This window comes from Salinivibrio siamensis, from assembly GCF_001996005.1.
Lineage (GTDB): Bacteria > Pseudomonadota > Gammaproteobacteria > Enterobacterales > Vibrionaceae > Salinivibrio > Salinivibrio siamensis.
Window position 1 is genome coordinate 57,672 of the sequence record NZ_MUFB01000009.1, and the last position, 57,671, is coordinate 115,342.

Annotated in this window: 51 protein-coding genes, 2 CRISPR repeat arrays and 2 riboswitches (1 of these 55 only partly in view); of the genes, 22 read left to right on the forward strand and 29 right to left on the reverse strand. The window is 49.4% G+C overall.

Annotated elements, in window-relative coordinates; all coding sequences use genetic code 11:
- Positions 1–394 precede the first annotated feature (394 nt).
- Positions 395–1,408, forward strand: coding sequence for a catabolite repressor/activator (cra, locus tag BZG73_RS06485; RefSeq protein ID WP_046073190.1), 1,014 nt, complete (start codon positions 395–397; stop codon positions 1,406–1,408).
- On the opposite strand, the gene BZG73_RS06490 is transcribed toward cra, so the two are convergent.
- The 7 genes from BZG73_RS06490 to rsuA all read right to left on the reverse strand — a co-directional run bounded on the left by BZG73_RS06490 (position 1,405) and on the right by rsuA (position 10,026).
- Positions 1,405–2,493, reverse strand: a complete 1,089-nt coding sequence (locus BZG73_RS06490) for a lipocalin-like domain-containing protein (RefSeq protein ID WP_077667878.1) — start codon at positions 2,491–2,493, stop codon at positions 1,405–1,407. The two genes, cra and BZG73_RS06490, sit on opposite strands and share 4 nt — an antisense overlap.
- Before the next feature lie 39 nt (positions 2,494–2,532).
- On the reverse strand, positions 2,533–4,998 hold the full coding sequence (locus BZG73_RS06495) for an ABC transporter permease (protein WP_077667879.1): 2,466 nt from the start codon (positions 4,996–4,998) through the stop codon (positions 2,533–2,535).
- Positions 4,979–5,650, reverse strand: a complete 672-nt coding sequence (locus tag BZG73_RS06500; protein WP_046073188.1) for an ABC transporter ATP-binding protein — start codon at positions 5,648–5,650, stop codon at positions 4,979–4,981. Before BZG73_RS06500 ends, BZG73_RS06495 begins: the two co-directional genes overlap by 20 nt.
- A 150-nt stretch (positions 5,651–5,800) precedes the next feature.
- Positions 5,801–7,174 carry an MATE family efflux transporter gene (locus BZG73_RS06505; RefSeq protein ID WP_235606023.1) on the reverse strand — a complete coding sequence of 458 codons (1,374 nt, stop codon included), beginning with the start codon at positions 7,172–7,174 and terminating at the stop codon, positions 5,801–5,803.
- A gap of 97 nt (positions 7,175–7,271) precedes the next feature.
- Positions 7,272–7,913, reverse strand: coding sequence for a DUF2913 family protein (locus BZG73_RS06510; RefSeq protein ID WP_046073186.1), 642 nt, complete (start codon positions 7,911–7,913; stop codon positions 7,272–7,274).
- Positions 7,910–9,118 carry a Bcr/CflA family multidrug efflux MFS transporter gene (locus BZG73_RS06515; RefSeq protein WP_077667881.1) on the reverse strand — a complete coding sequence of 403 codons (1,209 nt, stop codon included), beginning with the start codon at positions 9,116–9,118 and terminating at the stop codon, positions 7,910–7,912. Before BZG73_RS06515 ends, BZG73_RS06510 begins: the two co-directional genes overlap by 4 nt.
- Positions 9,119–9,333: 215 nt before the next feature.
- Positions 9,334–10,026: a 16S rRNA pseudouridine(516) synthase RsuA gene (rsuA, locus tag BZG73_RS06520; RefSeq protein ID WP_077667882.1), complete on the reverse strand. Its 693-nt coding sequence runs from the start codon at positions 10,024–10,026 to the stop codon at positions 9,334–9,336.
- A 288-nt stretch (positions 10,027–10,314) separates the two neighbouring features.
- On the opposite strand from rsuA, the gene BZG73_RS06525 reads away from it, so the two are divergent.
- The 3 genes from BZG73_RS06525 (at position 10,315) to rplY (ending at position 13,118) form a co-directional block, all read left to right on the forward strand.
- On the forward strand, positions 10,315–10,776 hold the full coding sequence (locus BZG73_RS06525; protein WP_077667883.1) for a GNAT family N-acetyltransferase: 462 nt from the start codon (positions 10,315–10,317) through the stop codon (positions 10,774–10,776).
- A 61-nt stretch (positions 10,777–10,837) separates the two neighbouring features.
- Complete coding sequence (locus tag BZG73_RS06530) at positions 10,838–12,643, forward strand: DEAD/DEAH box helicase (protein WP_077667884.1); 1,806 nt, start codon at positions 10,838–10,840, stop codon at positions 12,641–12,643.
- Between the two features lie 193 nt (positions 12,644–12,836).
- The gene (gene rplY / locus BZG73_RS06535; protein ID WP_046073181.1) at positions 12,837–13,118 is read left to right on the forward strand and encodes a 50S ribosomal protein L25; all 282 of its coding nucleotides are present in this window, start codon (positions 12,837–12,839) and stop codon (positions 13,116–13,118) included.
- A gap of 84 nt (positions 13,119–13,202) precedes the next feature.
- On the opposite strand, the gene BZG73_RS06540 is transcribed toward rplY, so the two are convergent.
- From BZG73_RS06540 to BZG73_RS06555, 4 genes are all read right to left on the reverse strand, one after another.
- The gene (locus BZG73_RS06540; protein ID WP_077667885.1) at positions 13,203–14,165 is read right to left on the reverse strand and encodes an ion channel; all 963 of its coding nucleotides are present in this window, start codon (positions 14,163–14,165) and stop codon (positions 13,203–13,205) included.
- A gap of 88 nt (positions 14,166–14,253) precedes the next feature.
- Positions 14,254–14,538 (reverse strand): DUF1289 domain-containing protein, encoded by a 285-nt coding sequence (locus BZG73_RS06545; protein WP_046073180.1) that lies wholly within the window; start codon positions 14,536–14,538, stop codon positions 14,254–14,256.
- 60 nt (positions 14,539–14,598) lie between these two features.
- The gene (locus tag BZG73_RS06550; protein ID WP_077667886.1) at positions 14,599–16,965 is read right to left on the reverse strand and encodes a DNA polymerase II; all 2,367 of its coding nucleotides are present in this window, start codon (positions 16,963–16,965) and stop codon (positions 14,599–14,601) included.
- Between the two features lie 103 nt (positions 16,966–17,068).
- Positions 17,069–17,965 carry a hypothetical protein gene (locus BZG73_RS06555; RefSeq protein ID WP_077667887.1) on the reverse strand — a complete coding sequence of 299 codons (897 nt, stop codon included), beginning with the start codon at positions 17,963–17,965 and terminating at the stop codon, positions 17,069–17,071.
- 124 nt (positions 17,966–18,089) lie between these two features.
- Between BZG73_RS06555 and BZG73_RS06560 the strand changes: the two genes are divergently transcribed.
- Positions 18,090–18,764, forward strand: a complete 675-nt coding sequence (locus BZG73_RS06560) for a DUF2786 domain-containing protein (RefSeq protein ID WP_077667888.1) — start codon at positions 18,090–18,092, stop codon at positions 18,762–18,764.
- A gap of 62 nt (positions 18,765–18,826) precedes the next feature.
- The gene (locus tag BZG73_RS06565) at positions 18,827–19,849 is read left to right on the forward strand and encodes an OmpA family protein (protein ID WP_077666227.1); all 1,023 of its coding nucleotides are present in this window, start codon (positions 18,827–18,829) and stop codon (positions 19,847–19,849) included.
- Between the two features lie 79 nt (positions 19,850–19,928).
- Here BZG73_RS06565 and BZG73_RS06570 read toward each other — a convergent pair whose 3' ends face one another.
- Positions 19,929–20,507: a gamma-glutamylcyclotransferase family protein gene (locus BZG73_RS06570; protein ID WP_077667889.1), complete on the reverse strand. Its 579-nt coding sequence runs from the start codon at positions 20,505–20,507 to the stop codon at positions 19,929–19,931.
- 110 nt (positions 20,508–20,617) lie between these two features.
- Between BZG73_RS06570 and BZG73_RS06575 the strand changes: the two genes are divergently transcribed.
- From BZG73_RS06575 to BZG73_RS06590, 4 genes are all read left to right on the forward strand, one after another.
- Positions 20,618–22,105: a carboxypeptidase M32 gene (locus BZG73_RS06575; RefSeq protein WP_077667890.1), complete on the forward strand. Its 1,488-nt coding sequence runs from the start codon at positions 20,618–20,620 to the stop codon at positions 22,103–22,105.
- Between the two features lie 190 nt (positions 22,106–22,295).
- On the forward strand, positions 22,296–23,900 hold the full coding sequence (locus BZG73_RS06580; RefSeq protein WP_077577774.1) for an ABC-F family ATPase: 1,605 nt from the start codon (positions 22,296–22,298) through the stop codon (positions 23,898–23,900).
- A gap of 100 nt (positions 23,901–24,000) precedes the next feature.
- Complete coding sequence (locus BZG73_RS06585; RefSeq protein WP_235606024.1) at positions 24,001–24,486, forward strand: DUF2780 domain-containing protein; 486 nt, start codon at positions 24,001–24,003, stop codon at positions 24,484–24,486.
- Positions 24,487–24,604: 118 nt separating this feature from the next.
- A complete protein-coding gene (locus tag BZG73_RS06590) occupies positions 24,605–25,504 on the forward strand; it encodes a DMT family transporter (RefSeq protein ID WP_077667892.1) in 900 nt (299 codons plus the stop codon).
- Between the two features lie 115 nt (positions 25,505–25,619).
- Here BZG73_RS06590 and BZG73_RS06595 read toward each other — a convergent pair whose 3' ends face one another.
- The 7 genes from BZG73_RS06595 to cas1f all read right to left on the reverse strand — a co-directional run bounded on the left by BZG73_RS06595 (position 25,620) and on the right by cas1f (position 37,027).
- On the reverse strand, positions 25,620–27,359 hold the full coding sequence (locus tag BZG73_RS06595) for a methyl-accepting chemotaxis protein (protein WP_046073171.1): 1,740 nt from the start codon (positions 27,357–27,359) through the stop codon (positions 25,620–25,622).
- 532 nt (positions 27,360–27,891) lie between these two features.
- Positions 27,892–28,339: a CRISPR direct-repeat array (repeat unit 28 nt; unit sequence TTTCTAAGCTGCCTGTGCGGCAGTGAAC).
- A 154-nt stretch (positions 28,340–28,493) separates the two neighbouring features.
- On the reverse strand, positions 28,494–29,132 hold the full coding sequence (cas6f, locus tag BZG73_RS06600; RefSeq protein WP_077667893.1) for a type I-F CRISPR-associated endoribonuclease Cas6/Csy4: 639 nt from the start codon (positions 29,130–29,132) through the stop codon (positions 28,494–28,496).
- Positions 29,133–29,141: 9 nt separating this feature from the next.
- The gene (gene csy3 / locus BZG73_RS06605) at positions 29,142–30,185 is read right to left on the reverse strand and encodes a type I-F CRISPR-associated protein Csy3 (protein ID WP_077667894.1); all 1,044 of its coding nucleotides are present in this window, start codon (positions 30,183–30,185) and stop codon (positions 29,142–29,144) included.
- An 11-nt stretch (positions 30,186–30,196) separates the two neighbouring features.
- Positions 30,197–31,138 (reverse strand): type I-F CRISPR-associated protein Csy2, encoded by a 942-nt coding sequence (csy2, locus tag BZG73_RS06610; RefSeq protein ID WP_077667895.1) that lies wholly within the window; start codon positions 31,136–31,138, stop codon positions 30,197–30,199.
- Positions 31,135–32,685 (reverse strand): type I-F CRISPR-associated protein Csy1, encoded by a 1,551-nt coding sequence (locus tag BZG73_RS06615; RefSeq protein ID WP_235606025.1) that lies wholly within the window; start codon positions 32,683–32,685, stop codon positions 31,135–31,137. The genes csy2 and BZG73_RS06615 overlap by 4 nt, the downstream gene beginning before the upstream one ends.
- Positions 32,685–36,059 carry a type I-F CRISPR-associated helicase Cas3f gene (cas3f, locus tag BZG73_RS06620; RefSeq protein ID WP_077667896.1) on the reverse strand — a complete coding sequence of 1,125 codons (3,375 nt, stop codon included), beginning with the start codon at positions 36,057–36,059 and terminating at the stop codon, positions 32,685–32,687. Before cas3f ends, BZG73_RS06615 begins: the two co-directional genes overlap by 1 nt.
- Positions 36,056–37,027, reverse strand: a complete 972-nt coding sequence (cas1f, locus tag BZG73_RS06625) for a type I-F CRISPR-associated endonuclease Cas1f (RefSeq protein WP_077667897.1) — start codon at positions 37,025–37,027, stop codon at positions 36,056–36,058. The genes cas3f and cas1f overlap by 4 nt, the downstream gene beginning before the upstream one ends.
- Before the next feature lie 350 nt (positions 37,028–37,377).
- On the opposite strand from cas1f, the gene BZG73_RS16135 reads away from it, so the two are divergent.
- Entirely contained in the window at positions 37,378–37,605 is a 228-nt protein-coding gene (locus BZG73_RS16135) for a type II toxin-antitoxin system RelE/ParE family toxin (RefSeq protein ID WP_256363589.1), read from the forward strand.
- Entirely contained in the window at positions 37,598–37,882 is a 285-nt protein-coding gene (locus BZG73_RS06635; protein WP_025675165.1) for a helix-turn-helix domain-containing protein, read from the forward strand. The genes BZG73_RS16135 and BZG73_RS06635 overlap by 8 nt, the downstream gene beginning before the upstream one ends.
- A 210-nt stretch (positions 37,883–38,092) precedes the next feature.
- Here BZG73_RS06635 and BZG73_RS16335 read toward each other — a convergent pair whose 3' ends face one another.
- From BZG73_RS16335 to BZG73_RS06655, 4 genes are all read right to left on the reverse strand, one after another.
- Positions 38,093–38,377: a type II toxin-antitoxin system RelE/ParE family toxin gene (locus BZG73_RS16335; protein WP_077667916.1), complete on the reverse strand. Its 285-nt coding sequence runs from the start codon at positions 38,375–38,377 to the stop codon at positions 38,093–38,095.
- Between the two features lie 28 nt (positions 38,378–38,405).
- On the reverse strand, positions 38,406–38,654 hold the full coding sequence (locus BZG73_RS06645) for a type II toxin-antitoxin system ParD family antitoxin (RefSeq protein ID WP_069362489.1): 249 nt from the start codon (positions 38,652–38,654) through the stop codon (positions 38,406–38,408).
- 925 nt (positions 38,655–39,579) lie between these two features.
- On the reverse strand, positions 39,580–40,839 hold the full coding sequence (locus BZG73_RS06650; RefSeq protein WP_077607100.1) for a type II toxin-antitoxin system HipA family toxin: 1,260 nt from the start codon (positions 40,837–40,839) through the stop codon (positions 39,580–39,582).
- Positions 40,823–41,131 (reverse strand): helix-turn-helix domain-containing protein, encoded by a 309-nt coding sequence (locus BZG73_RS06655; protein ID WP_077667898.1) that lies wholly within the window; start codon positions 41,129–41,131, stop codon positions 40,823–40,825. Before BZG73_RS06655 ends, BZG73_RS06650 begins: the two co-directional genes overlap by 17 nt.
- A 369-nt stretch (positions 41,132–41,500) precedes the next feature.
- Positions 41,501–42,188: a CRISPR direct-repeat array (repeat unit 28 nt; unit sequence TTTCTAAGCTGCCTGTGCGGCAGTGAAC).
- Positions 42,189–42,403: 215 nt separating this feature from the next.
- On the opposite strand from BZG73_RS06655, the gene BZG73_RS06660 reads away from it, so the two are divergent.
- Positions 42,404–42,670, forward strand: coding sequence for a TIGR03643 family protein (locus tag BZG73_RS06660; RefSeq protein WP_077607099.1), 267 nt, complete (start codon positions 42,404–42,406; stop codon positions 42,668–42,670).
- Between the two features lie 335 nt (positions 42,671–43,005).
- On the opposite strand, the gene BZG73_RS06665 is transcribed toward BZG73_RS06660, so the two are convergent.
- Both BZG73_RS06665 and BZG73_RS06670 read right to left on the reverse strand, forming a co-directional pair.
- Positions 43,006–44,169 (reverse strand): amidase family protein, encoded by a 1,164-nt coding sequence (locus BZG73_RS06665; protein WP_158075273.1) that lies wholly within the window; start codon positions 44,167–44,169, stop codon positions 43,006–43,008.
- A gap of 194 nt (positions 44,170–44,363) precedes the next feature.
- Positions 44,364–45,530 (reverse strand): J domain-containing protein, encoded by a 1,167-nt coding sequence (locus BZG73_RS06670; protein WP_077667900.1) that lies wholly within the window; start codon positions 45,528–45,530, stop codon positions 44,364–44,366.
- 259 nt (positions 45,531–45,789) lie between these two features.
- A riboswitch (glycine riboswitch) is annotated at positions 45,790–45,877 on the forward strand.
- Between the two features lie 3 nt (positions 45,878–45,880).
- A riboswitch (glycine riboswitch) is annotated at positions 45,881–45,958 on the forward strand.
- Positions 45,959–46,039: 81 nt separating this feature from the next.
- Here BZG73_RS06670 and BZG73_RS06675 point away from each other — a divergent pair.
- The gene (locus BZG73_RS06675; RefSeq protein WP_077667901.1) at positions 46,040–47,458 is read left to right on the forward strand and encodes an alanine/glycine:cation symporter family protein; all 1,419 of its coding nucleotides are present in this window, start codon (positions 46,040–46,042) and stop codon (positions 47,456–47,458) included.
- A 125-nt stretch (positions 47,459–47,583) separates the two neighbouring features.
- Here BZG73_RS06675 and BZG73_RS06680 read toward each other — a convergent pair whose 3' ends face one another.
- Positions 47,584–48,258: an HAD family hydrolase gene (locus tag BZG73_RS06680; protein ID WP_231637370.1), complete on the reverse strand. Its 675-nt coding sequence runs from the start codon at positions 48,256–48,258 to the stop codon at positions 47,584–47,586.
- Positions 48,259–48,581: 323 nt separating this feature from the next.
- On the opposite strand from BZG73_RS06680, the gene BZG73_RS06685 reads away from it, so the two are divergent.
- The 6 genes from BZG73_RS06685 (at position 48,582) to BZG73_RS06710 (ending at position 54,534) form a co-directional block, all read left to right on the forward strand.
- Positions 48,582–49,166: an FMN-dependent NADH-azoreductase gene (locus BZG73_RS06685; RefSeq protein WP_077667902.1), complete on the forward strand. Its 585-nt coding sequence runs from the start codon at positions 48,582–48,584 to the stop codon at positions 49,164–49,166.
- 256 nt (positions 49,167–49,422) lie between these two features.
- A complete protein-coding gene (gene sbcB, locus BZG73_RS06690) occupies positions 49,423–50,844 on the forward strand; it encodes an exodeoxyribonuclease I (RefSeq protein WP_077667903.1) in 1,422 nt (473 codons plus the stop codon).
- A 270-nt stretch (positions 50,845–51,114) separates the two neighbouring features.
- Positions 51,115–51,618, forward strand: a complete 504-nt coding sequence (locus BZG73_RS06695; RefSeq protein ID WP_077667904.1) for a hypothetical protein — start codon at positions 51,115–51,117, stop codon at positions 51,616–51,618.
- A 90-nt stretch (positions 51,619–51,708) separates the two neighbouring features.
- Complete coding sequence (locus BZG73_RS06700) at positions 51,709–52,443, forward strand: ABC transporter substrate-binding protein (RefSeq protein WP_077667905.1); 735 nt, start codon at positions 51,709–51,711, stop codon at positions 52,441–52,443.
- 203 nt (positions 52,444–52,646) lie between these two features.
- Positions 52,647–53,537, forward strand: coding sequence for a cytidine deaminase (gene cdd / locus BZG73_RS06705; RefSeq protein ID WP_077667906.1), 891 nt, complete (start codon positions 52,647–52,649; stop codon positions 53,535–53,537).
- Between the two features lie 97 nt (positions 53,538–53,634).
- Positions 53,635–54,534, forward strand: a complete 900-nt coding sequence (locus tag BZG73_RS06710; RefSeq protein WP_407690282.1) for a DMT family transporter — start codon at positions 53,635–53,637, stop codon at positions 54,532–54,534.
- 124 nt (positions 54,535–54,658) lie between these two features.
- On the opposite strand, the gene BZG73_RS06715 is transcribed toward BZG73_RS06710, so the two are convergent.
- A complete protein-coding gene (locus tag BZG73_RS06715; protein WP_077667907.1) occupies positions 54,659–55,279 on the reverse strand; it encodes a thiopurine S-methyltransferase in 621 nt (206 codons plus the stop codon).
- A gap of 189 nt (positions 55,280–55,468) precedes the next feature.
- Here BZG73_RS06715 and BZG73_RS06720 point away from each other — a divergent pair, with 189 nt between their 5' ends.
- Entirely contained in the window at positions 55,469–55,885 is a 417-nt protein-coding gene (locus BZG73_RS06720; RefSeq protein WP_077667908.1) for a hypothetical protein, read from the forward strand.
- 35 nt (positions 55,886–55,920) lie between these two features.
- Here the strand turns inward: BZG73_RS06720 and BZG73_RS06725 are convergent, their stop codons facing one another.
- Both BZG73_RS06725 and BZG73_RS06730 read right to left on the reverse strand, forming a co-directional pair.
- A complete protein-coding gene (locus tag BZG73_RS06725) occupies positions 55,921–56,352 on the reverse strand; it encodes a hypothetical protein (protein ID WP_046073160.1) in 432 nt (143 codons plus the stop codon).
- Between the two features lie 292 nt (positions 56,353–56,644).
- A complete protein-coding gene (locus BZG73_RS06730; RefSeq protein ID WP_077667909.1) occupies positions 56,645–57,010 on the reverse strand; it encodes a MarR family transcriptional regulator in 366 nt (121 codons plus the stop codon).
- A gap of 263 nt (positions 57,011–57,273) precedes the next feature.
- On the opposite strand from BZG73_RS06730, the gene BZG73_RS06735 reads away from it, so the two are divergent.
- On the forward strand, positions 57,274–57,671 hold the 5' portion of the coding sequence (locus BZG73_RS06735; protein ID WP_077607091.1) for a DUF2982 domain-containing protein. Its footprint extends 289 nt past the window's final position; the window shows 398 of its 687 coding nt (coding positions 1–398); its start codon is at positions 57,274–57,276; its stop codon lies off the right edge, out of view.

A 57,671-nucleotide genomic window follows, 5' to 3' on the forward strand; every position in this document is an offset into this window, starting at 1 on the left:
GGTTGATGTTGTCGTCGGCCACATCAGTATCACTTAGACATGGCGGACATATTGGTTGGTCGCAAGTCACCGGTCATTGGCAGTGTTCGCGTTTGACTTGCCACATTCGCTTTACCTAAAAACTGAAACGATTCAGCTTTTAGGTAAAGCGATAGACATTGCTCCCGGCTTTTGGTCAATCTCTTCCCCTTATAAGTGCCGGAAGAGATAAGCCGCATCGTCTTTCCAGCATCTTGAGATCAGCCGCCAATAATTGACACAAGCTGAAACCTTTCAGCTTTAAGGCTGAATCGTTTTAGCTTATAATGCAAATAAATTATGGATCTGAAGTGCGTAAACTTTGATCGCATTCACAAAGCCATCAGTAACGATCGGCCTACTTAAGGATCGCTTTATGAAGCTTGATGAAATTGCCCGTCTTGCCGGTGTATCACGCACAACGGCAAGTTATGTGATTAATGGCAAAGCCGACCGTTATCGGATCAGTGAAAAAACGCGAGCACGCGTGATGGCGGTGGTCGAACAACACAATTATCAGCCGAACCGCGCCGCCACAGCCTTGCGTGCAGGCACCACACAAACGCTTGGTTTAGTCGTTCCTGACTTGGCAAACACCAGTTACGCCACGTTGGCAAAACTCTTTGAACGAAAAGCCCACGATCAGGGCTATCAGGTTATTATCACGGGCTCTGATGACGATCCAGAACGAGAAAAAATAGTGGCTGAGACCCTCGTCTCTAGGAAAATTGATGCGTTAATCGTCGCCTCTTGTTTGCCTGCAGATAATACCTTCTACCCCAAATTACAACAGCAAGGCACTCCCATCGTTGCCATTGACCGTGGGCTAGATGCCAACCAATTCGCGAATGTGCTGAGTGATGATGAAAAAGGCGCTTACCAGCTCACCGAGATGTTAATTGCCCCAACGGATGTCTATCAAGCAGGGCTGATTGGGGCCGTCCCATCGCTGGCCATCTCACAAGACAGGGAGAACGGCTTTCGTGGTGCATTAGCGGCACAAGGCGTAGATGGACAAGTGCGTTACGGCCAAGCTTTTAGCCGTGCTGAGGGACAAAGGCTCATGACAGAGTGGATTGAAGCTGGTGACTTACCCGATGCTTTGCTCACCACGTCCTTCACGCTGTGTGAAGGGGTGCTGGACGCCATTAGGCAAACAGGTATCGCCCCTACTGCACTGTATTTTGCCACCTTTGGTGATAGCCGCATCCTCGATTTTCTTCCCTTTGGGGTGCAGTCTCTCCCTCAACAATTTGAAGCAATTAGCGACGCGGCGCTCAGTCTCGCGGTGTCGGCCGCGCAAGGAGACAACCATCCTGGGGTTATCACGGTTGAACGCCAACCGATTTGGCGCCCCCATCAAACACAAGCCTGGGTCGGGCTGGGTTAATAGCCTGTCGCTTCCATAAAGCCTCGGCCTGTGGCACTGCCATGCACTTCCACAGGCCCTTCCCAATAGGGAAAACTCAAGTCCATCCAGCTCTGTGGGTTAAGTGGTTGAGTGATAAGGCTAATGTCCTCACTGGGCACTTTGATCTGCCAACGAATCGGTAAGTTAGCGCCCTCCGCCATCTTGGCATGACTGACCGGCAGCATACGAATATCATCCTGGCTCAGCGTCACGACTCGGCCATCAGGAAACAGTAATGAACCAAACATAAACGGCTCGGTGCCGCGTATTTGGGTAACCATTAACGCACGGCCATCATCTAAGTTAAGCCCAAACCAATCCCATCCCGTTTGTTCGGCGGCCATCGCGCCACTCGACCACTCCTTATCAAACCAGCCTTTTCCTGTCACGGGAATGGTTTCACCCGCAATGGTTAGCACACCCTTGACGGTTAGCTGTGGCCAAGAAAAATAATACGAAGCCGACGGCTGACTGGTATGACGGATACTATATCCCTCTTCACCGTGCTTGACCTGTTGTCCATTTTCGCGCACCTCCAACGTAAAGCCTACTTGCTTACCTTGCGCAGGCCACATTGCACGCACATTGGCAGGAAAAGGTTGTTTACCGCCCTGCCATTGCCAGTCGTCTAACCAAGCATCAAAAGGTGACAGCGTCACTCCCGCTTGATCAATCCCACCACGGGCAAAGCGCTCCGACTCCCATTGTTTATCATCGCTCGTGATAGCGACGTGCGCCATATACAGCTGCTGACTCGCCCATCCTTCTTTACGATCCGGTGCTAATGCGCGGCGAAACAATGTCCATTGCACGCCATACGCTTGTCCATTAGCGTCGGTTAACGTTGCGGTCAAATACCACCATTCAGTGGCAAAGTCTAAGTGTGCCGCCATGTCTTGGGGATAGGTAGGCGTGTGGTCTGGGGTTACAGGGGCAAAGCCACTTTGCGAATCAAAAACGGCAAAATTTCCACTGGTATCAGGAGACGATGCAGGCTGCTGACCCCACCATACCAGCGTGCCGAGCGCGATGATCACTCCGCCTCCTAACAATGAACGTATCATTTTCCGCTTCCATCGCTGAATCACTTCACTGCCTCTTTTTTACTGCGCGTCACGCAACGACGCCGCCGCGGTGCGTTTTAGCATGCGATAAACAGGCCAAGCCCCTGCGACCATAAGCGCCAACATGGATAGCCCGATCGTGGTGGCATAGCTGATCGGGAAGACGCTCATGGTCATGGTCCACCCAAACGATGCTTTCAGGACAACATGGATCAATATGCCCGCCAGCACAAGCCCCAACGGGATAGCAATCAGCGCACTGGTGAGACCAAGCAACACTAACTGTCCTCCCCCGAGCGCAATGAGCTCACGCCCTGACAGGCCAAGGTAACGTAGCAAGCTGTATTGCCGTTGGCGCGATAGCTCGGTCGCCAAAGTCGAAAAGAACAACCCACATATCGCGACAACCAACATCAGTGCACACAAGCTTTCGGTCACAGTAAACGTGCGGTCAAAGATACACATTGCATAACGCATGATATCCGCCTGGTTTTGCACCTGCCCGGTGGTCAGCGAAAAACGGTGATTGATGCGATCAACGAATTGCTCAGTTTGCGTGTCCTGATTCAAGACCACCGCCAGTGATGATCGGCCTTGCTTTAGCCATTGTCCCGCATCATTGCGTGTAGACACCACAAGCTGGCCGTAGGGGTTACCATAATCGTAATAGATCCCAGCGACCTGCCAGCGCTCGCCCATCGGCGCGGGAAGGTTGATGCTCTCCCCCACGCCCACGCCAAATTTAGCCGCTAATGCCTCGCTGAGTAATACGGTACGTTCTTGGTGAACTTGTGCCCAATAATCAGGCTGAGCCGCCTTCATCGCCAACGTTTGTTTCTCAGACGGACGGTTTCCTACCGACAGCACTTCAAGCCGCCCTTGGTTTGCCGTCAGCTCACGCCGGTAGCTGGTCCAAAATTGCGCCACGTCTTTATTGTTGACCAACCATGTTTCCATCTCATCGAGAGCGGCATGGCTCGGCCGAACATAAACGTCCGCAGCCAAGCGCTGCTGCAGCCAAGTTTCAGTGCTGGTACGAAAGCTACCGACCATGGTTTCCATACCAATATGCGCCGAAATCGCGAGCATAAATGCCATCGCCGCCACACCACGGTAACTTAAACTTGCCGCCGCATCGGTGAAAAACCATCGCCATCGCGCGCCCGCATAGGCTGCTGCGCTGGCATGAAACAGCCCGCCACACAAATATGGCAGCGCTAAAGCAGCACTTAACATGGTAAAGGCAATCAAGGTAAAGCCTTGCCATTGGCTGGTCTCCCAATACGATACGCCCCACGCCGCCACGCCAAGCAACACCGCTAAAATCGCCTGCACGGCATACTCTCGATGTGTGCCACGCATCAAGGTCATCCGTTGCGATAAGCGCCCTGGTGAGGTGCTGACTAAGCGCACCAGCGGCCAAGCAGATGCCATCGCCGCCCCCAAAATAGCGAGGAGTAAACTGTAGAGTCCCCATTGCCACTGCCAATGCATGACTAAAGTGATATCTGCGCCGTACAAATCAGACAAGGTCGTAGCAACCGCGGGGAGTAATTGGTTGGCAAGCAACATACCCAACACATTGCCACTGACCACGCCAAGTAGCACCCAAAGTAATAACTCTGTCGCCATAACACCAGAAAGCTGGCGTCCATCAACGCCTAGCTGCCGAAGGGTACCGACCAAGGGCTGACGCTGGGTCATGGAAAGGGAAATCGCCTGATAAAAAATAAACAGCCCCACCACAAAGGCCAACAATCCCATCGCAAGCAAATTTAAGTGAAAAGCGCGGGTCAGTGGGCCTAGTTGGGTTGATTGGGTTTTGGTCAGCGTCAAGGCTGAAGGTAAATTGTCACGAATCGTTTGTCGTTCCGCTTGAGACAAATCCCCGCATAACACCTCGGTAAACCCAGTACGAGGCGAAAGCTTACGCAGTAGCGCCATATCCGCCACCAAGTAGGTGCCCATACTCAGCGCATCATTATCGATAATACGCAAAGGGCCGATCGGCGGGTAATCCAGCAAATCGATCATTTGCCCCTCTTCCCAGCCTTTGTGCTCAGCCATGGCTTCTCCTACATAGACAGGATAAGGCACTGAAATGGCATCCATGGGAGACAATGAGGGGGCGTCATCTGTACGCTGATTCGCGATAAATGGCAGCATCGCGATCGCATCCACTCCCATCAGATGAATATCGCTAAGTGACGGTGTCACAACGTCGAGACGATCAATCGGCACACATTGCGTCAAGCCTTGACGGCGCAAGCCAATGTAAAAAGCATGCGGCACGCGCTGTGTTCGCTCGGTATGATGAATGCTAAACGGGTACGGATTGCTAAAAAGCTGTGCACCTTGGCGATAGCTTTGCTGCGCATGCTGGTTTATCGATAACACRCCAACCAGCAAAGAGATCCCCAGGGTTAACCCAAGCCAGACGAGAAAGACTTGAAACGGATGGCGGCGATAATGCCCCCATAAAGCGCTAGCGACGGGCCCGAACACTGAGCACGCCTCCTTGTAGGCCCACACTACCTTGCAAGTAGCTGGCCACGGTATCACTGTGTGTCACCAATAGCAGCCCAGCTTCCTGCTGACCGGTTAGCGTGATAAGCAGGCGCATCACCGCGTCCGCATTACGCTCATCCAAACTTCCCGTTGGCTCATCGGCAAGTAGCAGTTTGGGCGACATATATAACGCGCGTGCGATGGCGGCGCGCTGCTGTTGACCACCAGACACTTCTTCTGGGTAACGATTGAGCAATGGCATCAAATCAAGCTGAGAGACAATTTGTCGCCACAGACAACCGTCTTCTTTCAAGCCTTTTAATTGGCGACAAAAGCGAATGTTATCCGCAATAGAGAGGGTGGGAAGCAGGTTAAATTGTTGGAAGATCAAGCCGATGTTTTGACGTCGAAACTGCGTGCGTGCCGCCTCGCTCAATCGGTGAAGGGGGGTATCGTCAAACCAGATCTCGCCACTGTCGGGTTTATCCAATCCCGCAATCAAATTTAACAAGGTACTTTTGCCCGACCCACTTTCGCCCATCAACGCCAATTGGCTAGTCGACGACAGCGACATCGCGGCGCCTTGCAGCACAGGGTGGAAATCGCTCCCATCCTGATAACCTTTACACAGCCCTTTAATTGCTAACATGCCAATGCACACCCTTATAGTGTCTTAAAAACAGCAATAAACGAGAACTAGGTCACACTGTTTGATTAATTTGGCAATGTACCCCAATTAAGAGGCTGAGAAAAGCGTTAAAACCGATGGGCAGCTTCCCAATTTATATTTCGTTTATCCTTAGCCATCATTAACAAGATTATTTAGCCAAACGCCCGACTTCACCCGGATCAAGGACCCTATCCATTTGACCACTTCTTCCACCCCCAGCAGCACATACACCCAATAAACCGGCCACTCAAAAACCGACGCGGCGGCCAATACAACAGGAATGCCAATGAGCCACTGTGCAACAAAATCTTGCCCCAAGCAGTAGCGCACATCACCACCAGCACGTAGTACCCCAACAATCATCGCCATGGGGATCGTTTTCACCACAATCAACGCACACATCGCCCAATAAAAATAAGCCGTAATCTGTGCGGTCTCACCCGTTAATGCAGGGAAGAAACTTAACACCCAGGGCTGAATCATCAGCATCAAACAGGCAATTGCCACGCCGGCGATAAAATTAAATACCGCCACCTGCCAGGCTTGGTGGTAAGCGGTGTCCGTTTGTTGCGCCCCAAGGTTATTGCCGACCAAAACGGCGGCAGCATTGGCGGTGCCAATCAAAAACGACAGTGAAAGTGACTCGACGGGCGTGATAACCGCAATAGCCGCCAAGCCTGCTTCGTTAACGTGACCGATAATCGCGTGGTAAACGAACAAGCCTGACGACCACATTAAAAAATTAAATGCCGTCGGTAACGAAAGTGATAAAAAGCGCTTTACGGCGAGTAACGTTAATGACGCACGCCAATCAGCCAAAGAGAAGGCAACCAAGTGTTGACGGCGATACAAATAGACATACAAGGCAACAACCTCAACCATACCGCTAAGTACAGTCGCCACTGCTGCCCCTTTCGAACCCAGTTCAGGCGCGCCCAGATTACCGAAGATAAATACCCAGTTGAGCACCACGTTGACACTGATCCCGACCCCACTAAAAAAGGTGCTGATCCCTGGCTTATGCATGGCACGAAGCCCGGCAGCCAACCCTGATACACTGGCCAGACAAAACAGGGATAAACCCGCAATTTGCAAGTAGTCTTGGCCCAGCGCAATAACGGTGGGATTATCACTGGCAAACCCCACAATGACATCTGCATAAGCCCAAAAGACAAACGCACTTAACGCCGCCGTGGCATTGGTTAAAGTCACAGTCAGCGCCGTTTTTTCACGAAAGCCTTGCCGATCACCCGCGCCCCAATATTGTGCCACCAGCATAGAGCCGCCGGTCATGGCGCCGAGAATCAGTAAGGAGGAGATAAACATCGCTTTACCGGCAATACCAATGGCGGCGACATCCGCTTCACTCAACTGTCCCACCATCAGGATATCGACCAAACTGCGGCTCGAAAACATCATGGTTTGCAGCGCAATCGGTACCGCAATTAAAAGTAAGCGTTTTAAAAACACAGGATCAAAGAAAGGACGGGAAAGTACGGTCACACACGACTCCAACCTATAGGTAACCTGGTTAGTTTACGTGCCTTTAAAACAGAAAAAAACGCCCGAGGGCGTTTTCTTATCTGCGAAGACACTCCGATTAATGTGGCATCACCATTAAGCCATCGGCTTGATTGTTCGGCCAAATACGGTACTCAGCATGGTATTTGACGATCGATTTATAGGCAGTCACTCTCGTCGGTGCTATCCATGCCTGATGCGCCCAGGCTACGACCGCCTGCTCAGGCCCCCGGACATAAACGCTCAGTGGTGAGACCAAGCGCTGCTCATCATCAAAAGCCGATTGCATCGCGTCTGGACACACGGCCATTGAATGCTGCCCACCCGATATGATTTTCACTTTTCGGTCAATCGTATCTTGTGTATGCACGCACCAACCCGCTTCAACCGCACAATCAATCCACTGCTGTAATTGCGATTTGTGGACAGGCTTGGCAGGTTCGCCAACCGGAAACCACTCGGCATACACTGTTTGGATTTGAGCAAATTCAGCGCCGAGACCCGCCTGCGTGCCGGCACTGCGGGCACGTTGAGTCCAACGTTGTAAGTCCGCTTTAACGCTGTGATGAAAACGTTGTTGCTTCACCGCTTGCGCCACCCAGCGACCAAGAAACGCCTCACGCGCATGGGGCGCATCGGCCACTTTTTTGGCGGCGATCGCTGCCGCGAGATCGTCAAAGGCGGCGGCCATCACAGTTTGAATTTCGGTGACATAACTCATGGTTCTTTGCTTGCCAATAGCCAATAGAAAGCGGCAGAGAGTATCGCACAAAGGGCGATCGCGCCAACCATCCCCCAGGGCGTACCGTCTGAAGCAACGGCAACCCCTGCACCAACCAACGAGCCAATACCAAACCGCATTGTCCCCGCTAAAGAAGACGCGGTGCCTGCCATTTGCGGATAGCAGGCCAACAAGCAAGCCATGCTGTTGCTGCCGATGGTTGAAATTACCCCAACATACATCATCACTGGAATCACGGTGCCCCAAAGCCCAATGTCTAACCATTGGAACACGGCAATGGCTATCCCCGCAGCCAGCTGCAACCCCAGCCCTAAGCGCAGCATCCARTGMGAGCCCATTTTGCGCACCAAACGGCCATTAATAAAGGTCATCACAATCAGACAGACAATGTTTAACGCGAACAAGTAGCCAAACATCTTCGCGCTCACACCGTAATAATCAATGTAAACAAATGAGCCTGCGGTTAAGAAAGAGAACATCCCAGCAAAGGAAAACCCTGAGCAGAAGATCATTCCTACCGCAAACGGTGTTTTGAGCATGCGGGCATAGTTACGCAATGACGCGCCAATACGCATAGGCGGACGATTGTGTTTAGGTAAGGTTTCAGGGATCCGGACAATAATGCAAAGCAGCACAAAACACGCCCAACCAGCCAGTACCCAAAAAATCGCGCGCCAATCAAACCAAGTGAGCAAATAGCCACCAATCATCGGTGCCGCTAAAGGCGCAATCGTCATCACCAAGGTGATAAAAGACATGGTGCGCGCAAACTCTTCACGCTCAAACATATCACGCACCAAGGCTTGAATAATGACCGCGGCAGCGGCCCCCGCAAATCCTTGCGTTGCACGCACAACAGTGAGTACGTCGATATCTTGGGCCATCGCACTGACCACTGCACAAACGAAAAATAGTGCCACACCGGCCAGCATCACTGGTTTGCGACCATAACTGTCAGAAATCGGACCATGAAAAAGCTGTCCAATGGCAAAGCCGGCCGTGTACGCAACCAAGGTTGATTTCACCGCACTGCTTGGTGCATTTAAATCCGCGGCAATCGCTGGCATCGCCGGGAGGTACATGTCGATCGCTAACGGTGTCAACGCAGCAATCGCACCAAGCACCAAGATCAAAAGCCAGCTTAATTGAGTCGGGGACGACGTGACAGCCGATGATTGCGACATAACTCTCCTTAACGTAAAAGACAGGACAAAGGGAAATAACGTGAGCGTGGTCAAAGTGTAACAATTTATTGTGTCGCCGTGGGAAAGAATGTCTTTCTTTTGGTCACGTTGTCGTAACACATGCTTCTCGATGAGCAATAAAAAAGCACAGCCCATGCTGTGCTTACCGTTACTCACCGAGCGCCAACAATGACGGGGCTAACCAGTCACCTGCGTTAACCGAGTAACGCGATCTCTTCGTCTGTTAATGGACGATATTCACCAGGCTCTAAGTGTTCGTCTAAGACCAAGTCACCGATTGACTCTCGATGCAACGCATCGACTTTATTGCCCACTGCCGCAAACATACGTTTTACTTGATGATACTTGCCCTCTTGAATAGTGAGCAGTGCCTCATAATCATCAACTTTCTCGAGGGTTGCCGGTAGCGTGGGTTGCTTCTCGCCTCGTAGCATCACCCCTTCTTCAAAGGCTTTTGCCGTCTCCGCGCTGATCGGATCAGCCAGCCACACACGGTAGGTTTTGGTGCACTGATGTTTAGGAGATGTAATACGATGTGACCACTGACCGTCATCGGTAAACAACAGCAGTCCCGTTGTGTCCGCATCCAAGCGCCCAGCAATGTGTAACTTTTCCGCATTGACTTCATCGAGCAATACAAAGACCGTCGGATTAAACGCATCCTCATGCGAGCACACCACGCCAGCAGGCTTGTACATCATAAAATAGCGCGGGCCTGACAACGTAAGGGCACGTCCCTCAAACGCCACTTCCACTTGATCGCTCACTTTGACGGCACCCGACTTGATCACCTCACCATCAACCGTCACCAGCTCGCTTTTAAGCWCACGCCCTGCTTGCTTTCGTGTCACCCCTAAGGTTTCACATAAAAATTTATCTAATCGCATATTACCGCTTATTACACCTTTGTTTGCCGCGGATTATACGTCACATTGCGGCTCAGACACAGATCAAGTTTTACGAGATCTGACGGAAAAGCACGCCGTGATGGGATAAACTGATTGTCATCGTCCACGTGATGGACATATGACAATGCAAGCAAAACCCAACGCTTTTTGCTGAGACGCCGAGTCTGTCACAACCTGCCAATCAAAATATTGTTGGTGATTGAGCATGCCAATTTGGCGAGTATGATACGGTCGTCTTGACCAATCAGTGATAAAGAAGGAAACACCATGATTGTCTCTCTTCGCCGCCCCGACGCCGATGCCTTTGAAACCTTATTGACGCTGTCACACGAACAGCACGACCACGAAGCGCTGCCCTTTGATCGTACTCCCGTCGCGGCCACTTTCAACACCTTGCTCTCACAACCCGAGCGTGGTGATGTTTTTCTGATTGATGTTGAGCATGAGGGAGAAACCGAAACGATTGGCTTTTTAGTCGTCGCTTACAGCTTCAGCGTGGAAAACGGCGGTAGCGTCGGTGTGATAGACCAATTCTTTATCCAACAAAGATGGCGACGGCAAGGCGTGGGGTCGCAAGTGGTCCCACACGTTGAAGCGCGAGCCAAAGAAAAAGAGTGTGTGGCCGTCATCCTCGAGGTCAATATTGGCAACAAAGGCGCTCGACTTTTCTATGAGCAGTTCGATTACCAGCCTCGCCGCCAGCACTGCATTATGACTAAACGACTTTAATTCTGTACCTGACGTCACAAGTCAGTAAACTAAACGGCCTCATTTAGGCCGTTTTTTCGTTATGTATACCCTACGCCCCTATCAATCTGACGCGGTTAAAGCCGTGCTGCATTATTTTCGCCGCCATACGTCTCCTGCTGTCGCCGTGTTACCGACCGGTGCGGGAAAAAGTTTGGTGATCGCAGAGCTCGCACGTATCGCCAAAGGTCGAGTACTGGTGCTCGCTCATGTGAAAGAACTTGTCGAGCAAAACCATGCCAAATATGAAGGCTATGGATTAACGGGCGGGATCTTTTCCGCTGGACTCGGCCGCAAAGACTCTGACGACAAAGTGGTTTTTGCGTCAGTTCAGTCAGTGGTAAGAAACTTGGATGCCTTTGCAGACCAGTTTTCCTTACTGGTGATAGATGAGTGTCACCGTGTTCCTGACAACCAAGACAGTAGTTATCGCCGCGTCATTGCGCATCTGCAAACGGTCAACCCTGGCCTCAAAGTGTTGGGACTCACTGCCACCCCTTATCGACTCGGACAAGGCTGGATTTATCAATACCATACCAGTGGCAAAGTGCGCACGACTGCTTCCCGGTTTTTCCGTGACTGTGTTTTTGAGCTGCCGATTAGTCACTTACTTGATGAAGGCTTCCTTACCCCTGCCCATGTTCTGGATGCACCGCTACTTAGCTATGACTTTTCCCAAGTATCACGCACCGCGAACGGTTATTATCGGGAAGCGGATCTCGAGAAGGTGGTTGCCAATGCCCCTCGCGCGACACCGCAAATTGTCGAACAAATTATTGCATATGCACAAGAACGCCAAGGGGTGATGATCTTTGCCGCCACGGTCAATCATGCGCAGGAAGTTCTCTCTTATTTGCCGGACGGTTCCGCCGCGTTGATCGTGGGTGACACGCCTGGTATCGAGCGAGATCGCTTGATCAGTGCTTTCAAACAAAAAGCGCTCAAATACTTAGTGAACGTATCGGTACTCACGACCGGCTTTGATGCGCCTCATGTGGACTTGATCGCGATTTTACGCCCCACGGAATCGGTCAGTCTCTATCAACAAATTGCCGGGCGTGGTCTTCGCCTCGCGCCAGGAAAGCAAGATTGTTTGATTCTCGACTACGCCGGGAATGTCTACGACTTGTACCAACCAGAAATAGGCATGCCCAAACCTGATAGTGACAGTGAGCTGGTGACGATCCCCTGCCCCGCATGCGGGTTTAATAACAGCTTTTGGGGCAAACTGGACGACAATGGCTGTTTGATTGAACACTATGGCCGCCAGTGCCAAGGCTATTTTGAGGATGAAGATGGCGAACGCGAGATCTGTGGTTACCGCTTTCGCGCCAAGTTTTGCGATGAGTGTGGCGCCGATAACGATATTGCCGCACGTCGCTGTCACCAATGTGACGCCCCCTTAATTGATCCAGACAAAACACTCCGTGAAGCGCTCAAGCTCAAGGATGCACTCGTGGTCGCATGCACCGACATGACCCTCACCGCGGGCAAAAACCGCTATCAAAAACCACAACTTAAAGTGACCTATCACACCCACGAGGGCAACGATTTACACGAGGTGTGGCCGCTGGCCAGCAAAAAACAAAAACAAGACTTCCTGGCACGATTTGTCCGACCACACCTGGTCGATCGGCACCGCCCCTTCGACGCCACCGCCCCGACCAAAGTGGCCGCGTCACAGCACCGATTTCGTCCGCCCGACTTTGTGATTGCACGTAAACAAGGCCGATTCTGGCATCTGCGTCAGAAAATCTTTGATGTGGAGCGCTTTATTGGCCAAGACAGGCTAACGGCCATGTTAGCGCAAAGCCGAGGGCAAGCCTTCGCAGAATCCGACGCGAGTTGAAAGCACTAAGGGTCCATTCAAAGACGCCTCCACGAGCAAAAGGCACCGTGTGGGCTGCTTGGGCGGCGATGAATCCCGCCTATAAAGCTTGTTTTAGTGGTCAAGCAGTGCTAATATCCGCGCTCGTTTTTGGGTACTGAGTTAGGTCGCTACGCTCAGTACTGTGTTTTCACTCTAAAGAGAGTTATTAATTATGTTTAAGTTCGAAGCTGAAGTACGTACAGAAAAGGGTAAAGGTGCGAGCCGCCGCCTACGTCATCAGAAGAAATTCCCTGCGATCGTTTACGGTGGCAACCAAGAGCCTGTATCAATCGCACTTGACCACCCAGTGGTTGTTAACCAAATGGACAAGCCTGAGTTCTACGAAGGCATCATCCTGGTTATCGATGGCCAAGAAGTAAAAGTTAAGCCACAAGACATCCAGCGCCACGCGTTCAAGCCAAAAGTTGAGCACATGGACTTCATCCGCATCTAATCGCATTTGCGATCATGATGAGATGAGAGAAGGCGCCTTTGCGGCGCCTTTTTCATTGTGAGTTCTTCCTCTGCTTTTCCGTCCCTACCTCGTCATCTTCTTCACGAACACCACCACAAAGAGCGCCATGGTAAAGCTCCCCAGAAATGCCTCAAAAGCAGCAATAAAGCGAGCAAAGCCAGACGGTGTAATATCGCCATATCCTAGGGTGGTAAAGGTCACCACACTGAAATACAGCGCATTCAGCAACTCATAAAAGCGGGCTTCGACGCCAGTCAGATCCGGATAAATCGGGTTGGCTTGTGTGGTACCCAGCGCAAAATACGCCAGCGCACAAGACGCAATCACTAATACGGAAAAAATCACTACCCGTAACGGATCCTCACCGTAACCACAAAACAAATCGACCGTCTTCGATAGTGCGCGCTGAAAGCCGAGCTTCGGCATCTGATAACGGCGAAACCGCATTTCCTTTTTGAAAAAATATCCCGCTACATCAAACAGCCCTTGTTTTTCACATTGTTTGCGGATGTTGCGGCATACCTCTTCCGATTCTTGGAACAAAGATTGACGCCGAGACGGATCCTTTTCCAAAAAAGCCAACCGCTCTTGCTTAAGTTGCGCTCCCCAATCGACATTTTCGAGCCCCGTGCGCGCCATATCCGCCCCCAATAAATTGCTACCATCGAGACGGGTACAATTAAGATTGGCGCGCAGTAAATTGGCTTTCATCAGGGATGCATTGCGTAAGTCCAGGCCAAAGCAATGSGCTTCGGTTAAATTCGCACGATAAAAATCCGCACCTTGGCACGAGTAACCTTGCTTGTTACCACGRTTGACCAAATGAATGTCAGTCAAGTTGGTGCGCGCCAGCTGAAAACCATCCAGTGGCCGGCCCGAAGCTGCCCACGCTTCTACATCCGCTTTTACGTCATGGTGTCGCTTGTCAATGTTAGGATCATGCCAATAGCAAAGACCGGAGTCACCCGCTTGCTGATCACATTGCCACCCATTACGCGCTTTAAACCCACATACTTTACCGCTCATCGCTCGCCCTCCTATTTCTATTTTAGAAAGGACGTGCCAACTCGCCAGCGAACATGCCGTTCAATCAAGGGAGAGGGAAAGCAAATAACTAAGACGAGGAGTCGTCGTTTAGTTCATCGAACAAAGAAGGTTGGTAAGGCAGGGGCTCTGCGTCTAAAGCCGCGTCTTGCGCCTGTTTTCTTTTCGCGCGCAAGATGCGCAGGTAGCGCTGATGGCAAAGGCGGACGACATTGCGTTTTTGCTCGTTGGTAAACGCATACCAGTGAACACGCTCGTCGCGGCTGCGAAAGCATCCTTTGCAATAGCCTTTGTTGTTGACCTGACAGATGCCTTTACACGGGTTCGGCACCTCGAAAAAATCGAGCTGTTCCACGTCGACCTCCCTGCTGATTCTTTCATTCAAGCGGGTGGGCAACGAAATTGCAAATTTAGATTAAAACAACCCCAGTTGCGGCAGCGCCAACGTATCAAACTCTTTGCCGATAAAGGGCAAAATGCCGTCAGCAATCGGTTTTAACTGTTTATCAATATAATGCTGGTAATCAATCGGGCTACGCAAATAATCGCAGGGTTCCGGGCCATTTACCGTGATCACGTATTCTATCCAGCCACCCCGCTGGTATTGCTCGGGACGCCCAAGTTTACGGTTTTCACTTTCTGCCATCCGCGCCGCGCGCACGTGCGGTGGCACATTTTTTTGATACTCTGCCAATGGTCGGCGCAGCCGCTTGCGATAGACCAATGCATCGTCATGCTCACCTTGGTTGGTACGCTCTACGATGTCGCGAATAAACCCGTCTACTTCGTCACCATCAAACACACGTTGATACAACTGTTTTTGGAAGGTTTGTGCCAACGGGGTCCAATCGGTACGAACGGTTTCTAACCCCTTAAACACCAGTGTTGCCTCGCCAGACTGTCTGTCTACTACGCGGCCGGCGTAGCGCTTTTTACTACCCGTTTCTTGACCCCGAATGGTTGGCATGAGAAAGCGTTGGTAATGGGTTTCGTATTCGATTTCTAAGGCCGAGTCTAAACCATATGAGTTGCGTAAATGGCTTTGCCACCAGCGATTGATTTCACTCACTAATTGCTGACCAATACGGTCCGCTTGTTCGCTCGATTGCTCACCACCCAAGGACACAAACGTCGAGTCCGTATCGCCATATATGACCTCAAAGCCCTGCGCCTCAATCAATTCACGGGTGGTTTTCATGATTTCATGGCCACGCATGGTAATCGACGATGCCAAACGATGATCAAAAAACCGACACCCTTGTGAGCCCAGCACCCCATAAAAGGAATTCATTATGATTTTTATCGCTTGTGAAAAGGCTTTTTCACCGGCTTTTTTTGCTCGGTCGCGAGCTTGCCACAAATCATCAATCAAGGCGGGGAGGTAATGTTTTTCACGATGAAAGACGCCGCCTCGAAAGCCTGGCACCGTGTCCGCGTCCTGCCCTGCCTCTTGCGCTCTAAGTCCTTCGATAAGCCCCAAGGGATCGATAAGGAAGGTGCGGATAATAGAGGGATACAGCGATTTGAAGTCCAAGACCAACACCGAGTGGTACAACCCAGGCTTTGAGTCCATCACATAACCGCCGGGGCTTGCTATCCACCCTTCACTGGCAAGGTTAGGCGCCACATATCCCGATCGGTGCAGGCGTGGTAAAAACAAGTTGGTAAAGGCCGCTACCGAGCCCCCTACACGGTCAAGCTCCACCCCGGTTAACCGCGATCGTTCAATGAGAAAGTCGAGTAAATGGGTGTGATCAAATATACGGTTGACTAAAACACAGTCTTGTAAGTTGTAGGTGGCCAGTGCGACTTTGTCGTGATGAAACATGCGATTGATGGAGGCCATGCGATCATGGGGATTATCAATCGCTTTTCCCTCTCCCAATAACGTTTGTGCAACCGCCTCTAGCGCCCATGAACGAAACCCATAAGTCGCGGTTTTTAGTGCGTCGATACCATCAATCACCACCCGCCCCGACAAACTGATAAAGCCAGGTTTATTGCTCCCCCCATCCCGCCAATAAGCTCGCTCTCCGCCGCGCCCAAGACGTAGATCACGTTGATAGATGTGGGCGCGCTTCACAAGCAAGCGAAAGTCAAAATCAATCACATTCCAACCCACCACAACGTCAGGATCGTAATAGGTAAACCATCTTTCTAGCGCGCTCAGTAATGCTTCTTCGTCATCGACCCACTCTATCCAATCAGGGGCATTGTCTTGCGGGCTGCCCACCATGATCACTCGGCTGTCTTTTTCACTCGCGAGCCCCACTGAATAAAGTTGCCCTTTTTGTGAGCATTCAATATCCAAAGACACATGATGCAATGCGGGGGTGTAGTCTGCTTGTTTCGCTTTGCCTTGCGTCACCTCTAGGTAACCTTGACGTTGACGTGCTTGACCGGTGAACAACAAGCTGCCACAAATGTACCGCTCCATTAAATAGCGGTCGGCGAGCCTAATATCCCCTTCATACAAAGGAATAGCCGCCCCGCTTATCACCCTCTGTCCCTCTTGCGCGCGCTTCACACTACTGAAATAACAAGCCGCCACGGGGGTGTGTTGAAAGGTGGATAATGACACCGCTTTACAGTAAGCGTGAGGATCAACCGATGGGAGTAAAGCATCCACACGCGCTTTTTCTTCTTGAGGCACAAAAAACACGCTTTGCTGATCATCAATACACAGCTTTACGGGACCATCTGGCGTCGATAGCCACAGTACAATCGACGTGGTTTGGCCGCGATCACGCTGTTGGCGCGTGATCACGAAGCCTTGCTGCATGTAGGACGAAGAGAGTGAGGGCACAGGCGTTATCACGGTTGCATTGTGTAGGTCATGCGTTCAGTGTAACAAACCCCACCAACCACTGTATAGATAAACAGCCCTAAGTAGGTTGGTCGGGATCCTCAGCGCGCCCGGCAACGCCAATGACAACTACCCCAACCACCACGACCACAGCCGCGCTAGTGAGTCGCATATTCATCATGCTACTTTGATCCCAAGCCACCAGACCCATTAAGGCGAGCAAGACGGCCACCCAAATGAGCTGTTGTGCCAACAATCTCTGGGTTGACGCCATCATGCGCCAAAATACCCCAGCAGCGAACACAAACAATGCACCAGCAAGGACAGCAAACCCAACACCGCGCAGCGAAAGAAAACCATTGGGTAAGGTAAAGATGATTAGGGGCAACACCAACAATAAACTCATCCGTAAACTGGTCGCCACGATAACGTCGGCTTGATGAGCACCTTGGGTCACTTGCAGCCAAAAACTCGCCCATGCAGCACCACTAATCAGCCCTAGCACCATGCCTAACGGACTGGGGGCATACATGCCCGGCGCGAGTAAATATCCCAGTCCTGCGAAAATCAACATTAACCCCATCCACAACCAATGTTGATGCGTTGAACGGGATACCAGCCCCAAGACACCTTGCACACTCGCCACCACGACCAATCCCAAGGTGGCGATATCAAGTAATCGGCAGGCGAATACCGCGCTGGTCACCGCCAGGAAAAGCAAGCCTGCAAGGCGCCATGTGGTAAAAGGCGGCATTTGACGCGAGGCGAGAGCTTCCCCTTGCCAACGGTTGGCCACGTCCTTTAACGGGGAAAATCGCTGCCCTACCAACGCCATGACGGCGGCAGATAACAACCAAAGGCCAATGTAACTGGCCGGATCAATCCATTGATTAATCACACGGCGGCCCACCTCGGCATTGATCACCACAACCACAACCACCACTAACGCGCCAATGACACGATTCGCTCTTTTCATTCGTCCTCATACCTTATTACTGATTCTTTCAACARGACCGAACGCAGCCACCCATTCTTTCAACCCTTTGTTGTCTCTTGCGGACGCGATACAATACGCGTTTGTTCGTTTCCGGGAAGTATGCATGTCAGATCCGAAAAGCAAAGCGCTCAAAAAAATTGCTAAGTGTCTCGAGCTCAGCAATTCCGCCAATGTGAATGAGGCAGCGCAGGCGATCAAAATGGCCGAGCGGCTGATGCGTAAGCATGGTCTCGACCAGGACGACATTGACTTCATCAGCATGGGCAAAACGCGCTCAGAAAAGCTATTACCCGCTTCAATTGGCCAATCGATCTTAAAAATCATTCGCGGTATCAATAGCCGGTTTGGGGTGGAGTGTGTGCTCGTCAATCACAAGGGGCTAAAGCAGGCCGAGTTTATTGGTGATGCAGACCGTGCCATCTTTGCGGCCTTTGCCTTCGATGTGGTCTATCGTGATATGAATGAACATATCGGCCAGTTTCGCAATAGCTTTGCAGGCACAGGCACCAGTACGCAAGAGGTGACGCGGCGCGTACAGTCATTTACCACAGGCTGGCTTGAGGGCGCGCTCGATAAACTTCCTCAGCTTGACGCGCGTGATAGCGACGACAAAATCAAAAGCTATATCGATAAAGAGTTCGCCAATATTGACCGCGAGACCTTTAAGCAGCAACTGAAAGAAGCCATGGCGGCCATGACCGATGATTACGAGAGTGTCACGTTATCAATGGCTATTGGCGCTGCCCGCTGGCAGTCCAGTTGCTATGAGCTAATGTGAGCCTATAACAAGCAGCAAATGCGTAAAATAATTCTTCATATCCTTACTGAGGAGACAGTGGCATGAAAAAAATAGTGACAAGCCTAGGGTTATTAATCGCGGTGGCACCTACCGCCTATGCACAGCAAGACAGTGGCCTATATATGGGTGGCCGCATTGGTCCTTCGTTTTTAGAAGATAGCTGTGTGACTGACACCGATTGCGGAGATTCAGAGCTCGGCGCGGGGATAATCACCGGGTATGATTTCAACGATTGGTTTGCGCTCGAAGGCACCTATGATTACTTAGGCCGCTTTGATACCGCATTTGACCAATCAGGCACCACTGTTGGCGCCTCGGGCGATCTGACTGCGTTGACACTTGCGCCCAAATTTTCTTATCACTTCAAACCTGATACGGCGCTTTACGGTAAGCTTGGTGGCGCCATGTGGGACTTTAATAGCAACGCCGGCGATCGTGACGATGTGTCACTAATGGGGGCGTTAGGTGTCGATCACCAAGCAACAGAAAAACTTAACGTTCGCCTTGAATATCAGCACATCAACGATATGGATGATGGCTACTTCTCAAGCGTCGATAACAATTTGGTCACTGTCGGTATGACGTATCACTTTGGACGCACTAACCACGAGCCAATGCCAGAGCCGATGGTTGAAGAGCCAGTGATGGAAGAGCCAGAGCCTGCACCAGAGCCACAACCCGTGGTTGAACCACAATCAATCGTGCTCTCGGAAGCCGGCGAAACCGAAATGTTTGGTTTTGACAAAGCCACACTCTCTGACCAAGCAGCGGCATCGTTACAGCCCTTAGTTGATCGCTTGCTTCGCCACGAAGAAGCCACCGCGACGATTGTGGGTCACACGGATAGCAAAGGCCCTGCGGCTTATAACCAGAAGCTGTCTGTTGAGCGCGCGCAAGCGGTGGCAGATGTGTTCTTGGATGCGGGTATCGATGCGAGCCGCCTCACCGTCGAAGGCAAGGGCGAAGCCGATCCCATCGCCAGTAACAACACGCCGGAAGGACGCGCACAAAACCGCCGCGTTGAGGTTACCTCGCCCGAGATCGTGTACGTGGAAGTCAATTAACGCCACCCGCGCTTAAAATGACTTAAACGCCCAACAGGCCACCGTTTGAGCGGTGGCCTGTTTTATTGTGCTCGCGAGATCAAAAATTGACGGAGGGCGCGACAACACCTTGTAAATGGTTCTGCATCAAACGGTCTATTTCGATTCTGTCTTGATCACTCACGCCCGCCACCCGCGGGTATCTTGGCGCTGAGCGATCGTTATGATAAGCGCCTTCCCACCCCTGAGTGGTGGTTAAAAAGGCGCGAGCAAAGTCCGTCGAATAGCGCAAACACCCTGCCATTACCGTATCCACATAGGATTGCGCAATCGGCTTATCTGCATCTGGGGCACGCCGTGCATCAGCAACGTATACATACACGGGACCATCCAGGATAACGTCTTCAGGCAAAGCAATGTTTGATTCGGCTAACTGTAAACGCTGATAACCTGCCTCGCGCCGATCAAAATCGGGCAGTGATTGTGGGTCAATGTTTACCAATACCCCGTTGCATTCCCCCTCCCCTTCAAGCACCACCAGCGGCGAGATAAATGCCTCACTCACATTGCTCCAGTGGCGGCTAAGTCCACTGACAGTCACCGGACARGCCCACCCTGAGTCGCCTGTCAGCGCCCGTGAGGCTGGATTCATCAAACTCCCGTACCCAAATAGATACATGACGTTGCAAACTCCTTTATTGCATTCGCTGGCAGAACTAGAGGCGCTGCCTTGCTTTTCTCACTGAAATTGCCAGAATATCCGGCAATGTTGTCAACAAGGAAGTGATAATGGAACCACTCGATAAGCTGGAAGCACATTTTAAGCGCCTTTCGCATTTTCAGCACCTTGCCGCAATCTGCGGTTGGGATCAAGCAACCATGATGCCAGAAGGCGGCAACAAGGCTCGCGCCGAAGCCATGGCAGAGCTCGCGCTGTATTGTCATCACCAACTGACTCAACCCGAGCTGGGTGATTGGTTTGCAGATGTGGACGCAAAATCCTCGTCACTGACGACGACGCAACACGCCAGTCTAGAAGAGATGAAGCGCGAGTGGCAGCAGGCCAGCGTGTTACCCGACACCTTGGTCAAAGCGAAGTCTTTGGCTGGGGCTAAATGCGAGCATGCTTGGCGTCAGCAGCGCCAAGACAACGATTGGCAAGGCTTCGCCAAAAACTTGAAAGAGGTGGTTGCGCTCGCGCGTGAAGAAGCTCATATTCGTGCCGATCAAAAGCTTTGCTCGCCTTATGAAGCGCTGCTTGATTTGTATGAGCCGGGGATGACGGCAGAGCGTATTGATGAAGTGTTTGGTGCACTCAAACAATGGCTGCCGGAGACTATCCAAGCCGTGGTCGACAAGCAAGCCAAGCAGCCAGTCATCAAGCCTAATGGCCCCTTCCCGCAAGCGCAACAAAAGGCCCTAGGTGAGCAAATCATGAAGCAGCTTGGGTTTAGTTTTGTCCATGGTCGCCTCGATGTCAGCACCCACCCATTCTGTGGCGGCGTGCCCTCCGATATACGGATTACCACCCGCTATGATGAGCAAGATTTTACCTCCGCCTTGATGGGTGTGATTCATGAAACCGGCCATGCGCGTTATGAGCAAGGGCTACCTAAAGACCTAGCCGGTTTACCGGTTGGCCAAGCACGCTCAATGGGCGTACACGAAAGTCAAAGCCTATTTTTTGAAATGCAGCTCGCCCGCAGTGAACCCTTCGCAACATTAATCTGTCAGCAAGCCAAGCAGGCCTTTAACCGCCAAGACGATCCCGCGTTTCAGGTCGAAAACCTCCACCGCGTGCTCACTCAGGTATCACCTGGCTATATCCGCGTCGACGCCGACGAGGTCACCTACCCCGCGCACATTATGCTGCGCTATGACATTGAACGCGATCTGATCAGTGGCAAGATGGAGGTCGAGCATATCCCTGAGCGCTGGGACAACGCAATGCAGCAATATCTTGGCCTCAGCACCGCCGGGAATTTCAAAAACGGCTGCATGCAAGATATCCACTGGACCGATGGCAGCTTTGGCTACTTCCCGACTTATACGCTAGGGGCCCTCTATGCCGCACAATTGATGCAAGCGATGCGCCAGCAATTGGACGTGGATGGCATTATCGCCAGCGGCAATCTGTCACCGATATTTGATTGGCTGTCCCAACATATCTGGCAACGCGCCAGCACCACCTCAACCGATAACCTACTCAAAGACGCCACCGGCGAAACCCTTAACCCCGCCCACTTCCGCGACTACATTCAAGGGCGGTATTTGTAAGCCTCTCTACATTCCCCACGCCAGCCCAGCTGGCTTGGGTTTCTTCAGGTTAATCTGTTAATTCCATCACATTTCTGTACAATGCGCGCTCAGTCATATTTATCTTTACACCCTCCTCGCTGGGCCGTGAATTTATCGCTTGCCATAAACGATACGGGCCTTGGTTGAGTACAGTCGCTAGGAAACTCTTTTGATTTCAATCGCCAATATCACCATGCAATTTGGTGCCGAGCCGCTATTCGAAAACATCTCTGCCAAATTTGGTAACGGAAACCGCTACGGGTTAATCGGTGCCAATGGTTGTGGCAAATCAACCCTGATGAAAATCATGAGTGGTGCGCTCACACCTACCGCAGGCAATGTGTCCGTCACCCCAGGACAAACCTTGGGCGAGCTCAGCCAAGACCAATTTGCCTATGAGCAGTATTCAGTGATTGATACGGTGATGATGGGTGACCGCAAGCTATGGGAAATCAAGCAAGAGCGAGAGCGCATTTATTCTCTGCCGGAAATGAGCGAAGAAGACGGTATGGCCGTGGCGGAACTAGAAAGCCAGTTCGCCGAAATGGACGGTTACACCGCGGAAAGCCGCGCGGGCGACATTCTTTTGCAAGCGGGTATTGCCGAAGAGCTGCACTTTGGCTTGATGTCGCAAGTCGCACCGGGCTGGAAGCTACGCGTGCTGCTCGCGCAAGCGCTGTTCGCCAATCCTGATATTTTGCTGTTGGATGAGCCGACCAACAACTTGGATATTCACACCATCAACTGGTTGGCCGGTGAGCTTCAGCAGCGCCAGTGCACCATGATTATCATTTCTCACGATCGTCATTTCCTTAACGCCACGTGCACACACATGGCCGATATCGATTTTGGTGAGCTTCGTGTTTACCCTGGCAACTACGATGACTTTGTCGCAGCATCCAGCTTGGCACGCGAGCAATTACTGGCCAGCAATGCCAAAAAAGAAGCCGAACTGAGTGAGCTGCAAGACTTTGTTAACCGTTTTGGGGCAAATGCCTCCAAAGCCAAACAGGCCAGCTCTCGTGCGAAACGCATGGAAAAAATCCAACTTGATGAAGTCAAAGCATCCAGTCGCGTGCACCCGTATATCCAATTTACGGAAAGTAAAAAGCTGCATCGTCAAGCGGTGGAATTGCGCGAGGTGGGCCATGCCTTTGACGATTCTCCCCTGTTCCGTGGTGGGCACTTCTTACTGGAAGCCGGCTCGCGCCTCGCGATTATTGGCGAAAACGGGGTGGGTAAATCAACGCTGCTACGCTGTTTGGTCGGTGAGCTTGCGCAAAGCGAGGGCACGATCAAATGGTCAGAGAACGCATCCATTGGTTACTGTGCGCAAGATAACAGCGCTGAGTTTGATAACGATCTCACCGTGTTTGAGTGGATGTCGCAGTGGCGTACGGCCAAGCACGATGATTTGATGGTTCGTGGCATTTTAGGCCGCTTACTGTTTTCGGCTGATGATGTGAATAAAAAAGCCAAAAGCTGTTCAGGGGGCGAGAAAAACCGCCTGATGTTTGGCAAATTGATGATGCAAGATATCAATGTGATTGTGATGGATGAGCCGACTAACCACATGGATATGGAAGCCATCGAGTCACTCAACAAAGGGCTAGAGCAATTCCCTGGCACCTTAATTTTTGTCAGCCACGACCGTGAATTTGTTTCCTCACTGGCGACCGACATTATTGAGATAAAAGATCAGCAATTGATCCACTTTAATGGCAGTTACGATGAGTACCTCGCCCATCTAGAAAAAGTGCGTGCCGTGGCTTAACGCTGAGACTCGCCAACACTTTGCCGCTGAGGTGCTTTATTTCAGCGGCGATCCTCGCTATACCTAGATCACGGTTCTCTTTTCTGCTTAATGGATGATCATGATGAAATACGCGGCGACCTTTCTGACGCTCTCAAGTCTTATTTTCGCAACACCAAGCTACGCACTGTTCGGCCAAGGCGATAAAACGACCGATGTGATGACGCAAATGGCGACGCAATTCGCGGATGACCAGGCCAGCCAATCTCCCCTTGTCCAGTCGATTACCGACCAAGTGGATGTAAGTTCAACGCAAGCCGCCAGCGGCGCCAGTGCATTGTTAGCGATGGCAGCTAATAACCTCACCGGTAACAACCAACAAGAGCTTGCCAATCTCCGCCCCGATTTAACGTCACTGTCTTCGCTCCTTGGCGGTTCAGGCGTCAGCAGCGGCATTGGCTCCATCAGTGCATTATACGACGTCACACAGCAGCTCGGGATTGACCCTGCAACGCTTCAACAATTTGTGCCCATTGTGCTTGAGTACCTTGGGCAACAAGGTGCCAGTCAAGGGTTGCTCAGTTCCCTAACCCAACTTTGGCCTTAACCTCACACTCGCTTTCCACACGCGGCCTTGAGGGTCGCGTGTTTATTTAACAAACCGGCAAGAAAAAAGCATCGAGACGCGTTATCATATCCGCCTTGTTGTTCAACGCCGTGTGATTATGCCTACCTTTTCTCTTTCTGCGATCCCCATCGGGATCCGCTATATGCTCCTCTCTGCACTCGGGTTCGCGCTCATGTCGGCCTGTGTGAAATATGTCAGCATCAACGGCATCCCAGTGTTTGAGATTGTGGCATCGCGAGCCTTGGTCTCGCTAATCATCAGTTATACCGATGTCAGACGCAAAGGCTTATCGCCTTGGGGCAACAACAAACCGCTACTTTTATTGCGCGGCGTATTGGGAACCATGGCATTGATGTGCGTGTATTATGCGGTAACGACGCTGCCACTCGCCGAAGCCACCGTGTTGCAATACACCCACCCAGTATTTACCGCCATCCTAGGGCTCGTGCTGCTTAAAGAGCGTTTACAAGGGGCGACGTTAGTGTGTATCGCCCTGTGTTTAACCGGGCTCTATATTATGGTGCAACCTAACCTCAATGCATCCATTGACGATGCACTTCCTACCTTTAGCGTGGTAGTGGCGTTAATGGGCGCATTCGGCAGCTCGATTGCCTATGTGATTGTGCGCAAACTCAGTCGCACCGAAGACAGCTCAGTGATCATCTTGTATTTCCCCATGATCGCCTTACCGGTTTCCACCGTGCTGATGTGGCCGTCTTTTGTAATGCCCAGCCTGTCACTGACCTTGCTGTTGGTGTTAGTCGGCGTCTTTACCCAAGTTGGCCAATACGGCTTAACTAAAGCGATGCAAACCCAACAAGCGGGACAAGCCTCTGCCTACGCCTATATTCAAATCGTGTTCTCGACATTAATTGGGGTATGGATATTTAACGAAGTGCCCTCGATCTGGACATATATCGGTGGCGGGTTAATTGTCGCTGGCGCGTTGTTCAATGCAATGGGGCATCGTCTCTTTAGAAGACGCGCGAGTGTTTAGTTTCGCGCCCGCTTAGAAATCAGATGACCGTGAGAGCGCGCTCTAAATAGACACCCACTCCCTCGTCGGGGAGAATGGCTGCTTTCCTGCCCCAGGCAACCAGCCTAAAGTGCGGTTATTCCGTGCGAATATGTCGAATAGCGCCACTGAGCGAGTCAACATTCTCTTTCAAGTTAGAGACAATCGGGCCTAACTGCTCAATTGCCTCATTCATGTCACTCGACAAGTTCTTTATATTCGATAAGTTGCCAGAAATTTCGTCACTGACAGACAGCTGCTCTTCGGTCGCTGAGGCAATCGAGGTATTGAGGCGATGTATTTCTATTGCCGACTCTTTGATTGTCCCCAAGGCGTCATTCGCCGTGGTCATATTCTCACGCGTGGATGAGATCTTTTCAGCATTAATACGAATAGTTTGTGTCGACTGCTCGGCTTTACCTTGCAGACCACCGATCATTTCCTCTATTTCGCCAGCTGACTTTTGCGTGCGCTGTGCGAGTGATCTAACTTCATCCGCCACCACCGCAAAGCCGCGGCCTTGGTCACCTGCACGTGCCGCCTCAATAGCCGCATTAAGGGCCAACAAGTTTGTTTGCTCAGCGATGTCTTTGATTACGTCCAAAACATTACCAACATTGGTCGATTCATCAGCCAATTCTTGAATGACTTCCGAGGTTTTCTTGAACTCCGTTTCCAAGCTACCGAATTCTAGCATTGTTTTGTCAAACACCTCTTTACTCGAACCAGTTTCTTGCTCGGTATTGCCCGCATATTTTTCCGCCATCGACGTATTTTCCGCGACCGTTGATAATGCAGAGGTCATTTCTTCCATCGCGGTCGCAGCCATTTCCAATTCCTGATTCTGCTGGCTCGACACCTTAGCGTTTTTATCCGTGATGTTCACCAAACTATCTGTGATCTGGGAAATCATATGGTTAACAGTATTGATTTTTTCAATGGTCGACGAATAGCTAGTGATAACTTTATTTACCGTGCTACCAATCGTGCCAATTTCATTATTTTTGCTATCATCAACACGCAACGTTAGATCTGAGTTGTCATCAACGCTTTTAAGGGTAGATGCCATTCTATCAATGGGGTTAACAACATTACGCTTGGTGACCACATAACCCAGTACAGCAATCACAACCACAACGGCCAACGAAATATTGCCAATGAGAACGGTTTTTTTCACGCTAGCCGCCGCCTGATTAAATTGCGCATTGGTTCGTGTTTCCAATGCCACAAAAAAACGCTCGATAGGCTTCATGATCTTTGCTTTTTCTTGGTGATATTGCGGGCTGTGTAACAAGTCGATCGCCATTTGCCTATCTGGCTCGCCACGAACGGTATAGTTACCGCTACTGTCCGGATAAAGCCCTTTGACCGCATTCATGGCTTTCACTTCCATATTCACCAATCCATCAGAGTTAGCCTGAGCTTTTTTAAGAAGATCAAACTCTTTCTCCGTAAAACCAAGCGCCTGCATACGCTGGTTTAACGCGATCTTCTCTCCATCAGGTTTTGGCTTTTGCCCATAATCTAATACTAAATCCCAATAAATGGTGTGATAATCTTCAGGGCGAGGTTTCTCTCCGTTGCGAATAGCGAGGATATCCATGTACATCTTTTCGTACTTTTCATCTCCCGTCACCACATACGTTCTACCCAAGCGGGTCAAGTCATCAGAGCTTTGCCTTAATTCATCGGCCGTTTGGTACGATTCATATCGCACCTGAGCCATTTCATCGACTTTATTCATCAGGCCGTTGAGTTGAATAATAGTTATAAAACTAACGACAATCCCTGCCCCAATAATAAAGAACACTAACTTCATGGTGTTATTGATGTTCATATCCAACTCCTGCCACTCAACAACAGACAACATCGACCAAAATGCCACTACCGTTTGATCGTAGAATAGATTCTCGCCATCAATTAAAAAAAGCTGGACAGGAAAAGTCTCGATATCAATTAGTTTTTGATTACTCGATAAAAATAAACGCAACGATTAATGTAGGGCCATAAAGTTAAGTGGCTCAGAGATACATTAAACTAGTCATTTCAATGAAAAAGCCAGACAGGCAGCATCGCCACTGGCACCACCGACGTTAACGTTCACGTAGGTCGACAAGCGCCAGCATGATGTTAGTTATAGGTGCCAGGCCGACGCGCGCCCGTTGGCAATGTCCCCCTATCCAACATAGTGCTGGGGCTTGTGTCATCGTCGCTGCCTGTGCGTAGGTCGGACAAGCGCCAGTGCAATGTCAGCCATCTATTATCCAAGCGGACTACGCGCCTCCGACATCGGCGCCAACGATTAACCTCGATCGTGACAGGCGCCCGTTGGCAATGTCCCCTATCCAACATAGTGCTGGGGCTTGTGTCACCTACGCTGCCTATGCGGCAGTGAACCCTGGTAAATCACATAACATCCAATTTGGAAATTTCTAAGCTGCCTGTGCGGCAGTGAACCAATTCTCGGACTCATTCGGCGGCATGACTCTTTTCTAAGCTGCCTGTGCGGCAGTGAACTAAAATACGACGTGATACAGCGCGAGATTCGCTTTCTAAGCTGCCTGTGCGGCAGTGAACTTTCATTCTGAGCTGTTAGATGCCTATAAAAATTTCTAAGCTGCCTGTGCGGCAGTGAACGCTCTGATGGTGGTTCCGATGGCGGGTCTGATTTTCTAAGCTGCCTGTGCGGCAGTGAACAATCATGATGGTAGTGCCTGGTCTGATATCGATTTCTAAGCTGCCTGTGCGGCAGTGAACGGCTCGTTGTTCCAGTTCGACGCGCGAGAGCCTTTCTAAGCTGCCTGTGCGGCAGTGAACATAGAATAAACCAATAAAAATAAGCTGCAACAGGCTGTTAGGGTAAAAATCATCTTTTTACCCTGTTAAAACTCACCTTTTGCAACTATTTGTATTTAAAGCACATTTTTAAAGAGCAAAAATAAAGGGTAAAAACTACCCTTTTTTGTTCAATTTAAAAGTGCGGTACGGTCGCCAATATTGACTGCCCATTCGCTTTGCTACTCAAACCATAGCAATCGAAGCTCCCATCTTGTGATGTGCTTTGCTGCTGCATCTCAATAAACAGCGGGAACTTGCTGTTTTTTTCTGGTGAACGTTGCTTGGTTTGCTGGCTATGCAAGTAAATAAACGGCAAGGTGCACAACGCTGTCGGCTTGCTTTGTTGCAAATCCGCTAAACATTCCACCAGCGGTTTGCCAGATTTTGCTGCCCATAGTGCGGCTTTTTGCTGCATATCCCGCTCTATTCGTTCGGGCGATTTCACCTGCTTGCGTACAAAGCTTACGTAAGTTACATCGTTTGGTACGGGTTTGATGCCTTTGATGTGTACATAGTCTTCTAACCGAGTTAGCCAGCGGTGGATATCCAACGTTTCCAATGTCGTTTGCTCTTTTGCAAAGAGACGCAACTTACTGCCAAGCGGAAACTTTGCTTGACGATAATCAGGAAAACCGACTGCAACCAGAGATTGGTTGCTCGCCACTTTGTGCTCCACCAAAGCAATGTGCACTTGTTGAAAGACGTTTTGCCACAGGAAGCCTACTGCGATGTCGGCGTCTGGCAATAAGGTGATCTCTTGGTAGTAGTTCATCACTGCCACCTATTTGTCACTTTCGCCAAAAACTCCACCACGCACTAATACAGCCATGACGTAATGTTCATCTTCTTCACGGGGCAAACTTTCACCGCGCGCCCACTTATCGAAGAAGGTATAAAAATCCTGCTTGTCTTTCGGGGTACGGAACGCCTTTCCTAAATTAGTGACAGCGCCATAGGGTTCAATGGCAATGGCTCCTGCACTTTGCTCTTCAGATGCGTAATCTGGGTACCAAGTATCAATGGAACGCAGTGCGTTACCAATTTTTTGTGAGTGCATCGCAGCATGTTCATTAACTGCATACAGGATTTTACTTTTCTTGGTTGTGCTGTTGCCTTTATCGAGTACTAACTCTTCACTGGGGTACACTTCTTGCGCTTTACCGACTTTGGCATAGCAGTCAATTTGCAGCATCAAATGTTCAGACTCGCTTGCTAAAGCTTTGGCAATACGTTCTGCCAAGCTATCAATATCCTGAGCATTATGATCAAAATGACGTGTACTAAATTGTTTGGCATCAAAAGTCCAAGTTTGCTCCGCTCCTTTGTTAAGCGCCTTAACTTGCACTTCAATGTCTTCTGCACCAACTCGGTTTCGCCATAGAAAACGGGCATTGGCAAGGTTGGTGGCATAGCGTTTCGCCAACTCAAAACATCCATATTTGGCAATGTACTGAGAAACCGCAGCACTATAACTCTGTTTGAACAGCGTATTGTTACATGCCGAAGGTTGGGCAAGCCCCCCTAATACTTTGAGTGTGAAATGGAGCTTCAAAGTATCGTGATCCTGCCCCAACGCACAGGCATCCACTCGCTGCAAATTTGGACTTTCAACTTTTGCATCGAGTTTAGCTGGATCTTTTTTGAAATCGCCTGCATCTTTCTTATTAAAGCGATTAGAAATCGTGCCACGTACCGATTTTTCTTGCAGGGCTAATGGTGTTGCTTGCTCTTTGGTTTCCCACTGGCATCCAAAGAGGTAACCATCCGATGGGACAAGCTTTTTTTCAAATGCGAGAACTGAGGCGGTATCGTTATTTTTAGCCATGAGATTGTTCCTTATTGATGTTCGTTGATAGCGTTAACTGGCTGACAAAGGTAAAGATCGTTTTCTAAATCGGGGTGGTATTGCCAAAGGATGTCATCGAGATGTTTGATTTTGTGCGCCATGACAAATTCACCCAGTGTGACCACACTTTCGGCAAAGCGATGCGGTACTGATGGATCGCGCTGATTTTTTGCCTCTCCTAATTTCGATATGCCCTGAAATCCGGTGGCAATAGGCACAATCCAGCCACTCGTCTTGCGCTGGCTATGCCAAACAACACTTTGGTCTTCAAGCTGTTTACAATGGTGGTGTACGGTGAGGTAACCCAGCAGCGCATCTATTGCGTCATCACCTTGCTGCATGGCGTCAATCATTAAATCGCGACGTTCAATCAGCACATAGCCTGGCATTAATTGGCCTAGGACTTGGGCAGTATCCTGCTCCGTAATCACAGATTTAACGGAGGACTTCCCAAAGGAAAGAACGTCGCCTCCTGCCACTTTCATCGTCGCGATCACTGCTTGCAACTGCTGGGTAAAGTCTGACTGCTGAACTTGATCTTCATTGCCACTCCACTCAATGACTAAAGAGACGTCTAAGTGGCAGCGTGGCTCCTCGATAAATGATGGACTTGTCAGTGGCGCTTCAAATTTGGACTGGTATCTAGAACCGTATTTTTTTTTGAATTGTCCGTCAAAGATACTCGGGTTTCTTGTTCCTAAAATAGAATTAACAAAATCGCCTTCGTCTTTATAAGTCTGTACATCACAACGGTGGCTCACCACCGCAGCACTATGCAGCATGAGATCGGATAAACCTGCTTGGCTGAGCTTGCGCTCTAAGGCATGCACAAAGCCTAACCATGCCGTCATGGCCGGAAAGCCAATAGTAAAGGGGCTTGAAAATGCATTGGCATTGTGAATTTTAAGATGCGGTAAAAGCAATACGTTCATCGCAAGTTCTCCTTATTGCTGGCAACCACCTCTTCTATTGCCAGCAGCTCTTGGTCTGCCAATGTGACGGGATTGGGGATCACTTTGCTGCGGCTGTAGTGATTGATTAAGCCACGGGCAATGTGGCGAGTGATTTTATCGAGCCACTCATCCTCTTGCTGACGCTGCTCTGCAAACTCTGGATAGAGCCAGATTTTTTGCTCCAAAGGCAACGCACTCGATAATTCACCGGAATAGTCTTCAAGAAACAGGCGCACTTGCCACATTTTTTCAATCACCAAATCAACGTATTGCTGAATGCGGTAGTCGCGCCCATCACGAATATTAATGTTGTTGTAGTCGGTGAGAAAAAGTCGATGCAGCGCTTCAAGGATTTCTTTGGCTTGCCAAGCGGTAAAACTCTCTTTAAAGAAATCCGTTTTCGGCAAACGAATATCACGCGGTATTAACTCCGGCGGTATGGACGATAACAAATAGTAAGTCTGGTATTTATTATTTAAACCAGAAATATTTTTAGGATGATCACCACCATGCTTTGTTACCGTAAGATCTGATAACGTTTTGTAACCCAGTTCATGATAATCATTGTTCTTTCTAGCTTTCTTCCCAGAGTAAGCTTGAGGTGAACGACTGGTAATCCAATCAATTTTGGCTTTCATATTGAAGACCAAACCAGCTGGTGTTAACAGAGAAAGTTGATGGTACTGCTCAAAACCAATAGGAAAATAAACTTGTTTTACAAACCTATCAGTGTCAACAGATTGCGAATAAATGCAATCAGTAAACATGTTCACAATATTCTCAAAAAACGCTCCACTAAGTCCGAATGTTTCGGCAAGCAATGCGACATTAGAATTTTTTAGGTACTCTAAAATATAAACGTCGTTTATTTTCAAAGACAGGAATTTGTAGACCTTCAATTGAGTAGCATTGATGTGTAGATCAAATAATGCCTCTGCATTACCACTTCGAAGATAGCCGTCTTGATATTTCTTAAAATCCGTAGAATACACTCTCGGATATTTACAAGAAGGATGACTCATTTTAGAAGGATGACTAATCACAGTGCCATGCTTGCTACCTTCTGCGATCTTTTTGATCACCCCGGCTACAGATTCGGTTTCAAAGTTAGCTACTTTATCATGAGCCATACCATCTTTAAAAAAGAAATATGCTTCTAACCTTTCAGCGTAAAAACGTTCTGAAAGCTCAATCAAAACTTCTGCTTCCTCACTAGAAATATCAAGTAAACTCCACAGCTCATCCAGTTTTGGATGACTAATTTCACACATAAATTTAAAAGTATTCTCATATTTGAATGTTGTCGCTCCTTCATTAATAGAACTAGTCATCAATAAACAGGCATCACACTCAGGAATCGACTTAGGCAAATAACTCTGCGGGCTAAGCCTCAACACCGCATCCAAGACCTTAAAATAGTCAGGTTTTTCTTTACCGTTATTGTCATTTTTTTTAAAGGCTAAATCCGGTCTGTTTTTTATCAACCTGTCTAGACTTTGTTTTACTTCACTCTTTTCTTTTTCCATTATTTGACCTTAACCAATCCTAGTTGGTCGTTGTAGCTATATTGCTGGTTACCTTCACGGTAGATAAAACTGATTTCGCTATAGCGCACTGACGTGGCAAACTCTTGCTCAGGACTTGGACTGTATAAACGGACTAACTCACTGTAATCACGCTGTAGCCAAAGTTTTTGTTGTTGCTTTGGTGTCAGTGGCAGATGTTCAATATTCAAGGTGCGTTCAATCGGGTGTAAGCCGCCCGGTTCTTCACGCAAACAAAACTCGATGCTGCGCTCTTTTTTAACTAAGTAGATTTGGACTGTAGGTTCACTTTTACGAAAGCGTTTGAAGTGTTGCGGTAGTGCGGTCAGCCACCAGTAGCCGTGAATATGACCGTGCAGATGCTCATACCAACATGACTGCGGCGATCTACTCCGACGATTGCGGTTGTATCTATCCTGACGACTGTTCTTGGCTTGCTGTGGTTTGCCAATTTGATCGATGCCAAGGGTTTTCGCGGTGGCAAAGTGCTCTAAATCCGCTAAGTTGTTGCGCGGTTCGAGCACTGCTCGCTTTTGAATACGGACAACGGCATTGACCGCATGCAACAGCGACTTTTTATCCACTAACTCAGATAAATCATGAGTGGCAAATTGGGTGGCGCTGTCTGTTTCATAGCCGGGATGATTAAATACTCGCTCTACTCCTCCCTTAAAGCCTTTAACGTTGTATTGCAACAAGCCAATGTTTGGCTCCAGAACCTCGCCATCACGATGCCTGCGTACCCGACCTGCCATTTGAATAATCGAACGAAAAGATGAGGGTTCAATTACCGCCCAGTCAAAGTCATGATCACGCCCCACTTCTTCAACTGGGGTGGCAACCAGAATAAAAATCAGGTTTTTCGCTTGGCAAGCAGTTAGGTGTTCACGAATCACTGGATGAGCARATGCACAGGGCAGTTCATCCGCTTTCTCTTTGCGTTTGAGTACTTCATCCAAATGCTTTTCTTGCTCATGGCGTAGCAACAGCACTTGCTGGCTGTGATAAGCCATACAGCGCACTTCAGTATCGGAGGGCCAATCACAGCTCAGTAGATATTGGGTTAATTCGACGCAAGGTTGAATATTGGCAACCCGAACCACGCCAAACGATACTCTTGTTTGGCTTTCTGGCTCTAACGTGTTGTGATGCTGGTGTTTAGCTAAAACCGCTTGCTTGACTATCTCGAAATACTGCTCTTCTAGCGATTGTTCATTTTGTTTAATGCATGGAATGATATCGGCCTTTCTCTTCGCGACCTGCTGTTTTAACTTATCCACACGTTTAGACACAAAGCGTTGCTGGAAAGCCTCATAAGCAGCTAAATCAGCATCATCGCAGCCCACCATCTGAACATCAGCGCTAAATTCATCGACATAAACACAATTAACAGTACTGACTCGATCACGGCTAGCAGCAAAGACTTTCCATCCTTGACGATAGGCATTGTATAAACCCAATGCTAAATCCGGCAGTATGGTGGCAGAGGAAATCATCACTTTGCGCCCCAGCATGGCTGCCAGATGCACTAATCGGCCAATCGCAATCAGATCATCACCGGTAAAGTCGTCAATTTCATCAATCACCAAGTCGGATGACATTAAACGTAAACAGGGCAGAATATAACGGCCACCGCGTTTGGTTTCGGTTGCAGCCATAATATGATCGATGGTGCATACCAGTACTGGGGCATAAAGAAGTTTTCGATCTTTTTCTTTGGTTAAAACGGTCGTGAGCTCTTCTTCAGGTAGCACACCTTGCCAATATAGAACATCGTTTTCATCTTGAAGACTTTCCAAAGACTCAGAGCCAGCATCTGCTTGTTCTGGTTCAATGTCGTCTTTTTCAACCGCCTTACCCGATTGATGTAACTCTGAAATGGCTTTAGAGCCAATCAGCACTGCTAAATCGCTCTCTTGCAGTTTGAGCCGTTCTTTGTATTCGTCGCCGGTTTGCAAAGTGAGTGTGCGCAAGCCAAGTGCCAAGATAAATCGCAGACTTTCGCCCTCTTCAGATAACGCCTGCATAATTTTGGCGTTGGCGATGGTTTTTCCACAACCGGTACTAGCCATGTTCACCACAAAATAGCCTTGGCTTTTGTCTTCCGTGTGTTCTCGCCACTCGTTGATTTTGCGTACCGCTTTGTCTTGCCAACGGAATGCTTTAGGCGTGTTGGCCTTAGGTGTAAGCTCGCTAAGCTCGGTGGCTTTGAGCGGTTCGGTTTCAAAAAACGGCAGTAACTTCACTGTGTTCACCGCAACTTTAGCGACATTCACTAAGTGCTCATCCAGCTTTTGTTTACGTGCTTTAGTAGTGGGATCGGTGTTGGCGTACAGCTCTATCGATGTATTCCATTGATGATCATTAGGTTGTGAAGAGTAATAGTGGTCACCTAGCATCAGACACAACCTTGCATGGTGTAGAATCCCTCGCCAACTACCATCATTGATTGCCTGATCGAGTAAAGGCAGCTGATGCAATAGATCCTTTGCGCGGCGTTTTAGCTCAGTAAGCCAAGTCGAGGAATTAGAAAGCAGCCCTAACGGAAATTCAAAACATTTCGGCAGCAGTGCGTTGTACTCATCAAAGCGGTTTTCATAACCCCATGCAGGGGTAATTCTAGCCAACAATTCCTCTAAAGAAGCATTACCTACTTCTCGCTGGTTATTACATAACGCGTCTTCTTTTGGCAAAGGTAATCGATGATGAGAAACAATCAACCAAGCAATTAACGCTGCTGCTGTCGGTAATTCAGAAAGTGCTTTTTCTCTTGGTAATTCATTGATTTTAAAACAAGATTCATCAATACCTTGATTGATAAGAGTCGCCAACCAAGCCTCATCTTGAGATTGGTGTATTGGATTATCGACAAATTGATGGAATAGAAGACAAGATATCCACTCATGACGTAGCGGGTCACCTTTATGCTTAGTTTTAATTTCTGGATTTAACTTTTCCTGAAAAAGTAAAGAGGCTTTACCCCAATCGTGCAGCAAAGCGGCCATGCTCGCGAGTGATTTAATCAGTGGTAAATATTTCCAGTCATTTTCATAGTCACTGTTAAGCAAATTTTTCTCTGTACTATTAACAGGCACATATCCCTCTGCATTAAATTTATTTTTATTTCCCACCACCCATAACAACTGGCTGCGTGAGCGAGAACGAACCCAATGACAACTGACCGCGGTGCTGCGGCTGGCGGTTTTGCTCAGCATTTTTCGCACCGTATTTAAGCCATCTTCGGTGATCAGCGTTTGCCAGGTGTTATCACCAATTCGGTTGGCAAAGGCATCAAGCACGCGGCGGGTTTTCTTCAGTGCCTTTTTCTCGCACTGAGAAATAAAGGTCACCATCATCGTTGCGGCTCCGTCATCTCATCGTCGGCGTCATCTTGCAACGCAATGGCTTTGATGGTGTTGAACATAAAGTCCATCGCTTTGTGTTCAATAAAGGCTTGCAGAACTTGCTGGCGAAACTCTTGTTCGGTGGCGTTTTCTTTGGCGCATATAAACGCCCAAGGCAGCACGATGGCATCTTTGATTAGGTCCGCGGCATCAAACACCAGCGCGCCGCGACGGGTTTTGCCATGCATCACCGCAAATCCGTGCGGGATCCCAAGCACCCATAAACAACTCGCCGCCAAGCCATAAGCTAGGTAGTTGCCATGATTTAAAAAGCGGTTGGCGAGATCGTCCGCCTCATGCTGACGTTTAAAACCGTTTTTTTGAGTACGGTTCGCCGCGTGTTTGTAAAGCGCTTTGGTGAGCTGCGCTTCGGTAAGCAATAAATCCGCCGGCTTGCTGGCTTTGTCAGTTCGCGCCACAAAGGTATCGAGTGCGCCGGCCAATTCGGCCACATCAAACCCTTCAAGCTTGAGCTCACGGCTCGCTTGCCAGACCTGCTTTAAGTAACTCAGGCGTGCCAGCTGAAAAGTTCGCGCAGCGTCCAATCGCTTTTGATCATCAAACCAAAATGACAACCACCCTTGTAGATATTCAGTAGGTCGATACTCGCTTTGCGGTGTAAACCACTCAACCTCAGTTGCCATATGCAGTGGTGTACCGCCACCTCCGCAGAAGCCAACCAGCACGCCCGCTTGCGAGAGCATACGCATCGCCGCTTGAGTGATTGATGTGCCAGTCCCGAGCAACAACACCGTGGTATTGGCAATGGGGATATTAAAGTAGAGGTTTTCGCGTTTCGCCTCCGCCAAGTACAACACACGCCCATCTTTTTGCATCACACGGCAATGCTCGAGGTAGTACATATTGGCGCGTTTAGAATGAAGGATGGTTTTAAGATCCGAGGGCGAGAGATCGTCCATGGGTGTCCCTTTCGTGATTGTCCGAGTGACCAAGCAGATCACTCACAAGCATTGGAAAGGTAACAAAAATAGCAACGCATGCCCGTGAAACAAGGCACAGTTTAGGGTTTGAAGGAAGATCGCATTCTGATGTCTGTGCGATTGTTATGCGAACCAGATAATACTAATCAGCCAAGATTGCTCGAGATTACTCGGTATGATAAGTGGATTTTGACCCATAAAAACTTATCATATATGATAAAAAGAAGTAAGAGATGAACTGGAACATTGTTTTTTACCCAGGCGTGGAAGAGAGCATTCTCAACATGCCTCCTAAGATTCAAGCGCGAATGCTCAAGCTGCTTTAACTAATAGAAAAACATGGCGCAAACTTAGGCCCTCCTCACACAGAATCAATAGGTAACGGCCTGTTTGAAATTCGTGCCAAAGCAAAAGAAGGGATCGGACGCAGTCTATTCTGCTATTTAGACGGCCCCAACATCTATGTCCTTCATGCATTTGTGAAGAAAAGCCAAAAGACACCAAAGAACGACTTAGCATTGGCAACAGGGCGTATGAAAGAGGTGAAAAGTGAATAGCCTACAAGCACTAAAAGCGAAAGCATTGCAAAACCCAGACGTGAAACAAGCATACGATGAATTGACGCCTGAGTTTGAGTTGATCGATATGTTACTCAGTATGCGTAAGCAGGCCGGGCTAACTCAACAGCAGGTTGCAGAACGTATGGGGACGAAAGAAGGCAATATTTCTCGACTTGAAAAAGGGAAAGGTAATCCAACCCTTAAAACCCTGCTTAGCTATGCAAAAGCATGCAATTGCAAGCTTAACTTTGGCTATAAACATGCGTCAAATTGACGTATATGGTCATTGCTAGTCATACGCTTTTATTGACCTTTAACCATCCCCTAATTCCTCGATGCCACGACCGCTAACAATGAACTGACATAAAAAAACAATTATTTTCAGTGTCTAAGCTGCCTGTGCGGCAGTGAACATAGCAAAGAATTTGAAGGAGGATCGCATTAGTAGTGCGTATGTCAGTAGTTATCAATCACAATGTGCGCACTAACCAATAGTGAAATGGTTAATAATGTCCATTTCTTTATGAGGAACACCAATGATATCAATTGCATGGCGTCGGATAAGATAAAAGACAAGATGTTGTCCTTCAGGAAAGCAATAGTATCCGTCTTCAATGTCTGTTCTATGCTGGCCTAGTTGCGGGTTCTCTGCTAGCCAGTTAAACCGCGTAGCTAGGCGCTTTAAATAAGTGTTACGCTGTGCTTTTCCCCATTTACGCTCAGTGTAACGACCAATATTTTTAAGATCATCACGTGCTCTGGGCGTAATACGAACCTGCTTTTTTTTTGGCTCGCCGTCAAGATTCTGTGTCCAAGTCGTTAATCAGTTCATCCATTGAAAAGTCATCGACAAACGTATCACTGGCTGCCTGTTGAGCCCCCTCATCAAGATGTGCGCGCAACACATCCAGTTTGGTTTTGCGTTCCTCAAGCGTGCGTAATGCATCACGAACAACCTCGCTAGCAGAGCCGTACCGGCCACTTGCTACCTCGTTTTTAATAAACACTTCCCAGTGCTCCCCTAAGCTTAAACTTGTTGTTGCCATAACTATCGCACTTATTCATAAATATGAATAATGAATATAGCGCTTTTTGTAAGTGACTCCCAACTTTTTGACTCATATTGATTCAGCCGAACAACGTTGGATTTACAGCAGCACACATAAGACTTCTCATTCAATCCTTTCTAAGCTGCCTGTGCGTAGGTCGGAGAAGCGCTAACTCGATCGTACAAGCTAGGTGTGATTTGCACCACGCGCAGTGCAACTGGCGCCTCCGACATTGAGGCCAACGATTAACCTCGATCGTGACAGGCGCCCGTCGGCAATGTGCATCTATCCAACACCGTGCTGGGGCTTGTGTCACCTACGCCAATGGTATTATCGGGCCAAAAGTGGCTATTCCGATAACCAATGTACGCCAATGGCACCGCCGATATTAAAATGGTGTGTAGGTCGGACAAGCGCCAGTGCGATGTCTGTCATGTATTACCCAAGCGGACTGCGCGCCTCCGACATTAAGGCCAACGATTAACCTCGATCGTGACAGGCGCCCGTTGGCAATGTCCCCTATCCAACATAGTGTTGGGGCTTGTGTCACCTACGCTGCCTGTGCGGCAGTGAACGTAATTCGCTACCCCCATCACCGAGCGAGACATTTCTAAGCTGCCTATGCGGCAGTGAACTCGTCCGTCGTGACGAGTGCCAAACGTCATAGTTTCTAAGCTGCCTGTGCGGCAGTGAACAGCACAAAAGAACGCGTTCAATCGCATTGGGCTTTCTAAGCTGCCTATGCGGCAGTGAACAATAGAATAACTTAATAATCGTCAGTGACAACAGGCTGTTAGGATAAAAATGGCCTTTTACCCTTGTTTAAAAGGGGATTCCGTAACTATCTGTATTTATTGTTTATTTTTAAATAGCCAAAAAATAAGGGTAAGAAGGCGCCGATTTAGCGCCCGGTTTGGCGGGATCATGAACCGATGGTGAAGTCCTCGTGCAGGGCTTTCCAATGATCACGTAGCATCGCTTTGTGCTCCGTTAACATCGGTAATTGCTTAAGTTGATTTGGCCACATATTTCGCGCCAGGTTGATCGTATCCAATAGGTGCGGTTTGATCATTTGCCACGGCACACCCACATCTTGCGACCAGCGTTCGAAATGGCTCAAACCAATATCATACCAACGCTTGCTTTTCGCCATTTTCAACGCAATGTTGTCATATTCAATATAAGGCTGCGTAAAGACCACATCATAAAGCGGTGCTAGACGCGGCAACATGCGATCGGGGTAACAGATCGTCCAATTTTTTAAGTGCGCATCGCCGTTCCCGAGCAAGATATTAATCAGCAGCCTGCGTGCCATTTGCTGTATGTCTTCTCGCCCATTAGCGCTCTCGCGATATAACACTTTTCCCAACTGCTCATAGTTCACTTTTTGATATTTATCTGAAGGATATAAGCCAAATACCTGTGCAAAATCCTCCGCATGTATTCGGCCGTCGGGTCCGCGATCAAAGCGTTGTATGCCATACGCAAGAGGCTCGTTTGGCAGCTGAATATTGGGTAACCCCTCTAACTCAGCCACATTGATCAAACGTCTTTCGGGAACCACGGCGCCGGCCTGCGCAGCGAGCGTCATACATGTAAACTCGTTGAGAGGCACCCCTTTATGTACGGTTGAGGGCGTTTTTATGATCCATGAGTCTTCATTGGCGTCGTGATCAATATGGTACCGCCCATCACGGTGCGATGAAGAAAACTTCATTTGTACGCCGGCTAATGAGAATTTGCTATCAGCATGCTTAACATCAATCTGCTGCGGCGCGGTTGAAAGCCTTTGCGCCAATGCCCAACGCGGTAACTCTCCAGCTTTAATTGGCGTCGCCACAATAGCACCGGGCAGGTTTTTACCCATGTATGCCAGTATCGCGAATTCATTGTTTGTGTGACACTGTAATGCCTTTGACACGACATCTCGTAATGCGCCTTCAGGGAGCAAGTTGGAGAGCACTGGCGGCAGTTTGTCCGTGCGAATTTGTGGTGTGCGTAAGTATTGCGGATCGCGACGTTGCCTCAACGAAAAGGTTAAACGCTCATGCTGAGAGGTGGCGATAAACGCTGGGTTGAACGTGAGAATATTCTTCCCACCCGCGTAGTGGGTGACAATCGCTACGTCAACGCCATGCAGTTGAATGTTTAGTCCCTCAACCTTTTCACTGGTTTTGGTCATCGCTACGCTCCGTCCCTAACCAAAAGTCGAGATCGTCGTTATCATCATCTTTATAACGACCGAGGTTTACCGGCTCATCGATCGTCTGAGACGTTTTGGGCGTAAGCGTTAATGTCAGGTCGAGCCCTTCGAGCACACGCAGCAAGGTCGATAGCCGGACATCACTCCCCGCCTCTACTCGCTGGTACTGCTGTTGTTTCATGCCAATACGCATGTACATGTCAGACTGCTCTAGTCCAAGTGACTTGCGACGCGCTTGCAATGCACGCGCGATATCTTTTAATGACGCCATGATACCCTCAAACAACTTTAATGTTGTACTACAGCCTATATACAACATATTAGTTGTCATTTAAGGAATTACAACATATTCATTGTTTAATAAGTCACAACATCAAGACTAGCATGGTGCATTTACATCGTTTGATATAAGCGCCAATCGAGCCAGGCGCCCGTTGACAGTTTTATATATCCAACACCGTACCGGCGCTTGTGTCACCTACGCTGCCTATGCGTAGGTCGGACAAGCGCCAGTGCAGTGTCAGCCATCTATTACCCAAGCGGACTGCGCGCCTCCGACATCGGCGCCAACGATTAACCTCGATCGTGACAGGCGCCCGTTGGCAATGTCCCCTATCCAACATAGTGTTGGGGCTTGTGTCACCTACGCTGCCTGTGCGGCAGTGAACTTCAAATTGTTCGTAATGGCTACATTCTGTCCTTTCTAAGCTGCCTGTGCGGCAGTGAATCCTTGCTGGCAAAGTATTCAACGAGGGACTGATTTCTAAGCTGCCTGTGCGGCAGTGAACACTAACACCACGCCGGATTTACTCGGCACGTCTTTCTAAGCTGCCTGTGCGGCAGTGAACAGCCATTGCTCGTTGTTGAGCTGTTTTTGAGTTTTCTAAGCTGCCTGTGCGGCAGTGAACTGCTCTGGCCAGATTAACGCTTGATACTCATCTTTCTAAGCTGCCTGTGCGGCAGTGAACAAATAAAGCCCCGCGAGGCGGGGCTTTTTTAATTTCTAAGCTGCCTGTGCGGCAGTGAACTTTGCCTATCACCTTACAGAGATATTCAATCTTTTCTAAGCTGCCTGTGCGGCAGTGAACGCTATGAAGTAAGAACTGGTGCCACGATCACCTTTCTAAGCTGCCTGTGCGGCAGTGAACTTCTACCTACCACTGCCGCCTGATGGGTTTTTTTTCTAAGCTGCCTGTGCGGCAGTGAACAAAGATCCCGACAACCGCGAAGCAGTGACCGAWTTCTAAGCTGCCTGTGCGGCAGTGAACCGCAGGCATGGCGAGCGAAAAACCAAGAATTATTTCTAAGCTGCCTGTGCGGCAGTGAACAATAGAATAACTTAATAATCGTCAGTGACAACAGGCCGTTAGGATAAAAATGGCCTTTTACCCTTGTTTAAAATGGCCTTTCTTAACTAGCTGTATTTATTGTTTATTTTTAAATAGCCAAAAAATAAGGGTCATAAGGGGTTTAGGCATCCCCACTTATTGATCCGCGTTGCTCAACGTATACGTAATTATTAGTCCAATGCGAGGAGGAGACTATGCGACTGACTGAACCTGGTGACGTAGACCGGATCATTGAAATGGCGTGGGAAGATAGGACCCCGTTTGAGGCGATTGAAGCACTCTATGGGCTACGCCAAGATGATGTGATTGCTTTAATGCGACGTGAATTAAAACCGCGTAGTTTCAAAGTATGGCGTGCGCGTACACGTGGTCGCAAAACCAAGCACACAGCCCTGCGTTCCAGGAGCGTGATGCGTAGCCATTGTAAGACACAATACAAGCTTAAAGCCGCCAAAAAGTGACCATGTTGACGATAAGTGACAGCATCACCGCATCAGAATATGGGTGAATACAGTCTCTACGCGGTGTTAAACCAAAGTGACAGCCAATTTGTCACTTTCTTGTAACACTCATCCACCCCGTCCCAAGCTCAACAGACCCATACTATAATCTTTATTTTCAATAAGTTACCAAGTTAAACACCGACTAATCCAACCGGTTATCCACAGTTTCTGTTGATAGTAAACGCGGAACGATAAACTTATTTTTTATTTTATTATCAGAACGTTAAACACAAAAAACGGTTTTTTATAGAAAATTCTTGACGGCTGGGCGGATAAAGGTGCAATCCATACGGTTAATCGAGCCAACGGCGTGCTACTTCCATCAATAACTTATCTTTAAAAGGGTGAGCCAATAATGTCACGCCATAAGGTGTGTTTTGATGCTCAAATAACGGGATAGTGAGCTGGGGTAAGCCACATACATCCGCCAGCGCCATGAGTCGTCGCTGGGATAAGTTGAACGCATCACCGTCTGACGCATCCGCATCACGAGGTAAAATGGCGCCCGGTGTGGATGGGATCAGTAATACTTTATCGCTTGGCCACATGGCACAAACGGTATCTCTCAACTGCTTGCGGGTTTTCTTCGCCTGATAATGCGCTTTGTAGTCGACAGCTTGTAAGCGGTCTAAATACTGTTGGGTTGAGGTGGGCAAATCAAGCTTGGCCTGTTTCAACCATGCGCCATACATCAACAGAAACTCTTGGCTGGCAATTGACACCTGTGCATTCTCAAGCCGCGACAGCACCAGTTTGTTCATGGTCAACGTCGACTCTTGCGGTAAGCTTAAATGCTCAAGATGCTGGTAGACCTGCGCCATCGCTTCATCGCTGTAGAATAACGCAAAAACCGCCTCGGCGATGACCACGCCTTGGATATTCGTCACGGCGGAGGACGGCTTGGCCACCAGCTCTTGGAACTGACTTAGCGGGCCAAGTGCCGCGCTGCACACACCTACATTATCAAAGGTTTCCGAGACAGAGATGATCCCCTGGGTATCGATAAGGCTTGGCGTGGGACGATATCCGAACAGTCCACAGTGTGCAGCAGGGATCCGTACGCCGCCAAATGCATCGTTACCAATGCCCAAATCCGCCAGCTTTTTTGCCACCGCCACCGCGATACCTGCGTTTGCCCCTCCGACGCGGTATTGGCGAAAGTGAGGATTGCGAAGCTCCGCATAAAACGGATTAAAACCGGTAATACTGAAGCCTAAAGGATCCATTTGCAGCTGCCCAATCAAGCTGGCGCCCTGGGCCATCATGGTTTTGACAACCGCAGCGTCTTGGCTGGCGGCGGTGCGTCCCTCAGACCATGAGGGGATCCCGATACCAGCGACATGTTCCTCAACAGACACCGAGTGGGACACTGCCAGTTTATAACGCCGAAACACCCCATTTAGGCTGTCTTGACGTGGTGGATCGAACGGGTGCGCAAACATCGCTTGATCGAGCATGTACACAGGCCTCATCAGTCACGCTTATTACTTATTGATCAGTGTAATACATGTGCGTGAAATCAGGCGCTATTTCACGGTTTTCCGCACTGATATCTTGAGCGTGCCCACTCGCGGTCTGCGATCTCGCTATCGATTTTCGTGCGAGGCAATGATTAAAGCGATGTGAGATGCGTGCCTAGTCGCGATACTGTTTATAAGTTTACCGCGGTTAAACCTGGTACTTGTCGACAGGATTGTTCAAAAGCGCTGAGTTTGGGCGCCAAGTCAGCACTAACGAAGGTGTGTTCGAGTATTTGTACCTTACGTGCCAACTGCCAACTATCCACCGACGCCCCCTGCCCGTAAGGAATGGCATAAACATGAAAGTGCTGACGCTGTGCTACGTAATCCAAGTTTGGTGGCACACGGAGAGGCTGATAGCCCTGATTAAGGTAGATATAAAACTCGCCCATACAATTCGCGACCACATATGACCCTTGCTCACTGCGTAAGGCCAAGTAAGGCCGTGCGGTCTCTGCATATTGATTGATATGCCACTGATTCGCGTCAGGGTTAAGCTGAATCATCGGGGCAACGGGTATCGCTGGTGCAGGCGCCGCCTGAGGCTGAGGCTCATTATTCGCTTGCGTGGGCTGAGACTCTGAGGGCGCTGGGTCGATAATACGTACACGTTGTGCGGTCTGGTCCTGATCTTGCCCCCAAAAGCGGTCAACCCATTGCTGCCATTGGCCCAATGGGCTTATCAGCAGCGCCATCATGGCCCAAGACACAAGCACCCAGCGCCAAGATAAACCAGGTTTGGCTGGCTTTAATGTCACTGGTGTCGCTTTGCGAGTGAGATCAGTTTCCAATTGCTCTGCGCGCGATAGCGCTTCTTTTAACTCACGGTTCACCTGTACCAGGTCTTTTTTACGTTGGTCCTGCTCGCCCTGTAACGCGTGATGCTGAGATTCCAATGAGTGATGCTGTCGCTCAAGCTTTTGGTATTGCTCGCGCCATTGGCGATTATCAAATTCGAGTTTGGCAATTTTGGCTGTCAAGTGTGCGGGGATTTGAGTATTGGCTTGGCGAGACTTCAATGTTCGATTTTCTTGTTGTAGCGCCGCCAGTTCTTTTTGTAGATGCGCAATTTGGCTGCGCAATGCTGCCTGACTGGCACCACTTAGCGGCTGACCCAGCGCACTGCCCTCGCCTTTACCTGACTTAACCGCTTGATAGGCTTCACTGACCAGCTGCATTAGCCCCGTACTGCCTCCTTTATCTGGATGTACGCGGCTAGAAAGTCGCTTATAGCGCTGTTTTATTTGCTCGGCATTGTCGCCAGCGTTCACGCCTAAAAGTTCGTTCCACGTGGTCATGCTGCTGCTCGTTATCCTACTCGTTGCCTGTCCAGATTAGCCAATTTATCGGCCAATGTGGGAAAAAATTAACCCCTTTCATCTTGTTTTCAAGTTAACAAACTCGGCGAAGGCATGCGTCGACATCTCTGTTGTTAGAAAGAAATACTAAAAGTTTGTGTTTTTTGCCATTAAGAAAGAATTATTCCCCATTCACTGATTTTTGCATTGCATTCATATTTCTGTGATCTATCATACTTTCCGTCATGACGACGTTCCGATGAAGACAGCAGGAGAGAGGTGGCTGACGCCATCCGCCGAAGAAGTAAATCTTTCAGGCACTTAATTGTATGGACTGCTGTTGGAGGAGACTCTGGAGAGACCCGTTAGTTCGGGCGCCGAAGGAGCAAGCTTGTTTTCAAGTGAAACTCTCAGGCAAAAGGACAGAGGAGATACCCACCCCAATATGTAGCACTTTTGTTAATATTAGTGTGGTCTATCTCCTCCTTTGATGTTTAAAGGGGGAATGAATGCCATTTTTTTCGCAACTACCAGATATACAAACACTTCTAGCCACCATTGACGACTGGATATGGGGGCCACCGCTTCTTTTGCTACTCACCGGTACGGGGCTCTTTTTTACAGTACGGTTAGGGCTACTCCAACTCCGTCGCCTGCCGTTTGCGCTCAAGCAAATCTTTAAGCCGTCGAACGCCAAAACCCAAGGGGATGTTTCAGGGTTTGCGGCACTGTGTACAGCCTTATCCGCAACCATAGGTACCGGAAATATCATCGGCGTGGCCACCGCCATTTCTCTTGGGGGCCCAGGAGCACTGTTTTGGATGTGGCTCGCCGCCTTTTTGGGCATGGCGACTAAGTACGCCGAGTGTCTACTCGCGGTGAAATACCGTGAGGTCGACCATAAAGGCAACATGCTTGGTGGCCCCATGATGTACCTTTCTAAAGGTGCCGGTAAACCCATTCTCGCCAAGCTCTTTGCTTTATTTGGACTGGGAGTGGCATGCTTTGGCATAGGCACCTTCCCACAAGTGAACGCGATTAGCAGCGCGGCGACCCACTTATTTAATATCCCAACAGCCGTTGTTGCAGCCCTGTTAACCGTGCTCGTCGCCTCAGTCACCTTGGGTGGCGTCAAATCCATTTCCGCCGTCGCCGCCAAGATTGTGCCTGTTATGGCAGTGCTTTATGTAAGCGCGTGCTTGTGGGTCCTCGTGGCAAACGCCGAACAACTACCACAAGCAGTCAGCCTGGTGTTTGAATCTGCTTTCAACGGCATGGCCGCAACCGGAGGCTTTGCGGGTGCCGGCWTGATGCTTGCGATTCAATCAGGTATTGCACGTGGGGTATTCTCTAACGAATCTGGCCTCGGGAGTGCGCCCATTGCCGCGGCCGCAGCAAAAACGGACTCCTGTGTTGAGCAAGGCTTAGTATCAATGACTGGCACCTTTATCGATACGCTGGTGATTTGTACCATGACAGGACTGACCTTGATCCTAACGCAATCTTGGTCTGGGGAGCTCGCAGGCGCCGCCATGACCTCACATGCGTTTGCGGTAGGGATGGAAAGCAGTGTTGGTCCGGTGCTGGTCAACATTGGCCTATTGTTTTTTGCCTTCACCACCATTTTAGGTTGGCACTATTACGGCGAGCGCTGCGTCGCGTACCTGTTTGGCAAAAAAGCCATTTATATCTATAAGCTATTCTTTATCGGCTTAATTGCATCCGGTGCCTTTATTCAATTGAATACGATTTGGATACTGGCCGATATCGTCAACGGCTTAATGGCGATTCCTAACTTGATTGGTTTATTGCTGCTGCGCAAGGTGGTCATTGCGGAAACCCAAGCTTACTTTGCCACACTAGACAACCGGACTCGCGCAACCAATGTACCGAGCCAAGAAAACAACGCCGTTGTTGATGCACAGTGAAAGTGATTAGCGACTCGCTAAGAAGTTGAACAGCGGATAAAAAAGCCGACGTGTCGACGCGTCGGCTTTTCTTTTCTGCTCATTGTTCGCGTTCACGCATTGCATCGCGTTTACGCATAAAACGATTAGGCGTATTGACGCTGCGCTTCATCAATACCCAGTTTGCCTAAAATCGCACGCGGGTTGACAAAATTGCTCACGCTTACGTCGTGCTCGACTTTATCGCCCACGGCAACAAATTCGTAGTTTAGCGACTGTGTGGCTTGTTTATCCCACACCCCATCACCAAAATAAATGCGCCGCTCAAAATGGACACCGTAATCTTGTTTGGCGCGGAACGCAGCCAATGCCATCACTTCGCTACGACTCATCGCATCTGAACACGAAGAAAAAACAATACCGTCAATATTAAAACCAGCGGCTTTAAGCTTCATCCGTGCGGTCTCTTCCCAGCCTCCTGTTGCTATCGCCAAGGCAACGGTCGGCATATGACGCATCTCATCAATAAATGCTACCGCACCTGGCAACGGCTTTAATCCGTGGTTAGCAATTGCGCTGGCCAGTTTATGCGTAAATACGCGCTTAATTTCTCGAAACAACATGATCTTTTCGCGCTGAAGATCATGACTATCAATCAGCTCTTCAATGATCCCCGCATCGGTGACATTGGTGTAGCCACCCCAATCATCCGGCACCGTTAAACCGGTAACTTCATAAACAGCTTGACTAAAACACTCGTGGTCCATTTGGCAGCTATCGACCAGCGTGCCATCCACGTCTAACATAAATAAATTTTTCACGCGCATTTCCTCAAACCCCGTTGCGTCCCACAAGCGACCGACTTGTGATTTGATCTGGCGCTTTGCCGTTCTTTGTCTTGGATACCTAGCCAACACAACGGGCATTATAACATTATTTTTACATTTTGAACGACTATCGGCCGCTATCATACGCCCATGCTCACGCAGCGCAACTGACCACGCCACGTGCAGCGACATCAACAAAATTTTTGAACAAGTTTAACGAATCTGTACGCTGGTGTTCATTATGAAAGTCTCTAGACTACATCGAGTCAACAAAACAACCTCATGGGCAAAACGCCATAAACTGTAAGGAGAGACGCATGAAAGCGCTGGTACTGAAATCAAGTATTCTTGGCCCCTACTCAAGCTCAAACGCTGTGATTAACAGTGTGGTGGATGAGCTGTCTCCAGACACGCTGATTGAGCGCGATCTTGCTTCTACCCCATTGCCGGTTCTCACTGGGGACAATGTGGGCGGCCTACGCGGTACAGGTGAACTCACTGATGCCCAGCAGCAAGTTCAGCAAGCCTCAGATCAGTTGATTGAAGAAATTCAGCAAAGCGATACCCTAGTGATTGCTGCGCCTATGTACAACTTCACTATCCCCGTGCAACTCAAAGCTTGGATTGATCTCGTTGCCCGTGCGGGGGTGACTTTCCGTTACACTGAAAATGGTCCCGAAGGTCTACTGAAAGGCAAGCGTGCCATTGTGGTCACCACACGCGGTGGGATGCACAAAGGGGGCACGACCGACCATATCACGGGTTACATGCAGACCGTACTTGGCTTTATTGGGATCACCGACGTCGAGTTTGTTTACGCCGAGGGGCTGGCAATGGGCGAAGGCACTGCAAGCCAAGCCATTGATGAGGCCAAGCAAACACTGAAACGCTTAGCGTCTTAGCGGCGGATAACGCATGCTTTTGGGTGTTCGCGCGACGTGAACGAACCGACCTTTCCACCTGCCTTATCACGATAGCCTGCCTGCGTGCAGGCTCTCATTATCGATCTTCACTGCTGACTGCCTGTTTTTATACGCATCAGCGCTTCAATATTGCGCCGGTTAGCTCAGGATTGGTGATACGCGATGCCAGTGTTACCATACTGGTTTATCGCAGGATTTTGCGCCTGCTTTCTTATTGACCAAGTTGGATTCGATTGTGACAGACGCCGACCAGCCAAGCTTTTTTTTCTACGACTTTGAAACATTCGGCACCCATCCAGGTAAAGACAGGCCTTGCCAATTTGCTGGCGTTCGTACCGACAGTGATTTTAATGTCATCGGTGAACCCTTAGTCCTGTACTGCCAACCGCCGAATGACTACTTACCGGCACCGGAAGCCTGTTTGGTCACCGGGATTACACCGCAGTTAGCACTGAAAAAAGGCTTATCCGAACCGGAATTCATCGCACAGATCCATGCAGCCTTCTCGCAACCCAATACCTGTATTGTTGGATATAACAACGTCCGCTTCGATGATGAAGTCACGCGCTATACGCTGTACCGCAACTTTTTTGACCCCTATGGCTGGAGCTGGCAAAACGGCAATTCACGCTGGGATTTGCTCGATGTGATGCGCGCCTGCTACGCACTGCGCCCAGACGGCATTGAGTGGCCCCATGATGACAACGGTAAACCCAGTTTTAAATTAGAAAACCTATCCGTCGCAAACGATATTGAGCATAGCGACGCGCACGATGCCATGGCCGATGTGCACGCAACCATCGAGCTGGCAAAAAAGGTCAAAGCGGCGCAGCCACGGCTATTTGATTATTTGTTAAAACATCGCCATAAAAACAAAATCAAGCACCTGATCGATGTGGTGAACATGACACCTCTCGTGCATGTCTCTGGCATGTTCGGCACCGAGCGCGGCAACACAAGCTGGATTGTGCCCGTTGCTTGGCATCCTGATAACCCCAATGCCGTGATTACTGTCGATCTGGCCCGTGACCCGGCCCCTTTATTTGAATTGGATGCTGACGCACTGCGTGAACGCCTGTACACGCCACACCACGACCTCACGGAAGGACAATTACCGGCACCACTAAAACTGGTGCATATTAATAAATGTCCCGTGCTCGCGGATGCAAAAACATTGCGACCGGAGGATGCCGCCCGACTGGGTGTGAATMGCGAAGCCTGCTTACAGCACCTGAAAACATTGAAAGCAAGCCCTGAATTACGCGAAAAGCTTGTCGCTGTATTTGCCGATGCTAAGCCTTTCGACGATCAGGACGTGGATACGGCTCTGTATGCTGGCTTTTTCTCAAAAAGCGATCGCAGTGCGATGGATATCATCCGTGCACGCGATCCTGAAAATCTTGCCGCTCTGGATCTCAGCGTTGATGACTGGCGCATCAAGCCGCTGTTATTCCGTTATCGCGCGCGCAATTATCCGTGGACGCTCACCGAAGCCGAGCAAAAAAAGTGGTTTATGCATCGACGTGATTACTTTGAAACGCACCTTCCTGCCTATATGGATAACCTGCAGCATCTCGCTGAACAGCACCAAGCTGAGGAGGACAAGGTTCGCGTATTAAAAGCGATTTACCACTATGTTGAGTCACTGGTTGGCTAACACCGGCACGGTCGCTAAAGACGCATAGCCGATACACCGATCTGTCTAGAAGGCGACCAACCGTCACTCCGACCTTAGTCTACCTATCAGGTGGCTGAGGTGGACGGGTTTGGTCGCCTTTTATTTTTAACGTCATGTTTTTTAAGTCATTAACTAGCAACACTGACATGTTGTCTACTTTGTCCTACCAAAAAAAAGATAGCTTGACCAGTTGCAGTTCTGTGATTTGAGTCCACACTTTTAAAAAGGATGTTGTTTGGAGTGTGGGTAATGATGACAACAAAAGTAGATACGCGCTGTTACCGCTTTCCTGAGGTTGATTTTGAACCAGAAAGCCGTACGTTATATTGGTCTGATGACACGATGACGGTTCTCTCTTATGAAGAGTCTCGTTTACTCGAGATGCTTTGCTACTATGCCGGAGAGGTACTCTCGAGCCGCACATTATTCAAACAAGTGGCCTTGCCCGATAGCTCATTTGCCCAACATCAAAGTGTGGTGACATCATTAATGGCTAAATCCTACCGCAACGGCAAAAAATGCCTCCCGTTTGAGGTCGTCGGTGAGTTTGGTTTTCGTGTGTCTCTTCCACAGCAAACACTTGCCAAGCGTCCAGGACGGGCAGCAAACGCTACATCGCAGACACCCCCAGCGTCTTTAACGCATTCAGCCACCATTGAAGAATCATCGTTTAGTATTGCTAAACCACTTACGGTCCTGGTCACGGCAGCGGCGGTCATTATTGGCATGACAGCATTACTGACCCAAGCTTAGCCTGTTTGATGCCCGTGGGTACCACGGGCGTGTCGTGTTAGCTCGTCGTTTTTGCTTTGTTCATTGGCCTTTAAAACCGAGAAAGAGATAATGCCACGCTGCTATTTATCGCTTCTGCTGTTTATCACGCTGCTGAGTCTCTCCGCACCTACCCGAGCCACTAATAACCAAACCTATGTTGCACACCTTGGCGAACTACCTGGTTTGATCAATTTGGATGGTAGCGGTGCGTTTGTTGATTTCATCCGCTATCTGGATGAGCAAGACCCTCACACCCGCATCACCATCGAAGTGTTTCCGATTCATAGAGCGATAAACAGTGTCGCACAAGGCCGAGCCGACTTTGGTTTGCCTGCCGTGCGCCCAACGCGGGAAGTGTCTACCTTGCCTTTCGCCTTTAGCGAGGTGTCATTTGGCCAGGTCACTCATGTCCTTTACACCAATAAAGCGGCCCCACTCTCGGTCAAAGAACTCTGGGCAACTCCCTCGCGCTATACCATTGAGGCAGTTCCCTACTATATGCCTTTTAAGGTGCAACGCTCGCACGGTATTAAACAATCTTTGTTACGCTTGGCAGCAGGAAGAATTGATGGGTTCGTTTGGGCGCAAGAGGAAGCTGACATGGCACTCAAAGAGCTAGGCTTAACCATGATCAAACGCGCGCACTTCGCTGACTTTGACGATGTCTTTATTATCCCTAAAGGCAAAGCGGGTCAGGAAATCAATGCGTATCTGACACGACTGATTACTCGCTTGCGTAACCAAGGGGATCTCGTGCATGAGTACCGTAAGGTGCATCGCCCCTATGTCGATTGGCAGCCATAAATCTCTCAACCGCATTTCGGCTCGCGGACGCCTGTGCCTACTCACACCACCATAATGGCCACATTCATCGGCATAAAAATATTGATATCACTCTAACTTTCAGCAACAAGTAACTCTTTGCAAACTATGCGTGATTTCTCTCACACAATTATTCAAAAGGCTTCTCTACACTATCCTCCCGTTAACGATAAAGAAGAGATGCTATGCGAACCGCACTTACTGACGCACTGACACAATTGCCCGACGCACTGCAAAGTGTTGTCTCTGATTGGATAAATGACGCAAGCTTTGGTGCTACCTTCACACCAGAACAAGTGGCGCAAATGGAATCCGCCAGTGGCCTTAACGGCGCCGCTCTGCGTCTTGCTTTATTGCCTTTGGCGGCGGCCTATGCGGTTACCCCCATATCTCAGTTTAATGTTGGAGCGATTGTCCGTGATGAAAGCGGCACCTTGTATTTAGGCGCAAACATTGAATTCACTGGAGCGCAACTAGGGCAAACGGTGCATGCCGAGCAATGCGCTATCAGCCATGCTTGGACAAAAGGGGCAAAACGCCTAACCGATATTACGATCAATTACAGCCCATGCGGTCACTGCCGGCAGTTCATGAATGAGCTCAATGGTGCTGAGTCCTTGATCATCCAGCTGCCACAATCCGATCCGAAAAGCTTGCACACCTATCTACCTGAGCCGTTTGGTCCTGCTGACTTGGGGATTGAGTCTCGCTTATTAACTGACGAATCCAATCAATTATCAACTGATGATATTGATATACCATTACTAAAAGCAGCCGCTGACGCCGCTAACCGCAGTCACGCGCCCTATTCAGGTAATTATAGCGGGGCAGCGGTTGAAACCAATGACGGCAAGTTTTTCTCTGGCATGTATGCCGAGAACGCGGCTTTTAACCCAAGCCTTCCTCCTCTTCAGGTTGCATTAATTGCTGTCAATATGGCGGGCTACCATTGGACAGACATTCGCTCTGTTGCACTGGCCGAAATGGCAAGCAGCACGGTAAGTCACCTTGCCGATACACAGGCGACCCTGGATGCCATTGACCCGGATATCCCCTTCGTCTACTCAACACGCTAACCCCTTCCTTATTTATCCGACCCTCGGGGGATTTCAGGTCGCCCTGGGGTCGGATTTACGCTACTATCCGTGCGTCTTTTTTCGGATAGTCATGGCAATGAAACAGATTCATAACCCACTCCAAGGCGCAGCCTGGATGCTGACCGCAGGCCTGTGTTTTGCCCTCGTTAACAGCCTGTCTCAGTACGTTAGTTTTAAAATGGGCTTACCCTCTACCACGGTTGCCTTCATTCAATACGCCATCGCCCTGGTTGCGATGATCCCTTGGTTGAAACAACTCGGGATCCGTCAAGCACTCAAAACCCAACACCTTGGTCAGCATTGTTTGCGGGTGTTTATCTCCGTGATTGGCATTCAACTGTGGCTATGGGCGCTGGCCTACCCAGTGCCCATTTGGCAAGGGATTGCGCTATTAATGACCTCTCCGCTCTTTGCCACGGTCGGCTCGGGGTTATTTCTCCGTGAACGGGTCGGCATCGCACGCGGTCTTGCGACGCTCGCTGGGTTTTGCGGCGCCATGATTATCCTCGAGCCATGGTCAAATGGGTTTACCTGGGCCACCTTATTACCGGTGGGCGCGGCGTTTTTCTGGGCTACCTACTCACTCATGGTAAAGCGTTTATCCTCTTATGATCCGCCCACCACCATGGTGGTCTATCTGCTCTTGTTGATCACGCCCTTTAATTTGCTGCTCGCCGTGCCCGATTGGACGTTCCCCCAGACATCAACCGCATGGTGGATGTTATTTGGTGCCGGCATACTTACCGCTCTCGCCCAGTGGGCCATTGCCAAGGCATATGCCGTTTCTGATGCGTCTTTTGTGCAGCCTTTTGATCACGCTAAACTCCCTCTTAACGTCCTCTTCGGTTGGCTAGTGTTTAGCTGGGTTCCACCCGGTCGACTATGGTTAGGGGCGGGTATTATTATTGCGGCGGTTTTTTTTATCACCCACTGGGAATCACGCCAATACGCACAGGCACAAAACAAGCTCGCGTAATCGGTTTTCTTGTTTCTACGTCCACTTGTCCACTAGCGCTACTGCTTACTCAGTCAAAGCGCTTGCTACGTCAAAGAAAAGGGGCCGTCAAGGCCCCTTAGCACTCTCTCAACCACATCGGCCACTATGAAGCCGCCGCTTTGAGTAACCACACTTGTTCGCCACGCTCGCCATCAGGTTCCGTGTGGGTTTCGAGCAAGCTGATGTCTAACCCTTGGAACGCCTCTTCTACCACTGACGCGTCGATGGAAAATGGCGGCGTGTTATCCGTTTGAGGATAAAACAAGGTGATCAGCAGCAAACGTCCTCCAGGTGCAAGCAAAGTTCGAATATGACTGACATACTGCGCGCGCATAGCAGGAGGCATAGCAACCAAGGCGGCGCGATCATAAATCAATGGCATAGGACTCAGGCGCGCGGTAAAGAAATCGCCATTAATCAGCTCCAGTTCATCAAAACAATAGTGCATATGCCCTGATGGGGCGCGATAAACCTGAGGGGTATATAAGTTTTCCGAGAAAAAGGCACGCACTGCGATCTCACTAAGCTCGACGCCAATCACATGCTGATGTTTTTCAGCAAGCCAGTTGAGATCGATCGACTTTCCGCAAAGGGGCACCAAAACCGTTTCGTCACTTTGTGGGGCCAGTGATGACCAGTGGCGGATAAGCATCGGGTGTACCGTATCGCGATGAAAGCCTATTTGGTTTTCAGCCCAGCGCTGATGCCAGAACGCTTGTTCCATGCTATCTCCAACGTGATGAAAACGGTGATTTTAGCAAGTTATTTCCCCAAACTCACTAACGTCGAGACTCAGACGCGTTAGACGCTATTATCGATCTTGATCACAAACTAGCCACTAAGTGACTTGCGAGTGATGCCACAAAACATTACTGTTTAAACATACAGTATTGATTATATATACAGGTGTTTTATGTACGTGACGTCTAATGTGTCAAATCAAGCTAAGGTTCAGTCTCCCGCGCGTGTCACGTCATCATCTTGCTATCATGCTGCTTTTACCGCCGCCACACAGGTAAACGCACTCTGGCAAGCGACCTTACGCGAGATTGCACTGCAAGCACGCCAGCCCAAGTGGGTCACGATCATTAATCCACCTCGCGCTTTAAATGCGGCACAGCTTAGCCTCTGGGGCATTAATGCGAATCAGGTACGCGTGGTCCATCGCCAAGCAGGGTACGATGATGAAGCGCTTATTGATGCGGCGTTAGCGGCTGACACCTCATGTGCCATTATCGCCTTTACCCCAACAGACAAGCCGTTCAATTACTGTGAGCAAAACAAACAAGGGATCGCGCGCGTCGATCCCGCCTTTATCCAGCGTCACTAATTCACGCAGTATCAATAAGTTGGGATGATGGCTGGTTAGGATTGAGGATTAAGACCTGAGGGTAGCGTTAGACGAACCCATTCACGGTTCTCATTGCTGTACTCAATTTGCGCATCGGTTTGCTGGCTAATCGCCTCCATTTGTCGATATTCAAGGGCATAAGGCATTAAAATCGTTAGCTCTTCAATGCCTTGTTGACGCGCAAGACGTGCCAGCTGCACCAAATTGGCCGTATCGGTGTTACGCACCGACATCACGCGAGTGGCTTGCTGGTATAGCTGCTCTTGTGCAGAAAGCGGAGACGCTCCATCACTGGCTTGATGTTCAAGCACAGTCGTAAAGATGGGTAATAAACTGCGAAAAATATCGGTAAACGTCCAGTTTGGTTGCTGACTCTCACACAAAAAGTGGGTGTAGTCGAAAACGACTTCTGTGGGCGCTTTCAGCTGGGTTGACAGCACATCCATGGCTTACCTCCAGACAGAAAATGAAATAGACACTCCCACTATAGGCAGTTTTAAACGTATGTCTGGAAGATCGTACAGTATTTTGCGCTTGATCATGCTTTAGCTAAGGGAATGCGCAATAAAGACAAACTTTATTAACACAATAAAAACAAATAGTTGATAATAGAAAAGTTTGTTTACCCTAGCATCACAATGCGGGGAGAAAATCAGACAAGAATATTGGTGAGTCGAGTGAACATCCGCTTACGTATCAAATACCATCATCAAACACGTAAGCGGATGCGCAAAGGGATCAACAAGCTTTGTAAATCACCTTGTTGGCGGCGACTTGAACACGCTCAACGGCGCCTTCTTCAGTCAATTTTTTCAATGCGCCTGTCGCCCAAGAAGCCGCTTTCGTGTCTTCTTGACCAGCCGCAAGGCCAATCCCTTTTGGATTAATGCCGTCAGGGTTTGCTTGAACAATCTCGAGTACTTGTTGTTGCTTTGGYGTCAATGAAGAGACTGAGCTCGCCACCGGTGCCTTAGCGGCTGGTTTTGCTGCTGGTTTCGCAGCGGCAACCGGTTTTGATTTAACCGGACGCTGACGTGCTGGCGATGATGCCTTAACACGCTTGTTGAGTTTAAGTTGTACCTTACGCTTGTGAGAGATTTTCATTCAATCATCCTACTCCGACGCACTACGTTCAGGCTTGCTGAATGCAGCGGGTGAAAAACAAAGCGCGTGTTATACCAAATTTCCAGCCACTTTTGTAGGTAACCGCCCCCTAATAGGCGCAAAGATCGTGATATTCAGCGATAAATGTTTACCAATCCAGTGATTCTTAGGCAAACTAATCAGACACTATGCGCGTATATTTAACGGGTAGTTTGTAAAAAAGACGGGGCGGTTTTGCCACCTCTTGCGAAGAATGGATGATTATGGATGCTTTAAAGACGATCAAAATCTATCCTCCTCAATTTGAAGCGGCGCGMTGGAGCATGTTAGCCGCCATGGCGGTGGCGTTTCTTTTGATCTGCTTTTTCCTCGTCCAACCGACGCTCTCGCTTGGCCAGGGCTTATTGGGCTTGGCGGCCATAATTGCCATTTTTTATGCCGTTAACCAATTGCTTCAACGTGTTCAGCTCTCTTTTTCATTGTCATTTATGCACTTACAGCACCATAGTTTTCGTGGTGGCTGGGCGCTTAAGTGGCGAAACATTGAAGCCATTGGCATCCCGCACCTCCACCGGCAAGGGTTAGGTGAACCGCTTCCATGGGTTGGAATAAAAATTAAGCGTTACGATGTGCTCTTAGACAGTATCAGCTTGCGAATGGT

Coding starts and splice junctions, on each gene's coding strand:
- cra (WP_046073190.1), top strand. CDS start 395: ATGAAGCTTGATGAAATTGCCCGTCTTGCCGGTGTATCACGCACAACG.
- BZG73_RS06490 (WP_077667878.1), bottom strand. CDS start 2,493: ATGATACGTTCATTGTTAGGAGGCGGAGTGATCATCGCGCTCGGCACG.
- BZG73_RS06500 (WP_046073188.1), bottom strand. CDS start 5,650: ATGTTAGCAATTAAAGGGCTGTGTAAAGGTTATCAGGATGGGAGCGAT.
- BZG73_RS06510 (WP_046073186.1), bottom strand. CDS start 7,913: ATGAGTTATGTCACCGAAATTCAAACTGTGATGGCCGCCGCCTTTGAC.
- BZG73_RS06525 (WP_077667883.1), top strand. CDS start 10,315: ATGATTGTCTCTCTTCGCCGCCCCGACGCCGATGCCTTTGAAACCTTA.
- BZG73_RS06530 (WP_077667884.1), top strand. CDS start 10,838: ATGTATACCCTACGCCCCTATCAATCTGACGCGGTTAAAGCCGTGCTG.
- rplY (WP_046073181.1), top strand. CDS start 12,837: ATGTTTAAGTTCGAAGCTGAAGTACGTACAGAAAAGGGTAAAGGTGCG.
- BZG73_RS06550 (WP_077667886.1), bottom strand. CDS start 16,965: ATGCAGCAAGGCTTCGTGATCACGCGCCAACAGCGTGATCGCGGCCAA.
- BZG73_RS06555 (WP_077667887.1), bottom strand. CDS start 17,965: ATGAAAAGAGCGAATCGTGTCATTGGCGCGTTAGTGGTGGTTGTGGTT.
- BZG73_RS06560 (WP_077667888.1), top strand. CDS start 18,090: ATGTCAGATCCGAAAAGCAAAGCGCTCAAAAAAATTGCTAAGTGTCTC.
- BZG73_RS06565 (WP_077666227.1), top strand. CDS start 18,827: ATGAAAAAAATAGTGACAAGCCTAGGGTTATTAATCGCGGTGGCACCT.
- BZG73_RS06575 (WP_077667890.1), top strand. CDS start 20,618: ATGGAACCACTCGATAAGCTGGAAGCACATTTTAAGCGCCTTTCGCAT.
- BZG73_RS06585 (WP_235606024.1), top strand. CDS start 24,001: ATGATGAAATACGCGGCGACCTTTCTGACGCTCTCAAGTCTTATTTTC.
- BZG73_RS06590 (WP_077667892.1), top strand. CDS start 24,605: ATGCCTACCTTTTCTCTTTCTGCGATCCCCATCGGGATCCGCTATATG.
- BZG73_RS06595 (WP_046073171.1), bottom strand. CDS start 27,359: ATGAACATCAATAACACCATGAAGTTAGTGTTCTTTATTATTGGGGCA.
- cas6f (WP_077667893.1), bottom strand. CDS start 29,132: ATGAACTACTACCAAGAGATCACCTTATTGCCAGACGCCGACATCGCA.
- csy3 (WP_077667894.1), bottom strand. CDS start 30,185: ATGGCTAAAAATAACGATACCGCCTCAGTTCTCGCATTTGAAAAAAAG.
- csy2 (WP_077667895.1), bottom strand. CDS start 31,138: ATGAACGTATTGCTTTTACCGCATCTTAAAATTCACAATGCCAATGCA.
- BZG73_RS06615 (WP_235606025.1), bottom strand. CDS start 32,685: ATGGAAAAAGAAAAGAGTGAAGTAAAACAAAGTCTAGACAGGTTGATA.
- cas1f (WP_077667897.1), bottom strand. CDS start 37,027: ATGGACGATCTCTCGCCCTCGGATCTTAAAACCATCCTTCATTCTAAA.
- BZG73_RS06645 (WP_069362489.1), bottom strand. CDS start 38,654: ATGGCAACAACAAGTTTAAGCTTAGGGGAGCACTGGGAAGTGTTTATT.
- BZG73_RS06650 (WP_077607100.1), bottom strand. CDS start 40,839: ATGACCAAAACCAGTGAAAAGGTTGAGGGACTAAACATTCAACTGCAT.
- BZG73_RS06655 (WP_077667898.1), bottom strand. CDS start 41,131: ATGGCGTCATTAAAAGATATCGCGCGTGCATTGCAAGCGCGTCGCAAG.
- BZG73_RS06660 (WP_077607099.1), top strand. CDS start 42,404: ATGCGACTGACTGAACCTGGTGACGTAGACCGGATCATTGAAATGGCG.
- BZG73_RS06665 (WP_158075273.1), bottom strand. CDS start 44,169: ATGCTCGATCAAGCGATGTTTGCGCACCCGTTCGATCCACCACGTCAA.
- BZG73_RS06670 (WP_077667900.1), bottom strand. CDS start 45,530: ATGACCACGTGGAACGAACTTTTAGGCGTGAACGCTGGCGACAATGCC.
- BZG73_RS06685 (WP_077667902.1), top strand. CDS start 48,582: ATGAAAGCGCTGGTACTGAAATCAAGTATTCTTGGCCCCTACTCAAGC.
- BZG73_RS06695 (WP_077667904.1), top strand. CDS start 51,115: ATGATGACAACAAAAGTAGATACGCGCTGTTACCGCTTTCCTGAGGTT.
- BZG73_RS06700 (WP_077667905.1), top strand. CDS start 51,709: ATGCCACGCTGCTATTTATCGCTTCTGCTGTTTATCACGCTGCTGAGT.
- cdd (WP_077667906.1), top strand. CDS start 52,647: ATGCGAACCGCACTTACTGACGCACTGACACAATTGCCCGACGCACTG.
- BZG73_RS06710 (WP_407690282.1), top strand. CDS start 53,635: ATGAAACAGATTCATAACCCACTCCAAGGCGCAGCCTGGATGCTGACC.
- BZG73_RS06715 (WP_077667907.1), bottom strand. CDS start 55,279: ATGGAACAAGCGTTCTGGCATCAGCGCTGGGCTGAAAACCAAATAGGC.
- BZG73_RS06720 (WP_077667908.1), top strand. CDS start 55,469: ATGTACGTGACGTCTAATGTGTCAAATCAAGCTAAGGTTCAGTCTCCC.
- BZG73_RS06725 (WP_046073160.1), bottom strand. CDS start 56,352: ATGGATGTGCTGTCAACCCAGCTGAAAGCGCCCACAGAAGTCGTTTTC.